Origin of the sequence: Rhizobium sp. TH135, from assembly GCF_002855515.1 — a bacterium.
Lineage (GTDB): Bacteria > Pseudomonadota > Alphaproteobacteria > Rhizobiales > Rhizobiaceae > Allorhizobium.
Genome location: NZ_PKRP01000006.1, coordinates 224,018 through 279,816, shown reverse-complemented (window position 1 = coordinate 279,816; position 55,799 = coordinate 224,018). Strand labels below are relative to the sequence as shown.

Genomic DNA, 55,799 nt, shown 5'->3' with positions numbered 1-55,799 from the left:
AACCTGACAGCTCCTATATCTCTCGTCATCCACCGCTTCCCATCGCCGGGTTGTCCGGCGGCTCCAGTCAGAAGAACAGATGAAGGTAGATCAAATGTCCGAGAACAAAGGTCGTTCGATGAAGTCGATCCTCAAGACCTCCACCACAGCCGGCCTCGCCGCCATGATGCTGGTGACCGCTGCTCCCTTCGCCGCAGTTCCGGCGTTTGCTGCCCCGGTTGAAGTGAACGCGCCGCAGGTTCCGAGCTTCGGCGATGTCGTGCAGGCCGTTCTGCCCGCCGTCGTTTCGGTCCGCGTCCAGTCGAATGTGCAGCCAGCTTCGAATGACGAAAGCGGCTACTCGTTCAACTTTGGCGGCCGCAGCTTTGAAGACCTGCCGGACGATCACCCGCTGAAGCGCTTCTTCCGCGAATTTGGCGGCCCCGGCATGGAAGGTGGTCCGCGTGAGCGTGGCCCGCGTGCCGAGCGTGGCGAAGGCCGTCTGCGCCCGACCTCGCAGGGCTCCGGCTTCTTCATCTCCGAGGACGGCTATATCGTCACCAACAACCACGTCATCGATGATGGTGCCGCCTTCACCATCGTGATGAACGACGGCAAGGAATATGATGCCAAGCTCGTCGGCAAGGATAGCCGCACCGATCTGGCCCTGCTGAAGGTCGATGCCAAGGATACCAAGTTCACCTATGTGAAGTTCGCAGACGACGAGAAGGTCCGCGTCGGTGACTGGGTTGTCGCCGTCGGTAACCCCTTCGGCCTCGGCGGTACCGTGACTGCCGGTATCATCTCGGCCCGCGGCCGTAACATCGGCTCCGGCCCGTATGACGATTATCTGCAGATCGACGCGGCCGTGAACCGTGGTAACTCGGGTGGTCCCGGCTTCAACCTGAACGGCGAAGTGGTCGGCATCAACACCGCGATCTTCTCGCCCTCGGGCGGCAATGTCGGCATCGCCTTTGCGATCCCGGCCTCGGTCGCGACCGACGTCATCGAGAAACTTAAGGAAACCGGTACCGTGTCTCGCGGCTGGCTCGGCGTGCAAATCCAGCCCGTCACCCAGGACATCGCCGACAGCCTCGGTCTCTCGGAAGACGCAGGCGCCCTCGTTGTCGCCCCGCAGGCCGGTTCGCCCGGTGAAGCGGCCGGCATCCGCCAGGGTGACGTCGTGACCGCCGTGAACGGCGATCCGGTCAAGGATCCCCGCGATCTCGCCCGCCGCATCGCAGCCTTCGCCCCTGACACCACGGTCGACGTGTCCGTCTGGCGCGATGGCAAGGCGACCGAACTCAAGGTCAAGCTCGGCGAACTGCCGGCAGATCAGGCAGCAAGCGCCGAGACCGAGAACAACGCGGCCCCGGCTCCGGAAGCCGAGCAGGAACTGTCTGGCCTCGGCCTCTCGGTTCGCCCTGCTGACGGCGGCAAGGGTCTGGCAATCGTCGATGTCGATCCGGATAGCGATGCCGCAGACAAGGGCTTGAAGGCCGGCGAGACGATCACATCGGTGAACAACCAGGAAGTCTCCTCGACCGCCGATGTCCAGAAGGTCCTCGACCAGGCCAAGAAGGACGGCCGCACCCGGGCGCTCTTCCAGGTCGAATCGGAGAGCGGCAGCCGCTTCGTGGCACTGCCGATTGCCCAGAGCTGATTGTGATCTGACGGAGGGCGCCGGCGGTCGAGGACCGGCGGCGCCCTTTGTCGTATCTGGCGGTTGTCGACCGCCACGTCTCAGGAAAGGACGAAGCATGGGGATCGCGGAACAAGGACAGCCGAAGTCCGGCGAAACCGGCTATACGGTGGCAGGCGCCGAGGCTAATGTCGCGCACATGAAGATACTGGTTATTGAAGACGACCTGGAAGCTGCAGCCTATATGACCAAGGCCTTTCGCGAGGCGGGCATCGTCGCCGATCATGCGAGCGACGGCGAAAGCGGGCTCTTCATGGGCACTGAGAATACCTATGACGTGATGGTCGTCGACCGCATGCTGCCGCGCCGGGATGGCCTCTCCGTCATCAGCGAGCTGCGCAAGCGCGGCATCGACACGCCGGTTCTCATCCTTTCCGCACTTGGCCAGGTCGATGACCGGGTGACGGGCCTACGCGCCGGCGGGGACGACTATCTGCCGAAGCCTTACGCCTTTTCCGAACTGCTGGCGCGTGTCGAGGTTCTCGGCCGCCGCAAGGGCAAGCCGGAGCAGGACATGGTCTACCGCGTCGGCGATCTCGAGCTCGACCGGCTTTCCCACGAGGTCAAGCGCGCGGGCAAGGAGATCCTTCTCCAACCGCGGGAATTCCGCCTGCTCGAATATTTGATGAAGAATGCCGGCCAGGTGGTGACCCGCACCATGCTGCTCGAAAACGTCTGGGATTATCACTTCGACCCGCAGACCAATGTCATCGACGTGCATGTCTCGCGGCTGCGCTCGAAGATCGAGAAGGATTTCGACCGGCCGCTTCTGAAGACCGTGCGTGGCGCAGGCTACATGATCAAGGACGAAGGCTGACATGCGGCTGAAGTCCCGCCTGGGCGTGCTGGCCAAGTCGACGGCTGTCCGGCTTTCGGCCCTCTACATCATTCTGTTCGCGCTCTGCGCCGCCTTCCTTGTCTTTTACGTCACGGGGCTCGCCGAGCGTATCCTGAACAACCAGACGCGCGAGGCCCTGCGCCAGGAAGTGACCGAAATCCAGGGCGCCTTCGAGCGCGGCGGCATCAACCAGCTTTTGCGGACCATGGAGCGGCGCGCCCGCCAGCCGGGAGCGAACCTCTATGTGATCGCAAGCCCCAATGGCGAGATCCTGGCCGGCAATGTCGCCTCCCTGCAGCCCGGCGTCTTCGACGAGGAGGGCTGGACCAATTTCCCCTTCCGCTACCAGCGATATACCGACAGTGGGGGCGTGAAGCGCCATCTCGCGACCGGTCATGTCTTCATGCTGGACAATGGCATTCGAGTGCTTGTCGGACGCGATCTCGGTGAGCCGGGCAAGCTGCGGCTTCTGGTGCGTCAGGCACTGATGGTGGCGCTGCTGATCATGGGGATCGGCGCGGTGGTCATCTGGTTTGCGATCGGCCGGAATGCCTTGAAGCGCATCGACAGGGTCTCGGCGGCAAGCGAGAAGATCATCTCCGGGGATCTCTCGCAGCGCCTGCCGGTATCAGGCTCCGGCGACGAGTTCGACCGGCTGTCGTCATCGCTCAATGGCATGCTGGGGCGCATCGAGCAATTGAACGAGGGCCTGAAGCAGGTTTCCGATAACATCGCCCATGACTTGAAGACGCCGCTGACGCGGCTGCGCAACAAGGCCGCAGATGCCCTGAACGAGGACGATGCGCAGGCCAAGAAGGCGGCGCTGGAGACGATCATCGCCGAATCCGACCAGTTGATCCGGACCTTCAACGCGCTCCTGATGATCTCTCGCGTCGAGGCAGGCTCGATAGCGGCCGAACTCACCGATATCGACATTTCCGCGATCGCGGCTGACAGCGCCGAACTCTACGAGCCGGTCGCGGAAGAGGCGGGGCAGACGATGGTCTGCGAGATCGCACCGGGACTTTCGGCGCGGGGCAATCGCGAACTCGTCGGCCAGGCGATCGCCAATCTGATCGACAATGCGATCAAATACGGCAGCCAAGGCGATGCGGGATCCGAAATCCGGGTGCGCGTGTCGCGCGGGAGCGATGGCCTTGAGATTGCGGTCTCCGACCAGGGACTTGGCATTGCCGAAGACAAGCGTGCCGAGGTCGTCAAACGCTTCGTGCGACTGGACAAGAGCCGCTCCAAGCCTGGCACCGGTCTCGGCCTGTCGCTCGTTGAGGCGATCATGGCCCTGCATGGCGGGCGGTTGGTTTTGTCCGATACCCGCAATCACCCCGATTACCCGGGCCTGACGGCCACCATGGTTTTTCCCGGGATGAAGCCGTAACCTGTTCCGGGTTGAGATTCGCAAGAAATCTCGGCCAGGAGAGGAGACGCTGATGGGGAACGGCAGGACGAGCAGATTGTCCGAGGTGGCCGATGGAGTGATCCGTCCGCTGAACCAGACGGAGCTAAAGGCGGCGGTAGCACTTCTCAAGGACCTGACCAAGCAGGAGCCGGCACTGGCCGAGCATCTGTCGACGGACGGTCCGCTCCGGAGCTTCGTGCTCTCGGCCTTCACGCTTTCGCCCTATCTGCGCGATGTCGCGAACCTCAAGCCATCATTGCTGCTTGAGGCTATCGCCTCTCCGTTGGAGCCGCAGATCCTCGACGCGATCGACGAGGCGCGTCATGCCTGGCGGCCTGACGTATCCGGTGCCGTCCCCGCCGAGGCTGAAGTCATGGCGCGGCTAAGGCGTGCCAAGCGCAAGGTGGCTTTCCTGACAGCACTTGCCGATCTCGCCCGTGTCTTCACCGCCCGCGACACGACCGCCTGGCTAAGCGCCGTCGCCGATGCGGCCGTCGCGGCAGCGATCGATCATCTGCTGCTTGCGGGGCATGACGGAGGCAAGCTGACGCTCAAGGATCGGGACAATCCGGCCGAAGGCAGTGGCTTGATCGTGCTCGGCATGGGCAAGCACGGCGCCCGTGAGCTCAACTACTCCTCCGACATCGACCTCGTGATCTTCTACGATCCGGAAGCCGGAATCCTGAAGGATCCTGACGACGCCATGGAGACCTATGGTCGGATGATACGCCGTCTCGTGCGCATACTGCAGGAACGCACCGCAGACGGCTATGTCTTCCGCACTGACTTGAGGCTGAGGCCCGATCCGGGCTCTACACCGCTTGCCGTACCGGTCGAAGCGGCGCTCATCTATTACGAGGGCAGGGGGCAGAACTGGGAGCGGGCCGCCTTCATCAAGGCGCGGCCGGTGGCCGGCGACCTGAAGGCAGGCGAGGGCTTCCTGCGCGAACTCGTGCCCTTCGTCTTCCGCAAATATCTCGATTATGCGGCGATTGCCGACATCCACTCGATCAAGCGTCAGATCCATGTGCACAAGGGCCATGGCGCAATCGCGGTGAAGGGCCATAACGTCAAGCTCGGACGCGGCGGCATTCGCGAGATCGAATTCTTCGCCCAGACCCAGCAGCTGATCGCCGGCGGCCGCATGCCTGACCTCCGCTGCCGCCCCACCGAGGAGGCGCTGAAGGCGCTCGCCTCCGCCCGCTGGATCGACGAGCAGACGGCGGACGAACTCACCGACTGCTACTGGTTCCTCCGCGATGTCGAGCACCGCATCCAGATGGTGCATGACGAGCAGACCCACGTGCTGCCCGAGACGGAGGCCGAGCTGAAGCGCATCGCCTTTATGCTGGGTTTCATCGACACGACGGCCTTTTCGCGCGCGCTGGAAACGGCGCTGAAGACGGTGGAAAAGCGCTACGCTCGTCTCTTCGAAAAGGAAGAGGGCCTATCGAGTGCGACCGGCAATCTCGTCTTCACCGGGCAGAAGGACGATCCGGATACGCTGAAGACCCTCAAAGGGCTCGGCTTCGAGCGACCGGAGGATATCTCGCGCGTCATCCGCACCTGGCATTATGGCCGCTACCGCGCAACGCAATCGGTGGAAGCACGCGAGCGGCTGACCGAGATGACGCCGGATCTGTTGAAGGCCTTCGGCGAGAGCCGACGGGCGGACGAGGCGCTGTTGCGCTTCGACAATTTCCTCTCAGGGCTCCCGGCCGGTATCCAGCTCTTCTCGCTGCTCGGCAACAATCCCGCCCTTCTCGACCTGATGGTCAACATCATGGCGGCTGCCCCGAGGCTCGCCGAGATCATTGCCGCGCGACCGCATGTCTTTGATGGCATGCTGGACCCGGGCCTCCTGGTCGAACTTCCCACCCGTGACTATCTCGGCAAGCGGCTGAAGAGTTTCCTTTCGAGTGCTAGGCATTACGAGGAAATCCTCGACCGGTTGCGCATCTTCGCCGCCGAGCAGCGCTTCCTCATCGGTATACGCTTGCTGACCGGCTCGATCGGCGGCGCCCAGGCCGGCCACGCCTTCACCGATCTTGCCGACCTTGTCATCGACGAAGCGCTGAAGGCCGTGGTGGCCGAGATGGAAGCTGCCCATGGCAAGATCCCCGGTGGGCGGGTGGCACTGGCCGGGATGGGCAAGCTCGGCTCCTACGAGCTGACGGCGGGATCCGATGTCGACCTGATCCTGCTCTACGAGCATGACGACGAGGCGGCAGAATCGGATGGTGCGAAGCCACTCGATCCGGTGCGCTATTTCACGAGACTGACCCAGCGCCTGATCGCCGCGCTTTCGGCGCCGACGGCGGAAGGTGTGCTCTACGAAGTCGACATGCGGCTTCGCCCCTCCGGCAACAAGGGGCCGGTCGCGACAAGGCTGAGGTCCTTTGCCCGCTATCAGCGCGAGGAGGCCTGGACCTGGGAGCACATGGCGCTTTCACGGGCACGCATGCTTTCCGGCGATCAGCGCCTGATCGGAGAGGCGGAGACGATCATCGAGGAGGTGCTGGCGGCGCCGAGCGACCAGGTGAAGACCGTCAAGGATGTTCTGGAAATGCGGGCGCTGATCGAGCAGGAGAAGCCGGCAAAGGATATCTGGGACCTGAAGCTCATTCCCGGCGGCCTTGTTGATATCGAGTTCATCGCCCAATATCTGGCGCTAGTGGCCCCGTCGAAGGGGCATCGCGTGCGGACCAACGAACTCTCGACCGCAGATGCGCTGAAGGCCCTAGGGGATCTCATCGACCCGAACGACCTCGACACCTGCCTGACAGCCTTGAAGCTCTACACCGATCTCTCGCAGGTCATTCGCCTCTGCATCGACGGCCCCTTCGATCCCTCGATCGTTCCGGCGGGCCTCACCGATCGCGTGGCACGAGCAGCCGACAGTCCTGACATGAAGACGGCCGAGGCCGAGATCAGACGGCTGTCCAAGGCTGTGCGCAAGGTGTTTTCGCGGGTGGTGGCCGCCTCGGCCTGAGAATTCCGGCTACTCCGCCGGCCGATTGCCGATCAGCCTGAGCGGCTTCAGCGCGAAGCCGACCAGCAAATTGAAGGTGGTGCGGTCGAGCAGGAAGACGAGCAGTGCTACAACGGGCCAGACGGCGCAGGCGAGGATGAAGGCGGTGAGCCAGTCGTCGATCTTCAGGTGCGCGAGCGTTGCGGCGGCGAGAAGCGCAAAGGGCAGGGCAAGCGGGAAGGCGACGCGGCGCAGGATGCCGCTCAATGTCAGGTGGCCGCCGAAGTCGAATAGCGAGCGCAGGGCGGCGGCTATTGCGGCACCGACGATGCCGAATTCCATGGTGAGCAGAACGAGCACACCGGCGAAGGGCAGGAGAAGGCCGAGATGCAGCTTGGCAATCAGATCCGGCCGGTGCTGGCTGTGGATCAGCCAGTAGGGCGCAAAGATCATCGAATTCAGCCAGATCGATGTCACGAGGACGGTCGCCGGCACGCCCGCACGATCGGCGAAGGCCTCGCCCAGCCAGAGGGTGAGCAGCGGATCCATCAAGAGGATCGTTGACGCGCAGATGCCGCCATAGAGGAGGGCGGTCACTACAAGGACGCGGGCGCTGAGAGCCTTCGCCTCTTCGGCCTCGGAGCTAGCAAGCCTTGGGAAGATCGCGCGCGAGATCGCTCCGGGGATGATCTGGCTGCGGGAGATCAGGTTGAGCGGCACGGCATAGTAGGTGACGGCGGCGACGCCGAAGAAACGGCCAACCATCAGCTGGTCGAGCGAACCGAGGATGGGGGTCAGCACCGAGGAGATCGTCACCCAGCCGCCATAGGAGAGGAGCTTGCGCGCCCGGTCCATGTCGAAATCGGTGATCCGGATCGGACCCTCGATCCGGTTGATGGCGACGAAGATGGCAAGCATCAAGAGCACGCGGGCGAGCACGGCACCTGGAATGACCGTGCCCAGATCCGGAGAGACGAAGACGGCGAAGGCGAGCGGCAGGATCTGCGCGAAGATTGCGCCCGAGACCTGCAGCGCATTGGCGAGCGCGAAATTCTCGCGCGCCTCGATCGCATCAATGCCGGCGCCGTTGAGGATGACGAGTGGCAGGAGAAGCGCGATCCAGGGCATGGCCGCCTTCACTTCATCCTCGATTTCGACCGGAACCTGCACCACGCCGCCGACGATATAAGAGCCAAGCAGATAGAGCAGGAAGGCGCCGAAGAAGGTCATCGACGCATTGATGGTGAAGGACGTGACGATGACGCGGGCGCGTTCGCGCTGGTCGGAATGGTCGAGGCGGGCCAGTGCATTGATGGTGGCGGGGGCAAGGCCAAGCTCAAGAAAGCCGAGATAGCCGATCATCACCCAGATCAGCGAAATGACGCCGTAGCGGGCATCGCCGACATAATCGATATAGACGGGGACCGTCAGGATCATCACCGGGATCGGCAACAGGGCGCCGATCAGGTTGATGATGAAATTGACATAGAGCCGATTGCGCGGCTTGCCTTCACTGGCCATTGCGGTCCCTGTTTGTCCCTCCGGTTTGTCACCGGACTGTCCCGAGCCTGTCATGGCCCGGCGACCCTTACGGATGGGTAAGCCCGGGCTTCTATTCGGCGGGAAGGGTTAAGGGCGGGTGAACGGGGCAGGCGGGCTTCACGCCCGCCGTTTGACGCTCTGGGCTGCCACGACGTCGGGGATGCGCAACGACACGACGGTGCCCTGACCCTCGCGGGAGCGGATCTTGAGCGAGCCGCCATGGAGAGCCACCAGCGAGCGGGAGATGGCAAGGCCGAGACCGGAGCCGCCCTTCGACTTGGCATACTGGCTCTGCACCTGTTCGAAGGGATTGCCAATCTTGCCAAGCGCGCTCTTCGGGATGCCGATGCCGGTATCGACGATGGAGACGATCACGGCGCCTTCCACCTGGCGGGCGCGGAGCGCAATCCGGCCGCCGTCATCGGTGAACTTCACGGCATTGGAGAGGATATTGAGCAGGATCTGCTTGATGGCGCGGCGGTCGGCGACAACGGAAAGACCGGGCTCGACGCGCTGTTCGACGGTGATGTTCTTCTCTTCTGCCGGGATCGCGGTGAGGCGCATGCTCTCTTCGATCAGCGGGCAGAGATCGATCGTCTCGCAGCGGATCTTCATCTGGCCTGCCTCGATCTTCGACATGTCGAGGATGTCGTTGATGACGTTGAGGAGGTGCTTACCGCTCTCGTGGATGTCTTTTGCGTATTCCTCGTATTTCGGCGAACCGACCGGGCCGAACATGCCGGCCAGCAGGATCTCGGAGAAGCCGAGGATGGCGTTGAGCGGCGTGCGCAGCTCGTGGCTCATATTGGCAAGGAATTCCGACTTCGCCTTGTTGGCGGCTTCGGCGCGCTGCTTTTCGGCGAGATACTTCTCGTTGGCGTCGGACAGCTCGGTCTTCTGGCGCTCAAGGATGCGCTGCGAGGCAGAGAGGTCACTGATCGTGTTCATCAGGCGACGCTCCTGGTCACGCAGGCGCTCCTGGTGGCGCTTCAGAAGCGTGATGTCGGTGCCGACGGAGACGAGGCCGCCGTCGCGGGTCCGGCGTTCATTGATCTGCAGCCAGTGCTCATCAGCGAGCTGCACTTCAGAGGTGCGCGAATTGGTGCCGTCGTCGGCATCTGCAATGCGGCGCTGGATGATCGGCTTGCGGGCGGAAGCCAGCACCAGGGAGCGCTCCTTGCCGGGCACGAGGACGTCGTCTGGCAGGCCGTAGACTTTCTGGAAATGGCCGTTCCAGGCCACCAGCTTGTCATTCTTGTCCCAGAGCACGAAGGCTTCCGACGTGCATTCGATGGCGTCAGCGAGACGCTGGTCGGCCTCGGCATAGCGCTGGGCAAGGCGGTGCTGCTCGGTCACGTCCATGGCAATGCCGATGACATGCAGGTCGCCGGTGCTGGACGAGATGATCTGGGCACGGGCGCGCATCCAGACGTAATGGCCCTGCGCATGGCGCATGCGGAAGATCTGGTCGATGTGGCGGGAGCTGCCGCGGCCGACGGAGCGGGCCAGCGCATAGAGGTTGCCGTCATCGGGATGCATCAGACGGGCAGCATCGGCAAAGGCGAGCGGCTGCGAGGAGGGAGCAAGGCCGAGCATCTCATACATAGAGCGCGACCACACGAGCTTGCGGCTTTCGAGATCGAAGTCCCAGAGGCCGCAGCGACCGCGGGCCAATGCCGTTTCGACGCGCAGGTTGGATTCAAGGAAGGTATCGTCCGCATCGCGCGCCCGCTTCACCTGGTAGAAGTAGGCGTAGAGGATGACGAAAAGGATCACCGAGATGCAGGTGAAGAGCGTGACGTTGAGCGAGAGTTCGCGGCGCCAGAAGTCTTCGACCGCCTGAAGCGAATGGGCGGTGACGATCATCGCACCATCGGTGCCAACAGGCGTGAAGATCGCGTGATGCAGGACGCCGTTAAGATCGGTCTCGATCGCGCCGGTGCGGCTGCCGGACTGGCGGATGGTCATGACCTCGGGCAGGAGGCTCGACAGCATCAGGCCGACCTGGGCTGCAGCCTCTGGCGAGGAGCCGAAGACCCGGCCTGCGGGATCGACGAGAAGGACAAAGGCGCCGTTCGAGAAATGCTCGCGATCTAGGAAGAGCGAGAGGCGCTTTTCGGCCTCGGTGCGGTCGCGCGTTTCAAACAGTTCCGGACGCTCTCCGAGGGCAGCATTCACGGTGGCTGCAATGAGCGCCGTCGACTGCCGGACGGCAGTCTCCATGCGCTGGTGCTCGTTGACGATACCGATCGTCCGGGCAAGCGCCACGACGGCAAGGAAGGCGAGGATCAGGACGGGAATGGCCCGGCGCAGGATCGTCTCGATGCGCCTCGACCGGACGGACGCCTGACCGGAAAGTGTCGGCGCGCCGCCGAAGAGCGTCTCGCCGAGATTTCGAAAAAATGTCCCCATGTCCGAAAATTTGATGCGCAGCCGCTCATCGGCTGCGGTGACCCGCCGCGCGTCCAACATCGTCCCTGCCTCTATCCCTCGTGTGATTCGAAGCGCCGCTCGCTCGAATCTGACGCCAAGGAATCATGGCCGATTCGCCTTGTCCAGAGCCGGTGGGTAAAGAAAATATTAACCCCTTGCTCCGACTCCGCTTTTTTATTGGCGCTGCGGCAAGAGACTGAATCTCATGGAAAAATGGGCAGCGATCCGGCTGCGGAAAAACCTCTGTGGACGAAAAAGGCGCCGGTTTTGCCGGCGCCTTTTGCATCGGGATAGAGGGGCGTCTCAGCCCTTCAGAATGCGGTCAACGATGTCGCGGACATCCGTCGAGAGCGAAGGCGAGGCTTCGATCGTCGCAAGCGCGGCCTGTGCCTTGTCGGCACGGCCGGGTTCCAGCAGGCGCCAGGAGCGCATGGCGGTCAAAAGGCGTGCGGCAAGCTGCGGATTGCGTGGGTCGATCGCGAGGATCTGCTCGGCGAAGAACGCGTAGGCAGCGCCGTCCGCGCGGTTGAAGCCGGTCGCATTGCCGAAGGCGAAGGTCCCGACCAGCGAGCGGACGCGGTTCGGGTTGGTCGGGGCGAAATGCGGGCTCTGCATCAGGGCCTTGACCCGGTCGAGGCCGGCAGAACCCGGGATGGTCGCCTGGATCGAGAACCACTTGTCCAGCACCAGAGCATTCGAGGCGAAGCGTGTCTCGAAGGCGGCGAGCGCCTCCTTCGTTTCGGTCGCATCGGGGAAGCGGTGGGCAAGGATGGTGAGCGCCTGAGACATGTCCGTCATGTTGTCGGACTTGGCAAAGGCATCAGCGGCCAGGGAAGGCGTGTTCTGCGCGAGCGTCAGGAAGGACAGGGCGATGTTTTTCAGCGACCGCTTGCCGGCACCGGCGGCATCGGGCGAGAAGGGGCCGCTTGCCGAATGGGTGGCGTGCAGCTTGGCAAACATGTCCGCGCCCGACGTCGCGATGGCGGTGAGCACAGCCTGGCGACCGGCATGGATGGCATCCGGATCGTTGTTGCCGCCGAGTTCGCGCGCGATATCAGCTTCGCTCGGTAGTGTGAGCGCCTGGGCGCGGAAGGCGGGCTCGAGCGCCTCGTCTGCGGCAACCGCGAGCAGCACGTCGACGAATGCGGCACTGGCTGTGACAGAGCCACCGTCGCGGGCGGTCTTGGCCGCATCGGTCAGCACAGGCAGTGCGAGGTCGGTGATCGCCTGCCAGCGGGCGAAAAGGTCGCTGTCATGGCGGGCGATATGGCCGAGGTCCTCAGTGCTCTGGGCGAAATGCAGCGTGACCGGGGCGGAGAAGCCGCGGTTGAGCGAGACGACCGGACGGCTGGTGATGCCGGAGAAGGTGAAGGTCTGGGCGCGCTGGGTCAGATGCAGAACGTCGCCGGAGACTTCGCCGCCGGAGATCGTCGACGCCGTGGCTTCCGCACCGGTTTCCGACAGCAGCGAGAAGCGCAGCGGGATGTGCATCGGCTCCTTGGCGCTCTGGCCGGGGGTCGCCGGGATCATCTGCTCGAGCGACAGCGTCAGCGTCTTGGCGCCCGCGTCATAAGACGAGGAGACGGTGATCTGCGGTGTGCCGGCCTGGTGATACCAGAGCGAGAACTGCGTCAGGTCGCGGCCGCTTGCATCCTCGAAGCACTTGACGAAATCCTCGACCGTTGCGGCATCGCCGTCATGACGTTCGAAGTAGAGGTCCATGCCCTTCTTGAAGCCGTCGCGGCCAAGAATGGTCGCGATCATCCGGGTGACCTCGGAACCCTTCTCATAGACGGTCGTCGTGTAGAAGTTGTTGATCTCGCGATACTTGGTCGGACGCACCGGATGGGCGAGCGGGCCTGCATCTTCCGGGAATTGTTCCGAGCGCAGATGGCGGACTTCGGCGATACGCTTGACCGAGCGCGAGCGCATGTCGGCCGAGAACTCGTGGTCGCGATAGACGGTGAGGCCTTCCTTCAGGCAGAGCTGGAACCAGTCGCGGCAGGTGATGCGGTTGCCGGTCCAGTTGTGGAAGTATTCATGCGCGATGATCGCCTCGATATTCGCGTAGTCCTGATCGGTCGCGGTCTCGGGGTCGGCCAGCACATATTTGTCGTTGAAGACGTTGAGCCCCTTGTTCTCCATGGCGCCCATGTTGAAGTCGGAGACGGCGACGATCATGAAGATGTCGAGGTCGTATTCGCGGCCGAAAACCTCCTCGTCCCACTTCATCGAACGCTTCAGCGCATCCATGGCGTAGGCCGCACGCGGCTCCTTGCCATGTTCGACATAGATCTTCAGCGCGACCTCGCGGCCCGACATGGTGGTGAAGGTGTCTTCGACGATGCCGAGATCGCCGGCGACCAGCGCGAAGAGATAGGACGGCTTTGGATGCGGATCGAACCAGGCGGCAAAATGCTTGTCCGGGCCGAAGCCGGCGCCGCCGAGGAAGTTGCCGTTGGAGAGCAGCAGCGGATTGGCGGCCTTGTCGGCGATGATGTTGATCGTATAGACGGCGAGCACGTCAGGCCGGTCGGGGAAATAGGTGATGCGGCGGAAGCCTTCGGCCTCGCACTGCGTCGCATAGATCCCGTTGGTGCGATAGAGACCCATCAGTTGCGTATTGGCTTCCGGATTGATCATCGTGACCACGGTGATCTCGAAGGGGGTGGATTCCGGCAGGTCGCGGATGACAAGGCTCTCGGGCGTCGCGGTGTAGCGCGCCGGATCCAGTTCGATCTGGTCGAAGAGCAGGCTCGTCATGGTGAGGTCGTCACCATCGAGCACCAGGGGCGCGTTCACATCGACGCCTTCGCGCCGGTGGAAGATCAGCCGGGCTTCCACCTTGGTTTCCGTCGGGTCCAGTTCGAATGTCAGATCAACCCGTTCCAGAACGAAGTCGGTGGGGCGGTAGTCTGCCAGATGAACGATCCGGCCCGTGTCTGTGCGCATTGTGTGTCCTGGTCGCTGCGGGGTTGGCCACCCCGGCACGAGCTGGAATGCTCGGAGCCGAATGGGGTCAAGTTGCCGGGGATGATTGCAGCAATTTCTGAACGATTGTTAAAACGCGAGCTAGTTTCGGCGATGCTCTTGGCAAGGCTTGCAATTTTCTTCGCCAAAACCACGCCAATGCCGGCCGAAATCCAAGAATAGTCAAAACTGATCTTGAGTTAGACAGAGGTCTCGGCTGTGCGTTTCGTCACTTCAGCCTGAGCTGCTGCCTCAGCTCTTCATCGCTATCCATGCTCTGAATGATCACGCCGGACCAACCGAGCCCGTCATAGTCCTCGTAGCCCAGCGTCTTGGCGAAGGCGACGATGGCGCCGCTCTGATCATAGTAGCTGCCCTTGGCGAGCTGCTGCGGATTGTTGAGCGCGAAATGGGTGTAGATCCGCTCGGGACGCGAGGAGGCAATCACCATATTGGCACCATCGAGCAACAGCACTTCGGTTTTGTCTACCACCTGCGGCGGAAGGTTCGCCTCTTTTTCGACGATCGCCTGGCCCTGGGCCTGCCAGTCAAAATAGACGCCGAGCGTGCCGACAAGCGCGCCATCCGTGCGTCCGCCTGCGCGGATGCCGGTGGCATAGACGAGGACATCGCGGTTGTCGTGGCAGCCGCTGCGCTTGACTGTGTCGACGATATAGTCGTCGCCGCTCCGGCAATCGCGCGCCGACCGGAACCAGGCTTCGGACGAGAGGTCCTTGTCCTTCAGGTTGCGCTGATAGCGCGGATTGGCGGATGCGATGACCATCCCCCGGGCGTCGGTCATGACGAGATCGAGATAGACGGTATAGAACCGGTTGATCACGCCGAGCCGGGCAGCCGCATGCTGGGCGCGTTCGGGCGAGGGCTGTTCGAGCGCTTGCCAAAGCGCGCTGTCGGTCGCCCACCAGCGCACATCGGCGGTGCGCTCGAAGAGGTTGCGGACGATGAACTGGACGAGCGTCTGGGCAAGGTCGATCAGTCTGACGCCTTCCATCTGCTCAACGAGATCGTCGGCCATGCTGCGGCTCTGGCGGATCCGGCCGAGCACGTTCTGCTGGAAGCGCTCGGCGGTTTCGCTGGCACCTTGCGCCAGGCGCTGAACTTCGTTGGCAACAACGGCAAAGCCCTTGCCGGTCTCGCCTGCACGGGCAGCCTCGATCAAGGCGTTGATCGCCAGCAAGCGGATCTGGCGCACGATGAGGGCGTTGTCGGTGCTGAAATGTTCGAGGTCTGAACCGATGCTTTCGGTGACCAGACGCATGGACCGGGGCGTGGCGCGTATCTCTGAAATCGGATTGGTCTGAGAAACGGCCTGCGGCATGGCGCCAAACCCCGGTTGAAAAGAGAACCTCGAAAAATTGCAGTCGATTGCCAATAAATATGACTTATTGGCAGGAAATATATTTTCCCTGTTAAACGGCTGGTTAACAAAAAATGGCGGAAAACTTGGGTTTTTACGGTCATTTCTGGGTGCAATGCCCGCAATTGCGGACTTGCGCCCTCCTGGTGGGCATGCAAGCTATTCCCAGATGATTCAAAGGCGATCGCCTTTGCCGCCCTCCCATTCACGGCGCGTCAGGCGCCCGCCGCATCCAAGACAGCAGTCACCATGGCCTTTGCCGACCCCAATCCCCTGCGCGGCATCGTGCTTAAAGTGTGCTCGGTTTCGGTCTTCGTCGCCATGCAGACCTGCATCAAGCTTGCCGGCAGCGGCATCCCGCCCGGCCAGATCAGCTTTCATCGCTCCGCCTTCGCGATCGTTCCGATCGTCGTGTATCTCGCGTGGCGCGGCGAGTTGCGGGTGGCCATGCAGACCGACAATCCGGTCGGACATGTGAAGCGCGGCCTGCTCGGCGTCTGCGCGATGGGGGCGGGCTTTTACGGGCTCGTGCACCTGCCGCTGCCGGACGCGATTGCCATCGGCTATGCCATGCCGCTAATCGCCGTTGTCTTTGCCGCGATCTTTCTGAAAGAGACGGTGCGCCTCTATCGCTGGACCGCAGTCTTCATCGGCCTTGTCGGCGTGCTGATCATCTCGCTGCCGAAGCTGACCCTGTTCGGCGACGAGGGCATGGGCTCGGAGGCCGCCGTCGGCGCGGTGGCTGTGTTGATCTCGGCAATGCTGGGAGCCGGCGCGATGCTGCAGGTCCGCCAGCTTGTGCGCGAGGAGAAGACCGCAACGATCGTGCTCTTCTTCTCCCTGACGGCAGCACTGCTTTCGGCGCTCACCTGGTTCTTCGGCTGGGCCGAACTGTCCTGGCGGGCGCTCGGGCTGCTCGCCATGGCCGGCTTCCTCGGCGGCCTTGGACAGATCCTGCTCACCGAAAGCTATCGCTTCGCAGACGTCTCGACGATCGCCCCGTTCGAATATATTTCGATCATCCTGGGTTCGATCGCGGCCTACATCCTGTTCTCCGAGGTGCCGACGGCCACCACATTGATCGGAGCGGCCATTGTCGTTGCCGCAGGCATCTTCATCATCTACCGCGAACACCAGCTCGGCCTCGAGCGCCGAGCCGCGCGCAAGGCATCGACACCCCAGGGCTGAGGTTCAGCGATCCGTATCGGCTATCGGCGAGGCATTGTCGGCACCCTGCATCGGCAGGATGGTCGCCTGGAAGTCTGACTTTTCGGCCGGCGTGACATTGTCCGGGCGTCGCGTGATGCGCCAGGCGGCGTAACCGGCATAAAGCGCAAAGGCCATGCCGAGGAACCCGATCAGCGCATTCGGCCCGAGCCACTGCATCAGTGTTCCGGCCATGATCGGCCCGGTGACTGTGCCCATGCCATAGAGGATCATGATGGCGCTGGAGAGGGTGACATATTCGTCCGGCTCGGCCAGGTCGTTCGCATGCGCCACGTTGAGTGAATAGACGGGATAAAGGACAGTGCCGACGAAGAAGCCGGCCACGTAGAGCGCGGCAGGATCCTCCGCGCCGAAACTGATCATCAGTCCGCAGGCGCCAACACCAAAGAGACCGGACGCGATCATCACCAGACGACGGTCCATGCGGTCCGAAATACGGCCGATCGGCACCTGGGAGAGCGCACCGCCGGCAAGGAAGGCGGCAAGCAGGGTGGCGCCTTGCGCCGTGCTCATGCCGATGGTTTGCGAATAGACGCCACCGAGGCTGCCCCAGGTGCCGGACAGGGCGCCTGACAGCAGCGACCCGAAGAAGGCGATCGGCGAGCGGCGATAGAGCCGCTTCAAGTCGAAGCGGGCTTCCGCAATCGGTGTCGGGGACTGGGCGGTGGAGAGCGCGACCGGGAAGAGCGCGAGCGAGAAGATCAGCGCGCAGATCATGAACAGGTCGGGCCCGTTCACGTCGCCGAGCGGCACGATATACTGGCCGCCGATCGAGCCGACGAGGCAGGTCACCATGTAGACGGAAAAGAGAGCGCCGCGATTGTCGTTCGTCACCCGCTCGTTGAGCCAGCTCTCGATCAGGAGATAAGCGCCGGCAATCGCAAAGCCCGACAGGCCGCGGAAGATCATCCAGGCCCACCATTCGACGACCAACGCGCAAAGCAGGATGGAGACTGTCAGCAGCGTGATCAGCGCGCCGAAGACGCGCACATGCCCGACACGCCGTACGAAGATCGGCGTGACGATGCAGGAGACTGTGAAACCAAAGGTATAGCCGGTGGCGATGACCGAGATGATGAAGGTCGACCAGCCCTCGTTCAGCGACCGGATCGGCAGCATGTAGCCCATCAATCCGAAGCCGGCCATCATCAATAGGGTCGACAGCATCAGGGTGGCGATCGATGCGAGACTGGACAGCATGGGGCCTCCCCGGGGCGCATTCTGGACCAGAATAGTGCCAGCATCGCCGGATGTGTGAAATGTTGAATACGACGCGACGCGGCGCATTGCGCGTGCAACACGCATCTTCCCGCGCCGATCGGTAATAAAGGATTGAAACGTCATAAGGAATTCGTTTACCTTGACAACAATCATGAAAAGAGAGGCACCGGACGTGGAGAAAGTGCCGGTCAAAGGGATCTGATGGCGCTGACAAGGGCGAAACGAGACATGACCGAACAGGGGCCAAGGCGCCCGCTTGTCGCGTCGCTCGTCGCCTTGGCTCAGCCGTCGATCGGATGCGGAGGCGTGTCATGACGCTTTCGTCCGCAGATATCGCCGGTCATCCGCAATTCATTCCGGCGCTGCGCGCCTATGCCGGTCAGCTGCGAAGTCAGTTCGACCAGAGCCCGCGCCTGTCGCGCATGCTTGCCTCGCATCAACGCTGGCTGCTCAGCCAGGCGGCCTTTGCCCTACAGCTTGAATATGATCCGTCGCAGCCGGGAAGCGGGCTGACCACCACCAATCTGCGGGAGATCATCACCTCCAACAATGCCGCGAGCCGCAACACGGTCCTGAACTTTCTCGATCAGTTGTTGAGCTATAAATTCGTGCGCATCGTCGGCGATCCCAACCGCCGGCCGAAGCGCTACGAGGCGACAGAAATTCCTACGCAGGCCATGTTTCAGTGGCTGGTGACCAATTTCGAACTGCTTGACCATCTCGATGGCGGCGACCGTGCCACAACGCTTCTCGCCCAGCCGGATCTCTTTCGCCTGATCCAGCCGCAGATCGCCCGACGGGCTTGTCTGAACCAGAGCTGGCTGGAGCCGCCGCCGCGGGTGGCGCTTTTCCTCTGGACCGAAGCCGGCGGCCTCGTGATGGACGAACTGGTGCGCCGCGCGATGGAGCTCGCTCCCGATGGTGAGGGCTACAATATCGGCCGGATCGATGCGCGCGTCATGGCCGAGCATTTCATGATCTCACGCACGCATTTGCAACGCCTCTTTCGCCGCGCGGTGGAGACCGGTTGTCTCCATTGGCCCGATGGCGACCGCAATCACTGCATCTTGCGTCGTGACTTTCTCGACGAGTATTGCGGCTGGCAGGCGATCAAGTTCTCGATCGTTGATTTCGCGCATGAAAAGATCTGCGGGCCCGTCCGCCTGGGAAAGCATGATCCGCGCCTCGGCGTGGCGCGCGAAGCTTGAGCCCTGAGGGCAGGGCCGGACGGGATCCTCTCGCCGCTACAACGACAAAAAGCCCGCACAGGTGCGGGCTTTGGCAGATCTTCCTGTTAATCGCTGTCTATCAGAAGCCGAGCGGCTGAAGCGCACGCTGTTCGCTGCGATCCTGCGCCTGCTGACGCTTGCGGGCGGCCTGAGACAGCTCAGCCGAGGCATTCACCGCATGGCCGATCTGGTGCATGGCCTGACGCAGGCTGCGGACGGGATGAAATGGAATGTTCATGGTCGTGTCCTCTGCTTTTGACGCATGGCAAATTTGATGCCCTTATTAGTTCAGTGATGAACCGTTATTGCAATGCACAATGCGGAAGGGCTGCTATGCGAAGGAAGCACGACGCGCGTTGAAGACGCGCGTGGTCATGCAAGAGGGAGCGCTTAGAAGCGGCTTTCGGCAAAGCTGTTGGCGGGGCGGGCGATGCGACCGGCATGGCCTGAGAAACGTGCGCTCAACTGCTCGACGGCAACGGAAGGGCTCGAGCGGTTATACGGGCTGCTGCTGCGGCCGTGTTCGCCGGCCAGGCGCAGGGTCTCGAACTTGCAGTGTATGGGGCGGGTCCGAAGGCTCACGGCGGTCTTCCTCGTAAAGTGTCCCTCCCACTTTGCATCCTCAATATCGCAGTGCAGCATAGATTCTGCAACCGGCGTGTTAGCGTGCCTGCCATGCATTTTGTGCATGGCAGATTTCATAATTTGTTTACATTGCCCGAAATTTAGTCGTTTGGCGGGGTCTGCAGCCGCTCAGAGAAGGCAAGCAGGTCCATCCAGGCGAGCGCCTTGCTGGCGGGAGCAGCCAGCAGCTCCTGTGGATGCAGCGTCGCCATGGCCTGAACCGCGTGGCCGCCGGCGCCAAGTTCACGCCATTTGCCGCGCAGCGCATGGATCGTGCCGGTTTCGCCGAAGAAGAAGCGGGCAGCAAAATTGCCCAGCACGAGAACCAGGCGCGGTTCAACGAGCGCGATCTGCCGCTCGATGAACGGCCGGCAGATGGCGGTCTCCGGGGTCGACGGCATGCGGTCGCCTGGCGGACGCCAGGGGATGACGGTCGAGATGACGACATTTTCGCGCGTCTGGCCGATGGCCGAAAGCATCCGGTCGAGCAGCAGGCCTGCGCGACCGGAAAATGCCAGTCCTTCGCGGTCATCATCGGCATTCGGCATCGGGCCGATCACCATGATGCCGGAAGAACCGTCGCCCTGTGCCGTGATCGTCGAACGTGCCGACGTCTTGAGATTGCAGCTGGTAAAGCCTTCGATGGCTGTTTGCAGCTCGGCCAGCGATCTGGCGCTTTCGGCCGCAAAGCGGGCTTCGGCAACGGCATTCTCGTCGGGGATCGCCGGCAGGGCCGAACCCTGGGACGGCTGCGCCCGCGCCGGCTGACGTTCAGACGAGGCGGCACTCCGCGAAGGCGCGACGCGAGCCGGCACCTGCGCCGACGATGTCTCGGCTGCAGGGCGCGCCACCTGACGCGCCGCCTTCTCTGCCGCAAAGGCTGCAATTCGGTCGACGGGATCGTCTTCCATGAGCCATTCGACGCCCGCTTCCGAATGGAATGCGAGAAGCGCTGCAAGCTCTGCGGGCGTCATGTCGTGGGCTTGGATCATGGCCCCGTTCTAGTGCCTTCGGCAGGCGGAAGGCAAATGGAAAGCGCGGAGGTGCGCCAGCGATTAGCCGTCATCTTGACGGTGGAGCGGTATGCCCCTCATCCGCCCTTCGGGCACCTTCTCCCCGCAGGCGGGGAGAAGGCCGATACGGCCGCCGCGGCGCTCCTCCCTCTCCCCGCTTGCGGGGAGAGGGTAGGGTGAGGGGCAGTGGAATGCGATGACGGCGCTCGTCTTCGGCGCCCTCATGAAGCGGACCTCACGCCACCCACTGCTCGATGTCGTCGCGTTCGCCGATCAGCGAAAGCCCGTGGGCGATCGAGACGAGTTCGCCGCCGGTCTCGATGCGGGATGCGTCGAAGCGGCGGTGGAAGAGGTCGCGCACGGCGGGCACAAAGGATGTGCCGCCGGTGAGGAAGATCTTGTCGATGCTGCCGGCCTCGGTGTTGGTTCTGGTCAGCACATCGTCGAGCGCCTCTTCCATGCGGGCGAGATCGTCGGCAATCCAGCTTTCGAAATCGCGTCGCGTTACGCGCTTTTCGCCGGCCTTGCCGAGCGGCGCGAAGCGGAAATCGGCCTCTTCGGCGGATGAGAGCGCCATCTTGGTGGCCGAGACCGCCTGGTAGAGCGGATAGCCTTCGTCATGGTCGATGAGGTCGATGAAGAGCTCCAGCTTCTCCGGCTCCTCGGCCTGACGCACCAGCGATTTCAGATCCGCGAACTCCTTCAGCGTCTTGAAGACGGAGAGCTGGTTCCAGCGCGAGAAGGCGAGATAGTAGTTGCTGGGCACATCCAGCAACTTGCCGAAGCTCTTGAACTGGCTGCCCTTGCCGATTTCAGGGGCAACCAGCTGATCGATGATGCGGGCATCGAACTGGTCGCCGGCGATGCCGACGCCGGACTGGCCGATCGGGGTTGCCTTCAGCTTGCCGGCTTCCGTCGAGAAGCGGATCAGCGAAAAGTCGGTCGTACCGCCGCCGAAGTCGGCGACCAGGACGGTGGCATCGCGCTTGAGTGTGCGGGCAAAGTAGAAGGCGGCCGCCACCGGCTCGTAGACATAGTGGATCTCTGGGAAGCCGAGCCGGGTCAGCGCCTCGTTGTAGCGGGTGACGGCAAGGGCCGGATCGGGGCTGGCGCCAGCGAAATGCACGGGACGGCCGGCGACGAGGCGCTTCGCACCTTCTGGCCAGCCCTCGCCACCATAGGCCTGCAGGCGCTTCAGGAAGACCTCCATCAGGTCTTCGAACTGGAAGCGGCGGGCATGCACAAGCGTGCCCTGGAAGAGAGCGGAAGCCGCGAAAGTCTTGATCGACTGCAGAAAGCGACAGTCGCCCGGATTGTCGATGAAGGTGCGGATGGCCGCCTGGCCCGCTTCCACCTTCAGGGCGCCTGCGCCGAGCTGCGGATCCTTGAGGAAGGAGAGCGCGGTGCGCATGCTGTCGGTGGTGCCGGCCGCAGAGGTGAAGGAAACCGAACGCGTGTCGTCTCCGTTTTCCGCGACGGCGATCACGGTATTGGTCGTGCCGAAATCGAGCCCAAGCGCTTCAGCCATGGCCATCGCTCCTTTTGTCTATGCCTGATTGTCTGTGAGAACCGGCGAGCCGGTCGTGCTCGGCGATGCCGAGACATGAAAGAGGGCGCCTGATGCCACAGGGGGGCGGCAAGGGCAAGCGACCTTTTTGTGACGTCTGTGTCGGAGCGCAGGCGAGGGCGCAGACACGATCTATCGCATCGCCGGCCCCCGCGAAGCGGCCGCTCTGGCTGTTGTTGGCGACAGGGTCTATGGTCGGCTTCACCCTGGAGATCGACAGATGTCACCCATGCGCATCGCCCTGCATTGCCTCGCCGCTCTCGCCATCCTGTTGGGCTTCGTATGGATCGGGCAGGGCTCCGGTCATTTTCCCTATCCGGCGTCGAGCTTCATGATCGATCAGAGCCCGTGGATCATGTACGGGGCGATCCTCGCTGTTGCGGGTGTCGCCGGTCTGGTGATGTTGCGTCGACGCTGAGGCTGGCAGAAATGCGAAGGGCCCACCGGTGGGTGAGCCCCTTCAATCTTGCGGTGGTCGAAGTCAGGCCTGGCGATAGGCCCGGATGGCTTCGGCGACGTCGACGGGCTGGCGCTCGGCATCTGCGGTGAGGGCCGAGGTCGCGGACGGCTCCGGGGTCTCTGCGCCTGAAAGCAGTCCGGCGATGATCCGTGCCTGCGAGACTTCCAGTGCCCGCTCACGCGCCCTTGTCAGGCTCTGCTCGATCAGCGTGGTCAACTGCTGTGCGAAGTTGCTAACTTCGATTTCAGCGGCCACCTGCGGACCACGATACTCGGCCAGTGCTGCAGCCTCGATCGCGTCCTCTTCGGAGATGCGCTCGCTCGCCGGTGCCGTCGTGACCGGGCGGTCGTTCGCAACGGGTGAAGGCGTGGTCGCTGGCGTGCTTGCCTCGGCTGCGGGATCTTCCTCAGGCGCGGCGTCTGCCTCGGGCGCTGCATCGGCATCATCAGCCGGCGCTTCCGCGTCGACAGCGTCGGCGGCAGGGTCTTCGGAAGCGGCGGCTGCGTCTTCAGCGACAGCTGCCTCAGCAGGAGCCGCGTCGTCGGAAACGGGAGCGTCCTCAGGAGCTGCCGGCGCTTCGGTCTGGGCAGGGGCCGGCTCTTCCGCAACCGGTGTCGGTTCCGCGTCGGTTTCCGTCTGAGCGGGTGGCGCCTCGGCAGTTACCTCTTCAGGCGTGCCGGTGTCTTCCTCAGGCGCCGGTTGATAGGTGCCGTCGTCGATATCGTCGGACGCTGCCGCTTCCGGCTCCTGGTAGGACGGCTGGGTGGTTTCAGACGGTGCTGGCTGCGACGTCGAGCCCGACGTGCTGCTGCCGGATCCCGAGGTCGTGCCGGACGACGGACGGGTTGTGGTTCCGGACGAACCTGAACCGAGAAGTAAGGGGGCGAGCATGATTGACCATAGGGTTGGAGTTCATTGTCGCCAGCCCTAATACAAGCAATCTCTTGAACGATCGTCGCTTTCGTTCATGCAGTTTATGTCAAATACCCTCGATATTGAGGGGCGTGTCAGACGTCCTGATAGAGGCGCGCGGCCATCGGCGCGGTCTCCAAGCCGTCGAGTTCATCGTCGAAGGTTTCTAGCTTAGCGAGGAAGTGGTCGATGATCCGGCCATAGCTGGCATTTCGAGAGCGCGGGACGCGCGCGCGCTCTTCGACGACTGGCTCGAGATCGGCTACGAAAGCGGCAGGCTCGAGCGCCAGCAGCATCCGGTCTTCATGTCCGGCGTTTGTCATCACGGGAACTCTCATCTCCCAGGTTTCTCGCTTTGGAGTAAACGCAAGAGATTTCCAACCCGTTCAGTCGATTATTCGAATTTTAGGCAATGCGAATTTGGCCGCCTGAAGAGTAAGCCCCGATCGTCAGATCGAATGGGCCGCACCGCCGTCGACGCGCAGCATGGTGCCGGTGATATAGCTCGCCGGGACCGAGCAGAGGAAGGCGCCGGCGGCGGCGAACTCTTCGACGCGACCGAGCCGCTGAGCGGGGATCGACTTCACCGAAGCGGAGCGGACCTCGTCCAGGCTGCGACCGGTGCGCTTGGCATTGGCCCCGTCGAGTTCATCGATCCGGTCGGTATGGATGCGGCCCGGCAGGAGCATGTTGGCCGTCACGCCATAGGAGGCGAGCTCCGAGGACAGCGTCTTGTTCCAGCCGACCAGCGCACCGCGCAGCGTGTTGGACAGCGCAAGATTGGGGATCGGCTCGAAGACGCCGGAGGAGGCGACGGTGAGGATGCGGCCAAAGCCTTGCGTCTTCATCAAGGGCACCAAGGCATTGGTGAGCGTGATGACCCGCACCACCATCGACTGGAAGAAATTATAGAGCTTTTCTGCATCCATATCCTCGACGGTGCCGGGCGTCGGTCCACCGGTATTGTTGACGAGGATGTCGATGCCGCCGAGCGTATGATGAACCGCATGCAGCATCTGATCGACGAAATGGGCATCGGCAATGTCGGCCACGACATAATCTGCCTTGCCGCCGGCAGCCCTGATCGCCTCGACATTCGCCTTCAACTTGTCTTCCGTGCGCCCGCAGATCAGCACATGGCAGCCTTCGGCCGCGAGCGCCTTGGCGATGCCGAGGCCGAGGCCGCGCGAGGCGGCGAGCACGAGGGCGCGTTTGCCGGAAATGCCGAGATCCATGGGAGTATCCTTCCTTGATGTCATGTCTTTGCGAGCAGTCTATCGGGCGGGCGACTGGATCGGAAGCCCGACCATCTGTGGATGAACGGTGATCAGAACGGGACCTTGCCCGGGTTGAAGAGCATGTCCGGATCGAGCATCGCCTTGAACTGCAGGGAAAGCGCCTGTTTGACCGGATCGACATGGGTGAGATAAGCGGCGCGTTTGTCCAGGCCAACACCGTGTTCGGCGGAGAAGCTGCCGCCGGAGGCGTGAATGCCGGTATAGACGGCGTCTTCCGCAAGCGCCTTCATGTCTGGGGGCAGGGGACCCGGGGCTGCGATGGCGATATGCAGATTGCCATCGGCGATATGGCCGTAGACATAGGCGTCGAGGCCGTTGCCGATGGCGGCGAGGCCCTCGGTGAGGTCAGCCACATAGGCATCGAGCGCCGACGGCGGCATCGAGACGTCGAAGGACGGCGCATTGGGGAATTCCGCGAAATAGAAGCCCGAATCCTCGCGCAGGTCCCAGAAGCGGCGGGCCTGGTCGGAGGACTGGGCAACGATCCCGCCCTTGAGATCTGCTTCTTCCCAGAGGGAGGCAAGCTCGTCTTCCAGCAATGTCGTGGCCGCTTCCATCGTCTCACCGGAGACTTCGACCAGAAGCACGGCGGCATCGTCTTCAAGCCAGGAGAGGTCGAAGCTCTTCAGGGCCGCATGATCGCGCACGTAGCGCGGCCACATCATCTCGGCGGCTTCGAGCAGAAGTGCCGGATGCCGGCGCAGCCTTGCGGCGACCTGCAGCGCACGAGAAGCATCCGCGACGCCGAGCAGGGCAACCGCGCGATGCGGTCGGATCGGCTCGACCTTCATGACGACCCGGGTGACGAAGCCGAAAGCGCCTTCTCCGCCGATGAAAAGCTGCTTCATATCAGGGCCGGCGGAGACCTTCACCACCCGGGTCATGTCCGAAAATACCTCGCCTGAAGGCAGCACGGCTTCCAGCCCGAGGATCTGGTGGCGCATCACTCCATTGCGGAAGGCGAGAATGCCGCCGGCATTGGTCGACACCATGCCGCCGATGGTCGCCGACCCGCGCGAACCGAGATCGATGCCGGTGGTGAGGTCATGGGGTGCGAGCGATGCCTGCAGGGCCTCCAGTGAAACGCCGGCTTCTACCTCGACGGTCTCTTCGTCGGCATGGATGGTAAGGATCCGATTGAGCCGGGCAGTGGACAGGAGAACCTCTCCGGCCCGACTTGCGCCACCGCCGACGAGACCGCTCAAGCCTCCCTGCGGGACGATGGGGACACGGTTCGCCCGGCACCAGGAAATCAACGCCGCAGCCGCTTCCGTTGAGCCAGGCTGCGCCATCACGCCGGCATTCAGGTTCGCCGGGTCTTCACCGGGATGCCGGCCGGCGAGGGCGTCGGGGCCGAGAATCCGGAGGTCCGGATGCAGGCCGTCAAGCGCGTGGGCAAGGTCATGGGGCGAGAAGGTCGTATGCGAAGACATGGGCAAGCCTGATCTGTTTGCGCCTTCTTCGCCGTAAAGCTTTGTCGCCGCAAGTCACCCCACGGCCTTTCCCGACCTGTCGGTCCCTCTCAGAGCTCCGCCGGAAAGCCGGGTGCACGCAGGTCCGTGCCGGTGGCGTCCTCCAGAAGTTTCACCACCTGCGACGACCAAGCGTCGCCGCCATAGGCTACGCGGGCGCGGATGAAGGTCTGCAGGGCATGGCCTGCGAGGTCGAGCGGCACGCCAAACTCGCGACCGAAGCCGAGTGCGAAGCCGAGGTCCTTCACGGCGAGATCCATGGTGAAATTGATGTTGTAGCTGCCGTTCAGGATCACCTGGCCTTCGGTCTCGTGCACGAAGCTGTTGCCCGAGGAGGCCTTGATGATGTTGAAGGCGTCGGTGAGGTCGATGCCGCCCTTCTTTGCCAGCATCAGCGCTTCGCCGGTGGCGATCAGGTGAATAAAGGCGAGCATGTTGGTGATGACCTTTATCACCGCTGCCTTGCCGAGCGGCCCGGCGCGGAAGATCTGCTTGCCCATGGCCTGGAAGGCCGGGAGATGCAGATCGTAGAGGTCGCTGTCCCCGCCGATGATCACGGTGATCTCGCCGGAGGCGGCCAGATGCACGCCGCCGGTGACGGGCGATTCCAGCGTGCGCACGCCGGCATCGGCGGCGACCTTGCCGAGGCGCAGGACTTCCTGCTCGTCGAGCGTGCTCATCTCGATCCAGGTGGCGCCGGGTTTGAGGCCTTTCAGAATGCCGCGCTCGCCGGTCAGCACCCGTTCGCTGACTTTCGGAGAGGGCAGACAGGTGATGACGGCATCGACGGCTTCGGCCACCGCTTGAGGATCTGCCGCAAACCGCGCCCCGGCGGCGACAAGCTCCTTGGCATTGTCGGGATCGAGATCATTGACAACTACGGTGAAGCCCGCCCTGACCAGACTGCCGGCGAGGTGGCGGCCGAGATGGCCGAGCCCGATGAAACCATAAGTGAATGCCATGTCGTGTTCCCCTGCTGGCGTTTTGGCAGAGACTGCGACAAAGCGGGGAAGGGTTCAAAGGCAGATTTTGGCGAGCGACAGGATTTGACGCAGGCGGAACAGGTCACCGCACTTTTCGTTGGAAGGGCGGGGGCCGAGTGTCAGCGAAGGGCTTCACCCAACGCTGCGAAATCGTCGCATTGACCCTTACGTGCACGTAAGATATTCTGCGACTTCACACCGCCCTGCCGGAATTTGCGCCTTGGCGCGTCGCGCTTCGGCTCGACAATCCGGCTGGGTTTTGTCAAGGAGGAAGGCGGAAAGCACCGCCTGGCGAGGAATGACGAATGAGCACCGAGATGGAACTGCCTGAACGCGAAAGCATGGAATTCGACGTCGTGATCGTGGGCGCAGGCCCGGCCGGTCTGTCGGCTGCGATCCGGCTGAAGCAGGTCAATCCGGACCTGACCGTCGTCGTGCTCGAAAAGGGCGCCGAAGTCGGTGCGCATATCCTGTCCGGTGCCGTGGTTGATCCCATCGGCGTCGACAAGCTGATCCCCGGCTGGCGCGAAGAGGCCGATCACCCGTTCAAGACCGCAGTCACCGACGACCAGTTCCTCTTCCTTGGACCCGCCGGCTCCATCCGCCTGCCCAACATGCTGATGCCGCCGCTGATGAACAATCACGGCAACTACATCGTCTCGCTCGGCAATGTCTGTCGTTGGCTGGGCGCCCATGCAGAAGCGCTCGGCGTCGAAATCTATCCGGGCTTTGCAGCAGCGGAAGTGCTCTACAACGATGAGGGCGCGGTGATCGGCGTCGCGACCGGCGACATGGGCATCGAGAAGAACGGCGAGCCGGGCCCGGCCTATACCCGCGGCATGGAACTGCTCGGCAAATATGTGCTGATCTCTGAAGGCGTGCGTGGCTCGCTCGCCAAGCAGCTGATCGCCAAGTTCGACCTCTCGCGCGAAAGCGATGTGCAGAAGTACGGCATCGGCCTTAAGGAGCTCTGGCAGGTCAAGCCCGAGCACCACAAGCCGGGCCTCGTGCAGCACTCCTTCGGCTGGCCGCTCGGCATGAAGACCGGTGGCGGCTCCTTCCTCTACCACCTCGAAGACAACATGGTCGCCGTCGGCTTCGTCGTGCACCTGAACTACAAAAACCCCTATCTCTACCCCTTCGAAGAATTCCAGCGCTTCAAGACGCATCCGGCGATCGCCAAGACCTTCGAAGGCGGCAAGCGTCTCTCTTACGGCGCCCGCGCCATCACCGAAGGCGGCTACCAGTCGGTGCCGAAGCTGTCGTTCCCGGGCGGCGCGCTGATCGGCTGTTCCGCCGGTCTCGTCAACGTGCCCCGCATCAAGGGCTCTCACAACGCTGTGCTCTCCGGCATGCTGGCGGCTGAGAAGATCGCTGAGGCGATTGCAGCCGGCCGCGCCAATGACGAGCCGATCGAGATCGAGAACGAATGGCGCTCGACCGATATCGGCAAAGACCTGAAGCGGGTCCGCAACGTCAAGCCGCTCTGGTCCAAGCTCGGCACGGCGCTTGGCGTTGGCCTCGGCGGCATCGACATGTGGATGAATCAGCTCCTCGGCTTCTCCTTCTTCGGCACGCTGAAGCACGGCAAGACCGATGCGGCATCGCTCGAGCCGGCAGCGCAGCACAAGCCGATCGCCTATCCGAAGCCGGATGGTGTGCTGACCTTCGACCGCCTCTCCTCGGTCTTCCTGTCCAACACTAACCACGAAGAGGATCAGCCGGTCCATCTGAAGGTCAAGGACATGGACCTGCAGAAGCGTTCCGAGCTGGGCATCTATGCAGGCCCTTCGACGCGCTACTGTCCGGCGGGCGTCTATGAGTGGGTAGAGAAGGATGGCGAGGAAACCTTCGTCATCAACGCCCAGAACTGCGTCCACTGCAAGACCTGCGATATCAAGGACCCGAACCAGAACATCACCTGGGTACCGCCCCAAGGCGGCGAAGGGCCGGTCTATCCGAACATGTAAATGTTCGGGAGGCAGGCCCGCACGGACCGCCGCCGGGAACTTGGCGGTGAAGGGCCGGTCTATCCGAACATGTGATTTTCTTGAAGGGCGGCCGAAAGGCCGCCCTTTTTGCATCTGATGGCTGGGGCGAGCATGGCTGCCGGCTGCCCCATCTTCGCCATCTCTCTTAACGGCGACCCTCAGATTTAACCCGCCATTAACCATAAATTTCTAGGCTCCTGGACAACGAATCGTATCCCGAGGACGCCTGAATCATGACCATTTCCCGCCGCGGTCTCCTGTTCGGCCTGCCGCTTTTCCTGGCCGGCTGCCAGTCCGTTCCCAACCAGCAGGCCATGTATGGCGATATCCCGGATGAACCTTTTCCGCTGAAGAAGGTACCGCTCGAAAAGATCAAGCCTGAGCTGCGCCGCCAGGAAGTGGCCTATGAGACATCGCATCCGGCAGGCACGATCGTGGTCAATACGCCCGAGCGCCGGCTCTACTACGTGCTGGGCGGTGGCCGCGCCATGCGCTACGGCATCGGTGTTGGCCGCGCGGGTCTGGCGCTTGCCGGCAACGCCTATGTCGGTCGCAAGGCCGAATGGCCGACCTGGACACCGACGCCGAACATGATCCGCCGCGATCCGGAAAAGAACCTGAAATATGCAGGCGGTCTGCCCGGCGGCCCGAACAACCCGCTCGGCGCCCGCGCCATGTATCTCTACCGCGGCGGCAACGACACCATGTTCCGCATCCACGGCACCAACCAGCCCTGGTCGATCGGCCAGGCCATGTCGTCCGGCTGCGTGCGCATGATGAACCACGATGTGATCGATCTCTACGCCCGCGTCGACGTCGGCTCCAAGGTCGTGGTCATGCAGGCCTGATCGCCGCATAAACCCCTAGGATTTTGAATGGCGCTGGTCTCGCGACCAGCGCCACGCGTTTTTGATCGGTCCGTGACACTCTCCTGTCACGCAAACTCACGAGTGCGAAATCGGTCTTTCCGCCTCGCGACTTCGCCCCAATCTCCCCGCAGTGAAACTTTTCGGTGCCGTCGCGCGTCGAAGCAGGTGTTGACGCTGTGTCGACCAAATCCGACCGGTTTGAGGCTTTCCGCTTTCGCCGGTCAGGACTAAGTGGGAACAGACGCGTCTCGGTCGACGTGTCGAGATTTGAGAAGGAAATTTGAATGGCTCGCGAGACAAAATCCGGCTTATCCGACCTTGGTGGATGCCAGATCGAGGCGACCCTCCAGCTCCTCGACGGAAAATGGAAGGGTGTCATCCTCCATCATCTTCTGCGTGACGAGGTCCTTCGCTTCAACGAACTGGTCAAGCTCCTGTCCACGATCACCCACCGCACGCTGTCCAAGCAGCTGCGCGAAATGGAAGTCGCGGGCCTCGTCGCCCGGACCGTCTATCCGGTCGTACCGCCCCGCGTCGACTACTCGCTGACCCCGCTCGGCCGCAGCCTCGAGCCGGTCATCCAGGCCCTCGGCCGCTGGGGCCAGGAAAATCTCGTTGCCGTGGAAGACGCCGCACTGAAGCCTTGCCAGATGCCTGTTGGCAGTGAAGCCATCATGCGCTCGGCGGCCTGACGCCGGCAACGATGGCCGCCCGAAAAGGGCGGCCCCGCAACGCGCCGAGGCTCAGGCCGGAAAGCCTTCTAACACGATCTTGCCGCGCGCCCGGTTGCTTTCGATGATGGCATGCGCCTTGCGCAAGTTCTCCGCCGTGATCGGCCCCAGCACCGTGTCGAGCGTCGTGCGGATCTTGCCGCTGTTGATCAGCTCAGCGACATGCGTCAGCAGCTTGTGCTGCTCGATCATGTCAGGCGTCTGGAACATCGGACGCGAGAACATGAACTCCCAATGCAGCGACACGACCTTCATCTTGAAGGCGAGAATGTCGAACCCTTCCGGAAAGTCGTCGATCAGGCAGATGCGGCCCATCGGCGCGATGATTTCGGCCATCGCCAGCCGATGCTGGCTCGAATGCGTGACCGAGAAGATGAACGCGGGTGCGCCGATGCCGAGCTTTGCATATTCCTCAGCGAGCGGCTTGCTGTGGTCAATCACGTGATCGGCACCGAGTGACTTTGCCCAGTCGGCCGTCTCGGGCCGGGAGGCGGTCGCGATGACCTTGAGATCCGTCAGCGTCTTGGCGAGCTGGATGGCAATCGAGCCCACACCGCCCGCACCGCCAGTGATCAGGATTGCCCGTTCGGCACCCAGCACGGGATCGGCGACCTTGAGCCGGTCGAACAATGCCTCATAGGCGGTGATGGCGGTGAGCGGCAGGGCGGCAGCCTCGGCAAAGGACAGCGACTTCGGCTTGATGCCGACGATACGTTCGTCGACGAGATGGTATTCCGCATTGGTGCCAGGGCGCCCGATCGCGCCGGCATAGTAGACCTCATCACCGGGCTTGAAGAGCGTCACGTCAGAGCCGACGGCCTTGACCACGCCGGCCGCGTCATAGCCGAGAATGCGCGCCTCGCCGGCTGCCGGCGTGTGGTTGCGGCGAACCTTGGTGTCGACGGGATTGACCGAGACGGCCTTGATTTCGACCAGCAGGTCATGGCCGGAAGCCTCAGGGATAGGCAGGTCGAGATCGACCAGGGCCTCGTTCGAGGTGATGGGCTGGGGCGTGTGGAAACCGATGGCTCGCATGGGGCAACTCCTGTCTTGCATTTGCACGCTGCCCATTAAGGACATAGATGGGAGCTGCGCAAGAATGCACATTTTGTGTTCGTAGGCACAGAAATGAACCTCGGCATCAGAAAGGATACTGCCCATGTCGCGACCACGCGCCAAGATGACCAACGCGTTTCCAGGCTGCCCGGTCGAGACGACGCTCAGCTTTCTCGACGGCAAATGGAAGGGCGTTATCCTCTATCACCTGCTGGTCGACGGCACGCTGCGCTTCAGCGAGCTGCGCCGCAGGCTGCAGGCGGTGACCCAGCGCATGCTGACCAAGCAGTTGCGTGAGCTGGAGGAGCAGGGGCTTGTGACGCGCACCGTCCATCCGGTGGTGCCGCCACGCGTTGACTACGCGCTGACGCCGCTCGGACAGAGCCTGCGTCCTGTTATCATGGTGCTCGAACAGTGGGGCACGCGCCATGTCGAATGCCGGGATGGCGAGCGCCACATGATCGAGCCCGATGTAATCGTGGAGACGGCCTCAGCCGCGTGACGGGTTCTTTTCGAGCGCCACGGAAATGAGGAAGATCATCAGGCCGAAGGCTGAGAGCACCGCGCCGACGTAACCGGTGGCGCCGTAGCCATAGCCGGCCGCGATGACCAGGCCACCAAGCCAGGCGCCGAGCGCGTTCGCAATGTTGAAGGCGGAGTGGTTGGTGGCGGCGGCCAGCGTCTGGGCGTCGGCTGCGACATCCATCAGGCGGGTCTGGACAGCCGGGCAGGCGGCAAAGCCGCAGCCGGTGAGAAACACGCAGATGCAGAGCATGACGGGATTGTGGGCTGTCAGCGAGAAGACGGCCATCAGCACGATGTTGAAGGCGAGCATGCCGCCGATCGTGCCTTTCAGCGAATAGTCCGCCATGCGGCTGCCGACGATGTTGCCGACATTCATGCCGATGCCGAAAAGGGCAAGCACCACGGCGATCATGCTGGCCGGAAGGCCGGCAGTATCGGTCACGGTCTTGGCGATATAGCTGAAGATCGCAAACATCCCACCGAAGCCGACGGCCGCGACACCGAAGGACAGCCAGACCTGCAGGCGACCGAAGGCGGAAAGCTCGCGGCGGATGCTGGCGCCCTCAGCCACTTCATCCTTCGGCAGATAGAGCGCGATCAGCGCCACGGTGATCGCGCCGATTGCCGCGACCAGGAAGAAGGCGGCGCGCCAGCTCATCAGCTGGCCGAGAAAGGTCGCGATCGGTGTGCCGATCAGGGTGGCGATGGTAAGACCCAGCATGACGCGGCCTACGGCGCGCACGCGACGGTTCGGCGGCGCCATGGAGGCGGCCACCAGCGCCGCCACTCCGAAATAGGCACCATGCGGCAGGCCGGTGATGAATCGCAGTAGTGTGAAGGTCGAGAATTCGGTGGCGAGTGCGCTCGCAAAGTTGCCGACAGCGAAGACGCCCATCAGCATCAAGAGCAGCGTCTTGCGCGGGAGTTTTGCAGCGAGTGCAGCGATGATCGGTGCGCCGATGACGACGCCGAGCGCATAGGCGCTGATCACATGGCCGGCCTGGGGAACCGTCACGCCATAGGTGTGTGCGACCTCCGGCAGCAGGCCCATGATGACGAATTCGCCGGTGCCAATCCCGAAGCCGCCGGCGGCAAGCGCCAGTTCGATCAGGAGAATGGTGGTTGCGGTCAGCGTTTGTGCTTCGCTCCCTCGTGAATCGAGGGGCTGGGCCAGGGTCGAACAATCGGTCATGCAAACACCTTGCGCGCCGGCGCGGGACACGTGGCGCAAAAAGCTTCTTCAGGAAGCGGCGATGGAAGAAAGGCCCGGAAGCCAATTGAAATGAGAATTGTTATTTATCATATCGGTGTGCACTGCGGCAAAGGCTTTTGCTCCTGGCCTTGAAAATTGCTCAAATGCTATCGATCTCTGCCACAAGGAAACTTTTCACAGGCCGAGGCGTTCTGAGCTTCGGCCCTTTCTGGGCCGCGAAAGGGCGAGATGAAGATCAAGGCAGTACTCAATCGTGACGGTGGTACGTTTAAGACCACCGACATGCAGACCTATTGCGAGAACGCAAACCGCGCCTTTGCCGCAAGAGGCCATGAGCTCGATTGTACGGTGGTCGGTGGGGACGAGATCGTCGAGGCGCTGGAGAAGGCTGCCGCAACGCCTGGGGTCGAGGCTCTGCTCGCAGGTGGCGGTGATGGAACCATCTCGACGGCCGCCGCGGTCGCCTGGAAGGCAAAGCTGCCGCTCGGTGTGATCCCGGCCGGTACGATGAACCTTTTCGCGCGCTCGCTGAAACTGCCGCTCGACATCTGGAAGGTCTTGGACGTGCTCGCGAACGGCGAAATTGCCGATGTCGACATCGCAACCGCCAATGGCCGCCCCTTCGTCCACCAGTTTTCCGCAGGCCTCCACGCCCGCATGGTGCGCATGCGCAATCAGATGAACTTCGCCTCACGCCTCGGCAAGATGCGGGCAAGCACCAGTGCGGCCTTTGGCGTCATGCTCGACCCGCCGCGTTTCGATGTCGTCTTCGACATGAACGGTGACGGCAATAGCGACGAGCGCCCGGTATCGGCGATCTCGGTCTCCAACAATCCGCTCGGCAACAATTCGCTGTTCTTTGCCGATCGTGTCGATACCGGCAAGCTGGGTGTCTATCTCGCAGCACCGCTCGAGCCGACCGGCGTCGGGCTTCTCGCTTTCGACATCATCAGGGGCAAGTTCAAGGACAACGAAGCGGTGACCGCGTCGACCGCCGATATGGTGCGGCTGCATTTCCCGAGGCATCGCAAGGGCGCGGCCTGTGTACTGGACGGCGAACTGTTGCGCATGCCGGCAGACGTCGAAATCAAGATCCATGCCGGCGAACTCAAGGTTCTCGTCCCCCAACCGCAGCCGGTAGTGTGAGGGAAGGGCGCCCGGACCAGCCGGGCGCCGTCGTCTCAATGGCTGAAGGCCGCCGCGATCAGGTCGCGTGTGTAGTCTTCTGCCGGCCGCTCGAAGATCTCTTCGGTCGCGCCCTGTTCGACGATCTTGCCGTTCTTCATGACGATCACATGGTCCGACATCGCCTTGATGACCGAGAGGTCGTGGCTGATGAAGACGTAAGACAGGCCGTGTTTGTCCTGCAGGTCGCGCAGGAGTTCGATCACCTGTCGCTGGACAGACCGGTCGAGCGCCGAGGTCGGTTCGTCGAGGATGACAACCTTCGGCTTCAGGATCATCGAGCGTGCAATCGCGATACGCTGACGCTGGCCGCCGGAGAACTCATGCGGATAGCGATTGCGCGCTCCCGGATCGAGCCCGACCTCCTTGAGAGCAGCAATGGCGCGCGCGTCACGCTCGGCGCGGCTGAGCTGCGGCTCGTGGACGTAAAGACCCTCGGTGATGATCTCGCCGACCGTCTGGCGCGGTGAGAGTGAGCCATACGGATCCTGGAACACCAGCTGCAGCTGCTTGCGGAAGGGGCGCATGCCGGCCCGGTCGAGCTTGGTGATATCAGCCGTCTCGAAGCGGAAGGCGCCATCGGCTGCGAGCAGCTTCAGCAGAGCGCGTCCGAGCGTCGACTTCCCCGAACCGGACTCACCGACGATACCGATCGTCTGGCCCTGGCGGAGCCGGACGCTCACCTGATCGACCGCCCTAAACGTGCGGTTCGGGCGCAGGAAACCGCCGCTGCCGATGTCGAAATCGACGGTGACATTTCGGCCTTCCAGAACCACCGGGGCATCGTCTGCCGGCGGTGGCTTGGTGCCCGTCGGTTCGGCGGCGAGCAGCATCTTGGTGTAGTCGTGCTGGGCATTGCCGAAGATCGCGTCGCGGCTGCCCGTCTCAACAATCTCGCCCTTGCGCATGACAGCGACACGGTCGGCCACGTGCTTGACCACGCCGAGGTCGTGGGTGATCAGCACGATCGCCATGCCGAAGCGCTTCTGCAGGTCAGCCAGCAGATCGAGGATCTGCGCCTGGATGGTAACGTCGAGCGCGGTCGTCGGTTCATCCGCGATCAGCACGTCGGGCTCGTTGGCCAAGGCCATCGCGATCATCACGCGCTGGCGCTGGCCGCCCGACATTTCGTGCGGATAGCTGTCGATGCGCCGCTCAGGGTCGGGAATGCCGACGAGCTTCAACAGTTCCAGCACACGGGCGCGCGCTTCCGTCTTGCTCATGCCGCGGTGATGGATCAGCGGTTCGGCGATCTGCTTGCCGATCCGGTAGAGCGGATCGAGCGAAGTCATCGGCTCCTGGAAGATCATGGTGATCTTGGCGCCGCGTACCTTGTTGAGCTCGCCGACCGGAAGGCCGACGATGTTCCGGCCGCCATAGACGGCCGTGCCTGTGACGTCGCCGTTCTTGGCGAGCAGGCCCATGATGCCCATCATCGTCTGGCTCTTGCCTGAGCCGCTCTCGCCGACGATGGCGAGCGTTTCGCCCTTCTTCACCGAAAAGCTGATGCCCTTGACCGCCTCGACCGTGCCGTCCGGTGTCGCGAAAGTCACCTTGAGGTCGGAAACGTCGAGCACGGTTTCGTTGTTTGTCTTGTCGTCCATGCTCATCGGTCCTTCGGATCCAGTGCATCCCGCAGGCCGTCGCCCACGAAATTCAGCGAAAACAGTGTCGTCACGAAGAAGATCGCCGGGAAGATCAGCAGCCAGGGTGCGTTCTGCATGCTGGCCGCCCCTTCCGAGATCAGCGTGCCCCAGCTGGCGAGTGGCGCCTGAACACCGAGGCCGAGGAAGGACAGGAAGCTCTCGAGCAGGATGACCTTCGGCACAATGACGGTGACGAAGACGATGACCGGGCCGATCGTGTTCGGGATGATGTGGCGGCGGATGATCTGCCAGTCGGTCAGGCCCAGCGCTTCGGCCGCACCGACGAATTCGCGGCGCTTGAGCGACAGCGTCTGGCCGCGCACGATGCGGGCCATTTCAAGCCATTCCACCGCCCCGATCACCAGGAAGATCAGGATCACCGATCGCCCGAAGAAGACCACGAGCACCACGACGAGGAAGACGAAAGGCAGCGAATAGAGGATCTCGACGATACGCATCATGACATTGTCGACGCGGCCACCGAGATAGCCCGAGGTCGCACCATAGACGACACCGATGCCGAGCGAGACCAAACTGGCGGCGAGACCGACGGCAAGCGAGATCTGCCCGCCGAGCATGACGCGGACGAGCAGGTCGCGACCGTTCGAATCCGTGCCGAAGGGGAAGGTGACCTGATCCACGGTTCCGGACACGGTAAGGCTTCGACCGTCCGCCGCCGTTTCCACGACTTCCGAATTCTTGAACTCGTTGTTGCGGTCGAAATAGCGGATCGTGCGCGGATCGATTTCTTCATCCGAGCTCACCACGGCCGTGAAGCGGCCGCTCTCAACAGTGAAGCTGTCGAGCGTCACTCTTGCCCGCTGGGCGACACTTTCGGCGACTTCCTGGAGTGTCTCAGGGTCGGGCCGCGGCGAGAGGCTTGGCGGCACGCTGACATAAGACGAGAAGACCTGGTCGTAGCTGTGGGCCACGAAGAAGGGGCCGGCGAAGGAAAAAAGCGTGATGAAGACCAGGAGCACGCAGCCGGTAATCGCGGCCTTGTTGCGCCGGAAGCGCATCATGGCGAGCTGTGCCAGGCTGCGTCCGGCGATCTCGGGCTGAGGGGAAAGGGTGGTATCAGTCATTGCGAACCCTCGGATCGAGCAGGCCATAGGCGATGTCAACCAACAGGTTGAAGACGATCACGAACACGGCGACGAGGATGACGGTGCCCATGACGAGGGGATAGTCGCGGTTGAGCGCGCCGAGCACGAAGTATCGACCGACACCGGGGATGGTGAAGATCGTCTCGACCACGGCGGAGCCGGTCAGAAGTGCGGCGGCACAAGGTGCGAGATAGGAGACGATCGGCAGCATCGCGCCGCGCATGGCATGCGTGACGACGACCACGCGCGATGGCAGGCCGTAGGCGCGTGCCGTGCGAATATGGTCGGTATGCAGGGCTTCGATCATCGCGCCGCGGGTAAGGCGGGCAAAGACCGCGAGCTGCGGCAGCGCCAGCGCCGTAACCGGCAGGATGAGATAGCGCAGCGATCCATCACCCCAGCTGCCGGCGGGCAGCCAATTGAGGATTACGGCGAACAGGAGCGTCAGCACCGGACCCACGACGAAATTGGGGATCGTCACGCCAACAGTCGCGAAGGACATGACGGCGAAATCGATCGTGCTGTTTTGCCTGAGTGCAGCGACCGTGCCGAGCAGGACGCCGCCGATAAGCGCGACCAGGATCGCAATCCCGCCAAGCTGGATCGAATACGGCAGGGCCTTGCCGATCAGTTCGGAAACGGTGTTGTCCTTGTAGATGAAGCTCGGACCGAGATCGCCGGTGACGGCATTGCCGATATAGCTCAGATACTGGCTGATCAGCGGCTGGTCGAGTTTGTAGGTGGCCATGATGTTGGCCATCGTCTGGGGCGGTAGCGGGCGCTCGAGATTGAAGGGGCCGCCGGGCGCAAACCGCATCAGAAAGAATGAAATGGTGACGACGATGAAGATCGTCGGAACGGCGCTCATGAGCCGCCGGAGTACAAAGGATGTCATGTCCTGCTCCTGAGAGGACGACGCGCGGTTTGCCCGTGCGTCGTCCGGTCACGTGACGAGATTATTCAGCGACGCGAAGGAAGCGGCTGAGATGCTCGTTGGCGGCGTTGTCCTGCCAGCCGCTGACGCGGTCGGAAACCAGCCACAGATTGGCCGTGCTCATCAGCGGAGCGATCGGCTGATCACGCATCAGGATGACTTCGGCGTCATGCATGATCTTCTTGCGGGCTTCGGCATCGGCCTCGGTGTAGGACTTGGCCATCAGCGCGTCGAATTCCGGGTTGTTGTACTTCCCGTAGTTGAACGAGGTGTTGGTCGAGACGTTGAGGGCGAGGAAGTTTTCCGCATCCGCATAGTCCGAAACCCAGCCTGCGCGGGCAACGTTGAAGGCGCCGCCTTCCTGCAGGTAGGCGTAGTGCGAGGCGACGTCGAGGTTCGTCATGGTGACGCTGGCGCCGAACGTGTTCTTCCACATGTCGGCGATCGCGGTTGCGACGCGCTCGTGGTTCGGGTTGGTGTTGTAGCGGATCTCGATGTTGAGCGGCTTGCCGCCTTCACCGTAACCGGCTTCCTTCATCAGTTCGATTGCCTTGTCTTCGCGGTCGAGCTGCGACATCTCGGCGAAGTCGGCCTTGGCTGCAGCATAGCCACCGAGACCATCCGGAACGAGGGAGTAGGTCGGCAGCTGTGCACCGGAGTAGATCTCCTCGGCCAGGAAGTCGCGATCAACGGCCATCGACAGGGCCTGGCGGACGCGCACGTCGCTATAGGGCTCCTGACGGGTGTCGAACACGTAGTAATAGGTCGAAGCCGACGGAGAAACGCGGACCTGCTCGCCATAGCTTTCCTTCAAGCGGTCGATCTGGTCGGCCGAGAAGTTGTAGACGAGGTCCATTTCCTTCGCTTCGAAACGACGGACCGAAGCGGCCTGATCGTCGATCGGGTAGAAGACAACCTTGTCGATCTGGGTGTTGGCGGCATCCCAGTGATGTTCGTTCTTCACCACGACGAGGTTGTCGTTCGGTACATGGCTTTCGAGCTTGTAGGCGCCGTTCGATACCATCACGCCCGGCTTGACGAAGTCCTTGCCGTTCTTTTCGAGGCTGGCCTTGGAAACGGGAAGGGCGGTCTGGTGGGCAAGCAGTTCGAGGAAGAACGGCGTTGCGCGCTCCAGCGTGATTTCCAGCGTCTTTGCGTCGACGGCTTTCGCGCCGATGTCTTCCAGCTTCGCTTCACCCTTGTTGGCCTTTTCGGCATTCTTGATCGGGTAAAGGATGTTGGCGTATTTGGCAGCGGTTTCCGGGTTCTGGACGCGCTGGATCGAGTAGACGAAGTCTTCAGCCGTTACCGGCGAGCCGTCCGACCACTTGGCGTTTTCGCGGATCTTGAAGGTGTAGACCGTGCCGTCGTCGGAAATTGTCCAGCTTTCGGCAGCGCCCGGGACGATCTCGCCCTTGGCGTCATAGATGGTCAGACCCTCATAGAGATCCTTCAGAATGAAGGCCTCGATGTCGATCGAGGTATTGGCCTGATCGAGCGTCTGCGGCTCGCCGGAATTGCCGCGATGAAGCACGACTTCGGCCAGCGCCTGGCTCGCGCCAAACATCAAGGAGGTGAGGAGAAGAGAGGTGCCGAGCAGCCGGCGCGTCTGGATAGACATCGTTTGGAACTCCCAGTTCACGTTAACGGAAAGGGAGAGAAGATTATTCAGGAAGCCGACACAACCCGCATTTTCTGCGGCTACCCCAATTTTGGGGAGGAGATTTGATCGTTTGCCTGTGACTTGGACCGAAGATTTCGCGTGACCGTTTTATGACGAAATAAAATTATCGCGTCATTTGCTGTCAAAAATGCGACAGGGGCGGCTTGAGGCCACCCCTGTCGGATGATCGATCGCTTGCAGAGGTCTGATCGAGGATCAGATCCGCGGCAGATAGGTTTGGTAGTCGAAGCTCGACACGGTGCGCAGATAGGCCATGGCCTCCTTGCGCTTGGTGTCGCCATAGATGCGCTGGTATTCGGCGCCGAAGATGTCCCTGATGAAGGCCGAGGCACGGAAGCGCTCGACGGCGGTCAGGAAATCATAGGTCAGCATATCAGGGTTTTCAGGCGCGCTATCCGGCGTCGTGACCTGGCCAGGATCGAGATCCTCGTCGAGGCCAAGCAGGATGCCGCCGAGGATGGCCGCGAGCAGCAGATGTGGATTGGCGTCCGCACCGGCGACACGGTGCTCGATGCGGGCGGCCGGGCCGTCCTTGTCCGGAATGCGGATCGCCGTGCCACGATTGCCGAAACCCCAGTCGATCTTGTCGGGCGCAAACGAGCCCGGCTGGAAACGGCGATAGGAATTGGCAAAGGGCGCGAAGATCAGCTGCGCATCCTGCATGCTTTTCAGCATGCCGGCGGTGATCGACTTCAGCTTCACCGGATCGCCGCCCTTGGCATCGAGGATGTTCTTGCCGTCCTTGTCGATGATCGAGGCATGCACATGCAGGCCGGAGCCCGCATGGTCGCCATAGGGCTTGGCCATGCAGGTAGCCTTGAAGCCGTGGCGGCGGGCGGCGAAATCAACAACGCGCTTCAGATAGATGCAGTCGTCGGCAGCCGCCATCGCATCCGGCTTGTGCAAGAGGTTGACCTCGAACTGGCCGGGGCCGAATTCGGCGGTCGTCGCATCGGCCGGTAGGCCCATGTGGTCGCAATATTCGCGCACCGTATCCAGGAAGTCTTCCATCGCAGCGGTCGCGCGCATGTCATAGAGCTGGTAGCCCTCGACCTCGCCGTTCATGACCAGCGCCTTCGGCGGCATCGGCACGCCGGTGTCGCGGAAGTCAGGCTCCATTACGTAGAATTCGAGTTCGGTGGCAACAACAGGCGTCAGGCCCTTTTCCTCGAAGCGCTTCATCACATTGGCGAGGATGGCGCGCGGGCAGACATAATGCGGCTCGCCCGAGAGCGTATGCATGGTGGCGAGCACCTGCTTGGAGCCGGCAGGCCCCCAGGGCAGGGTGGTGAGCGAGTTCCGATCCGGCGTGCAGATGCCATCGGGATCGCCCAGCGTCAGCGAGATCTTGGTGATGTCGTCATTGTCGTCGCCCCAGATGTCGAGCGACTGGGTGGAGGCCGGCAGGCGCACGGTGTTCTTCCAGACCTTGTCCTCGGCTTTCAGCGGGATCATCTTGCCGCGCAGGTCGCCATTCATGCCGACAAGCAGCACCTCGATGCGCGCGGAAGGGTCGGCTGCGGTAAGATCGGCGGCCTCGGTCGGTGCTGTCATGGGAAAACTCTCGTTGGCTTTCGGGGCGGATTTGGCCGGAGGAACGCGGCAATCGGTGCCTTGCCAAACGCGTTTTGGACGGTCATGTTCGTAGCCGATAATGTTCCGCCTTTCAATGCGGGGCAAGGCAGGCACGCGGACCAAGTTTGGCCGTGAAAGCAAGAGCTTCCGCCCCGGTCAAGGACCAGACCCATGAACAAGCCAGTGACCGCCCTCTCCAATCTCGCTGCCATCGATGCCGCCCATCATCTTCATCCCTTCTCGGACATGAAGAAGCTGAATGCGGCCGGCACCAAGATCATTACCCGGGCGGAAGGCGTGCATATCTGGGACGCGACGGGCAAGCAGTATCTCGACGCCTTTGCAGGCCTCTGGTGCGTCAATGTCGGCTATGGCCGCAAGTCGATCGCCGATGTGGTCCATGCCCAGATGCTGGAACTGCCCTATTACAACACCTTCTTCGGCACCACGACGCCGCCGACCACGCTGCTCGCCCAGAAGATCGCCGAAAAGACCGGCCCGAAGATCAACCGCGTCTTCTTCTCCAATTCCGGCTCGGAAGCGTCGGATACCTGGTTCCGCATGGCGCGCGTCTACTGGAAGGCGCTCGGCCACGAGACGAAGACGCAGGTGATCGCCCGCAAGAACGCCTATCACGGCTCCACCGTCGCCGGCGCCTCGCTCGGCGGCATGAAGTGGATGCATGAGCAGGGCAACCTGCCGATCGAGGGTATCCACCACATCAACCAGCCCTACTGGTATGCCGAAGGTGGCGAGCTGACGCCCGAGGATTTCGGCCTGAAGGTCGCCCGCGAGCTGGAAGAAAAGATCATCGAGCTCGGCGAGGAAAATGTCGCCGCCTTCGTGGCCGAGCCGATCCAGGGAGCCGGCGGCGTCATCGTGCCGCCCTCGACCTACTGGCCGGAGATCAAGCGCATCTGCGCTAAATATCAGATCCTGCTCGTCGCTGATGAAGTCATCTCTGGCTTTGGTCGCCTGGGTTCCTGGTTCGGCCACCAGCATTACGATTTCGAGCCGGACCTCGCGCCGATCGCCAAGGGCCTATCCTCTGGCTACCTCCCGATCGGTGGCGTTCTCGTCTCCGACCGCGTGGCGGAAGTCATGGTCAACGAACTCGGCGATTTCTACCACGGTTACACCTATTCCGGTCACCCGGTGGCGGCAGCTGCAGCGCTGGAAAACATCCGCATCATCGAGGAAGAAGGTCTGGTCGATCGCGTCCGCGACGATACCGGCCCCTATCTCGCACAGGCGCTCGCCTCGCTCACCGACCACGAACTGGTCGGCGAGGCCGTCAGTGTCGGCCTGATGGGCGCTGTCCAGATCGCCGCCGACAAGGCCACCCGCCGCCGCTTCAAGAAGCCTGATGATACCGGCACAGCTGTCCGCAACCAGTGCGTCAACGCCGGCGTGGTGCTGCGCGCCACCGGCGACCGCATGCTCTTCTCCCCGCCGCTGATCATCTCGCGCTCCGAGATCGACCAGGCGGTCGACACGCTGCGCAATGGTTTGGACTGGCTGAAGGACAATCGCGGCGAGGGGTGAGGGGCCTGTCGCCAAGTCAATCTGAGCGAGGAACTGCCCAATGGCGGAAGATGCAACGAGCAAAAGAGCTGCAGCTTCTAAGCCAAAGCAGGAGGATGGCGGATCGACAAGTCTCCCGTCATCTAAGGTTGCCCCCGGCACGGTGTTGCTTTCCGGCGGAAATCCACAGATCGCCAAAGGCTACGGAGACGCGCCCGTTCAGGCCTACATAGCCGCCATGCCGGGATGGAAAAGTGATCTGGGTCGCCGACTTGACGCCCTCGTTGAGGAGGCTGTGCCAGGTGTCAGCAAGGCGGTGAAGTGGAACACGCCATTTTATGGCGTCGAAAGTGGACGCTGGTTTCTCGCTTTTCATTGCTTTACGAAATACGTGAAGCTCACCTTCTTTGATGGCGCATCTTTGGATCCTGTCCCGCAGGGAAAGTCCAAGCAGGAGAGAGTGCGCTATCTCGATGTCCGCGAGGGTGACGTGCTCGACGAGCGGCAATTTCTCGATTGGGTGCAACAGGCCAGCCGCTTGCCGGGCGAACGCCTGTAGTGCTGGCACTCGCCGCTGTTGAGCTCACCATCCCTCACGGCATGAACTGCCCACCATTCACATCGATTGTCTGCCCCGTGATGTAGCCGGACAGCATCTCTGACGCCAGAAACAGATAGGCGCCGACGCAATCGGCTGGCGTGCCGGTGCGCTTTAGCGGCACGCTTCCGGCCACCTGATCGAGCTGGCCTGGCAGAGCATATTTGTCCTGGAACGGCGTGGTGATCACGCCGGGCGCCACCGCGTTGACGCGGATGTTGTATTTCCCGAATTCCAGCGCCATGCCCTTGGTTACCGCAGCAACAAACGCCTTGGACGAGCCATAGACGCCCGAGCCCGCCGTCCCACCCGTGCGGGCGGCGACTGAGGTCGTGCTGATGATGAAGCCCCCTTCGCGCTTGAGATGGCTGACGGCCGCTTGCGTGGTGGACAGCACAGAGCGAGCATTCACATCCATCACCTTGTCATATTGCGCGTCCGTCATATCCTCATAGAGCACACGGGCGATCATGCTGCCGGCATTGTTGATCACACCGTCGAGCCGACCGAAGGTCTTCGCCACAAGGGCCACAGCCTCGGCCATGGCTTCAGAGGACGCTGCGTCGGCCTTGACGAGCACAACGCTGCCGCCAGCCGCCTCGATATCGCCAGCGATCGCATGGGCTGCTTCAGCGTTGGAATTGTAGTGCAATCCGACCAGCGCGCCCTGAGCGGCGAAGCCGCGGGCAAGCGCTTCGCCGATCCCGCTCGAAGCGCCGGTGATGAGCACGGCCTTGCCGGCAAGATCGGGAATGGTGAGTGCGGTCATGGCGATGTCCTCCTGTTGTCGGACAAGCTTAGAGCGACCCTGCCGGTGTTTGGCAAGGCCGCTCTTGTTCAAGTCTTGCTTCTTTGATGCGGAAGTGCCCAAGGTTCGTTACAGAGCCCCGAGCCGGCAATTCATGCCACAGGCTCGGACGTCTGTTTGCGGACATACCTGGAATAGGCCCAGATAATCGCGACCACGCCCACGATCAGCCCGATCGATAGCAGCGGCCTGACAGCGAACCAGCCGATCGCAATGACACTTGCGCCGACCGCGATCGCCAGGACGAACGAGATCAGACCCGTCCCGAAGCCGATCAGGGTGCCGACGAACGGAATGACGTCACCGAACACGCTGAAGATCCGCAGGATGAGTGCAAAGCCGACGAACAAACCCAGGATCCCCGCTGCGCGAATGACCCAAGTCAGAACAACATTGCCGGTCTGGCTGTCGGCGAACATCTTGTCCGAGGTTTCGCGGCCAGCGGCGAGCAGGAAGAGCGTGTAGCCATTTTCCGTGGTGTATTCGGCCAGGCGATCACCACGCTGCATGGCCACAACGCTGACTTCGGGCAGCACGATCTTCTCGAAGCGGATACGGGTGTCCCCGACCTGTGGCGCCTTTTCATCGGCGCCGAAGTAAAGCGCCTGCGTGACGGCACGGCCCTCGCCGGGATAGCCGATCGCTTCGGAAGCCTCGGCTGCTTTTTCAGCGGTGATCGGCAAGGCTTGCCGCGTACCAGCCGAGGCGATCTGCGAGCCCTCCACGCTGAAGGCTCCCAATTGCGCCGTTTCCACAAGGGTTTCCGAGGACGGCAGCCAGAATTCCGGGTTCTCGTGTCCTGTCGTTTCCTGGAACTCCGAGGAATCCTGGGCTTTTTCGCTCCATTCCTTGGAATAGCTGTAGGTGGTCACGGTTTCTTCGCCGCCGCCCAGCTTCTTCTCGGTCGTGCTGCTCTTTTCCTCGACCCACTGATACATTTCGACTTTGCGCGCCAGACCAATCACGCCGCTTGCGCTGATCCCCGTATCCGCATCGACGACGTCAGCCTGCGGAACCACGGCGCTTTCGATATGCACCAGCTTGCCATCGAGCGCAGGGTCGATCCGCGCTGCATCGGTGCTGACGACGATCGACTGGCCTTCCACCAGAGATTCATAAGTCGCGACCGATCGTCCTTCGTTCCAGAATAGCGCGACGATTGCCACGATGAGTAGAACAAAGCCGAACACAGCACCCGTCAGCGCCCCGCCCAGACGCGAAAACCAAGATGTCGATGTTCTTGTTACCACAGTCATAGCAATCCCCCATTCGTCCAGCGACCTTGTCCGCCCATTCGGCTTTCTAGCAACTTTCGCCGGTGGTGAAAGTTCTTATCTTGGGGGAATTCGACTGTTAGAAGGGTAACTCGCACTTGTCTCTGTCAAGGTGATCAGCCTCCGGTTGGAGGCTGATCAATCGGTTGAGGTTCCCACTGTAGCCAAGAGCCCGCAAAGTTCAGGCGGCCTTCCAGTCGAAAGGCAGGGGCGCCTCGCGGAAGGCGAACCGGTCGAGATGGCTCGCCACGACGCCCTGATAGGTCTCGAGCTTTGCGGCATCGTCCGTCTCGATCGAGACCGTTAGCGTCGCTGCATCGCATTGCATGGACGCCACGGCCTCGTCGAATTTGACGGTGGCCTTGTGGTTCTGCTCGTCCAGCGCGACGTCGAGCTTGTGCGCCCAGTGTTTGCAGAGCTGTTGCAGATACTTCCAGCCGTTTTCGGTCGGAACGGTGGTGGTGGATGTTGCCATTCTCAGAGCCTTTCGATCTTGCCGACCGCCTCGTCGAGGATGCGGGCGACCTCCAATTGCGTCTCGCGGGTGGAGCCCTCGCGTGACAGACAGTCGTGCAGGGCCTGCTTGAGGTTGTGCATGGCGCGCCGAACAGGCGCTGCATCCGTTCTTTCGCTCACCTTTGCAAGGGCTGTCAGGCGGCCGATCGCGGTTGCGACCTCGTCAGCCCGCTCGGCAAGATGCTGGCGACCGGTATCCGTGATCGTCATCAGCTTGCGCGGGCCGTCGCTTTCGACTTCCTCGGCAAGACCCATGTCGAGCAGCAGCGTCATGGTCGGATAGACGACACCGGGCGAGGGCGCATAAGCACCGCCGGACAGGCTCTCGATTTCGCGGATCAGGTCGTAGCCGTGCCGCGGCTGGTCTTCGATCAGCTTAAGGAACACAAGTCTCAGCTCGCCGCCTTCGAACATGCGCCGACGCTCGCCGCCCCGGCCGCGCGGGCCGCCGCCCATGGGGCCGCCAAATGGGCCGCCGTGGCGCATGGCATGCATGGCTTCTCGGAAAGCGAAAAAGGGATTGCCGCGTTCGCCGCGGCTGGAATTGCACTGTCTCATGATGGGTTCTTTCTCAATTGGAATTGCATCTAAGATATATCTTAGTTTGATCTGTGCAAGAGGGCGTCCTGAAAATTCTGCGATCGCCCACGCTTGGCGCTTGCCGATGTCGGAGCCTATGATGGCAATGGAATCGCAAAAGGGAGGAAGCTCGATGGGTGAAAAGCGGCACGAATACCGGGTCACCGTCACGTGGCAGGGCAATGCCGGAACGGGTACCTCCGCCTATCGTGACTACGGTCGCGACCACCTGATTTCAGCGGAAGGCAAGCCCGACATCCTCGCCTCTGCCGATCCAGCGTTTCGTGGCGATCCTGCGCGTTGGAACCCCGAAGACCTGTTCCTGGCTTCCCTGTCTGCCTGTCACAAGCTCTGGTACCTGCATTTCTGCGCGGTCTCAGGCGTCATCGTCACGGCCTATGAGGATCACGCCGAAGGGGTGATGGAGATGGACGCGGACGGCACAGGCCGCTTCGTCGATGTCGTGCTCAAGCCCCAGGTGACCATCAAGCGCGGCACCTTCCCCGAACTCGCGCTGGAGCTCCATGGCGACGCCCATGAAAAATGCTTCATCGCCAATTCGGTGAACTTTCCGGTGCGGTGTGAGGCAGAGATCGTGGAGGTTTGAGGTCTTCGGCCGTATCAGCGCCGGATCAGGATATAGCTGAAGGGCGGAGCCAGCTTATCCGGATGGCCGGTGAAGGGCAGGGTGATGGTCTGCGACGGCAGCGATGATACATCCGTACCGAAGTTGGTGCTCGCCCAGTCTGCCAAGGCCTCAGGTGCCATCGGACCCTCGCCACGCCACACCAGCGCAATCGCGCCTGCTTTCGACACGTCGTCGCGGCTTTGCAGATTGAGGAACTGGGTGGAAATCACCGAAGAGTCGGGCCAGTGCATTTTCAGGTTGCCGGCCGTCGTCCAGTCAGAGGTTGCGATGATCGCCGGCGCCACTTGCTCGCGCTCCATGAAGGTGTCTCGAAAGGCGCTGAATGGCTGCTGGTAGTGCGATGTGGAACGCGACCCGGCAATGAAGGTAGCCAAGGGCAGCAGGGCGATGATGCCGACAGCAACCGGCGTAAGTCGCCGCAGGGCGGCCTGCGGGTCGAGGCCCTGTGCTTCGAGCTTCAACGCGATATAGAGCGGCAGCATCTGCAGAAGCGGCAGCATCCAGCGATCTCGCATCGTCGTGAAGGTGACCGCGAGGATCATTACGACGAGGAGGGCCAGAATGGTGGCGAGAAAGCTTCCAATGAACCGGCTTTCCACCGTACCGGTCGTCCACGCCTTCGGGGCAGTCTTGCCGAAGGCAAGCCCGAACGCCGCGAGCGCCGGTGCGGCGATGACGAACGCGATTGCCGCGAGATTGGCGAGGCCGATCGCGATCTGGCCGAGCCTGCCGGTGCCATCTGCTTCCTCGCCCATACGAGCGACCGTCACCGATGACGCCAGCTTCAGATTCTCGATGAACCAGAGGGCGTGCGGCAGGATGATGAGCGTGGCGATGGCTGCCGCTGCAAGAATGCGCCAGTTGAAAATCCGCGCCCGACCTTCCGGATGGAGCAGAACGGCCACGCCGAGTGCCGGCAGGAACAGCGCAAAATTGTACTTGGTAAGCATGCCGAAGCCGATTGCAGCGCCGAGCAGCAGGTAGTTCTGCAAGTTAGGTGATCGCAGGACCATCACGGACGAGATCATCAGCAGGTTCAGCAACAGCATCGTGGCTGTCGTATGCGTCAGATCACGCTGGGCCTGCCAGAACATTTGCGGGATGAGAAAGAGGCCGAGCGTCGCCATAACCGCGAAGGACGCGTTCTTCACCAGCATGCGTGAGAGCAGGTAATAGCTCGCAATGATCGCAAACAATGTGATCGATTTCAGCAGCGCGAGCCCGAACAGATAGTCGCCGACGATCGCGAAAATCAGCTGCTGGACCCAGTTGTATAGTGGTGGCTGCGCGTCATAGCCCGCGGCGAACCACTGCGAGAGGAAAACCTGTTGCGCTTCGTCAATCCGCAGTCCGTCCGGCAGCAAGAGCCGGACGACAATCTGGCTGATGTAATAGAGCGCGAATATCCAGAGGATCGAAGGCGCCAGGCGCGAAATCCGCTCGCTCCATCCCGACAAGGTCAGTCGCCCTTCTGAAACACCGTTCGCACGATGTAGTTCGGCTGGGCGTCGTCGCGATAATAGGTCCTGGCGATCATTTCGGCGAGAATGCCGGTGGTGATCAACTGGACGGAGGACAGGAAGAGCATGAAACCGAGGATGAGTAGCGGCCGGCCGCCGATATCCTCGCCGAAGAAGACTTTTTCGATGAACAGCCAGGCAAGGATCAGGGCGCTCAAAAAGCCGGTGCCGAGGCCAAGAGACCCGAAGAAGTGGCCTGGCCGCGCTTTGTAGCGCATGAAGAACATCACCGAGAGCAGATCGAGTATCACCCGGAACGTGCGGGAAATGCCGTATTTCGAGGTGCCATGCTGGCGGGCGTGATGGGTCACTTCCATTTCGCCGATGCGCGAGCTGGGAACCACGCTCGCGACCCAAGCCGGGATGAAGCGATGCATCTCGCCCATTAGCTTGACCTGCTTGATGACAGAGGCGCGGTAGATCTTCAGGCTGCAGCCATAATCGTGCAGCTTCACGCCGGTGATGCGGCCGATCAGGTAGTTCGCACACCAGGACGGTATCTTGCGCAGGACGAGACCATCCTTGCGGTTCTTGCGCCAGCCGACGAGAAGGTCGAGCTCGCGTTCTTCGAGCGCCCTGACCATCGAGGGGATGTCCTTCGGATCGTTCTGAAGGTCGCCGTCGAGCGTGGCGATCAGACGGCCACGAGCCGTGTCGATGCCGGCCTGCATGGCGGCCGTTTGGCCGAAATTGCGCTGCAGTTCAACGATTTTGAGGTCGAGACCGGGGCGAGCAAGATACCCGCGTGCTGTGAGAAGCGTGCGGTCTGCGCTGCCATCATCGACAAGCACGAGTTCCCACGTGCCGGGAAAAGCCGCCATGGCCTCTTCGATCCGCTCGATCAGGGGCCCGACGCTCTCTTCTTCGTTGAAAATCGGCACCACCAGGGAGAGTTCCGGAGCATCGGTCACTACGGTGCTCTCCAGGCTCGTTTCGATCATCGCACTCACGCATAAACTCCATGTCGCGCCGGTGGTCCGGACCCGCCCTTTCGTGCTAAGGCCGACCGGAACCATCTGTGGGTGCACGACTATATGAAATCAAATCAGGATGCCAGTCAGGAGCGGTGGTTCCGGCGCAATCGCATGTGGCTCGTGACCGGCGGGACGCTGCTTGGCTACGCAGTCTTCCTCCATGTCGCGTTCGGCATACCCACACTCGTGCGGCAGCTGGCAGCGATCGGCATCTTGCCCCTGGTCGTTGCCCTGGCGCTGTTGATCATGACCTATGCCGTGCGCTGCTGGCGCGTCGCGGACTATTTTCCGAAAGAGACCCAAGGCCAGTTCCGCCGATTGCTCAAGCTGACCCTGGTCCATAATCTCCTCAACATCATGCTGCCGCTGCGCTCCGGTGAGGCGAGCTTTCCGCTTCTGATGCGCTCGGAATTCGGTATGCCACTGGCACGTGCGACGGCTGCCTTGCTCGTCATGCGTCTCCTCGACCTCCATGCACTCCTTGCGGCTGCCGGTGTTGGTCTCGTGCTCGGGCAGGGAAGTGCATCCTGGGCCGTTGCGCTCTGGTTGGCATTCCTCCTTGCCCCACTGCCGCTTTTTGGTTTGAAGGGCCCGATCCTGCGATTGGCGAGACGGTTGCCCGAACGGCTCCGGCTCTTGGTAGACGAGATCGAGCGAGGCTTGCCGGCCGGTCCTTCTGCCTTTCTGCGTGCCTGGGGAGCGACCTTGGTAAACTGGGGCGTCAAGGTCTTCGTGCTGGCCTGGGTGCTACGTCTCATGGACGTCACCCCGCTGGCAGCGAGCTTCGGCGGTGCGCTGGGTGGCGAACTGTCCTCCGTTTTGCCGGTCCATGCACCAGGTGGCGTCGGAACCTACCCCGCCGGCATCGTCGCCGGCGCCCTGTCCTTCGGGGCAGCGTCATCGACCTCCTCTTTGGCGATCATCGGCAAGGCAGCCGTCAATGCGCACCTTCTCATCCTGATCTCGGCTTTCGTCGGCACCGGGATCGCGGTTCTGCTGGCGCCGTCTAAGCGATCCTAGTCCGGAGACTGGCTTCGTTGCTGCCAAATATGCAACAAGGCAGTAGGACTTGGAAGAAGGTGCGGTCCTAGTCGCTCACTCCCGAAGCGCCGCAATCAGCGCTCTTAGAGCAGGGGGCGATTGACGGCGGCTGGGGTGGTAGAGGTGCAAGCCCGGAAAGGGCACGCACCACGCGTCCAGCACCTTTATCAGCCGACCGTCCGCGATCTCCTCTGCCACTTCCTCTTCCATCATGTAGCCGAGCGCTGCGCCTGCCCGAACGGCTGCGGCCATCAGGGCGCCATCGTTGGCGATGAATTGCCCGGTCGGACGGAAACGGAATTCACGGCCGTCCTCCTCCAGATCCCAGGCCATCACCGCGCCGGATTTCAGCCGAAAGCCGACGCAGACATGGTCCTGCAGGTCGGCTGGGACCCGCGGTGGCGGATGTCGCTCGAAATAGGCTGGCGTGCCGACGATGACGGTTCGGAGCGTCGGTCCGACCGGGATGGCGATCATGTCCTTGTCGACCGACATGTGAAAGCGGATGCCGGCATCGAAGCCTTCCGAGACGATATCGCTCAGGCGATCCTCGACATTGATCTCGACCTTGACCTCCGGATGGGCGAGCAGGAAGGCGGGAAGCTTCTGGAGCAGCACGGTTTGCGCGGCATAGGTCGAGGCGGTGAGCCGCACGGTTCCGGACACGCTGTGCCGCCAATGTGCCAGCGACGCCAGACCCTCCTCGATGCTGGCAAGGGCAGGCGAGACGGTATCGAGCAGACGCTCGCCGGCTTCGGTCGGGGCGACGCTGCGGGTGGTCCGTGCAAGGAGCCGGACATCGAGCCGTGCTTCCAGATTGCGCATGGCGTGACTGAGGGCCGAGGCCGATATGCCAAGCTTGGCAGCAGCCCGCGTAAAGCTGCGCTCGCGGGCGACTGTCGCGAAGGCGAGAAGATCATTGAGTTCATTGCGCTCCATTCATGAATGCTGCTCACAAAGGCATGCGGGACGCAAGCGCTAATCCTCGAGGCTCGGACGGCCTATCTCCTTCCAGACGCCAACCAAGGAGCTTCCCCATGAACCTGACAGATTATCGCACGCTGGGCCGCTCGGGCCTGATCGTCAGTCCTCTGGCGCTGGGCACCATGACCTTCGGCGCCGAGCGCTGGGGTGCAGGGGAAAAGGTCTCGCGAGACCTGTTCGACACCTATGTTGCAGCAGGCGGCAATTTTCTTGATACCGCCGACATCTATTCCGGAGGGCAGAGCGAGGACATGCTGGGGCGGTTCGTTGCCGACAGCGGTCTGCGGGACCGTCTGGTGATTGCAACAAAGTCCGGCTTTGCCCGTGGCCAGGGCACGCCGCTCTGGGCCGGCAACGGTGCCAAGAATATCCGCCTCGGCATTGAGGGCTCGTTGACGCGGCTGAAGACCGATTACATCGACATGTATTGGATGCATGTCTGGGATCAGGTGACGCCGGCTGAAGAAGTGTTGGAGACGCTGACCCGGGCTGTGCGCGCCGGAAAGATCCTGCATTACGGCTTCTCCAACACGCCCGCCTGGTATGTCGCCAAGGTGGCGACACTTGCGGCCGCCCATGGCCTGCCAACCCCGCTCGGTCTGCAATACGGCCATTCGCTGATCGAGCGTGGCGTCGAGCTGGAAGTCTTACCCGCCGCGGCGGAGTTCGGCATGGGCCTCGTGCCCTGGAGCCCGCTGGCCTTCGGTCTGCTCACCGGCAAATATGATCGTGGCATGCTGGAGCATGCCGGCCGGCCCACGGAGCTGCCCGACAGCGGTGCGAAGAGCACCGAGGGTGAAAGCGACGGCCGCCTGAATGGCGACAATCCCTATGGCGGCATGCTGTTTACCGAGCGCAACTTCGCTATCGTCGATGTCGTGAAAGAGGTCGCCGCTGAACTCGGCCGGTCTCCGGCGGAAGTGGCGCTCGCCTGGGTCACCGGACGCAAGGGGGTCTCCTCCGTGCTCGTTGGCGCCAGCCGCGTGGAGCAGTTGACCCAGAACATCGCCTCGCTCGACATCACCCTCGACGCGGATCAACTGCGGCGGCTCGACGAGATCAGCGCGCTGCCGCTGCTCAATCCCTATTTCATCTTTAAAATGCCCTCCGAAGCTCTCTTCGGGGGTTCCAAAGTGTCGGCCTGGCAAAGGGCCTGAACGAAATCGGGCGGCCTGTGAGCCGCCCGCTTGATCTTGTCATTGGAATGCCGTCTCGAAGAAGCTTCGGAGCTTGCGCGAATGCAGCGCCTCGGTCGGCATGGCGCCGAGCTTTTCCAGCGCCCGGATGCCGATCTGCAGATGCTGACTGACCTGCGTCTTGTAGAAGGCCGTCGCCATGCCCGGAAGCTTCAGCTCGCCATGCAGCGGCTTGTCGGAGACGCAGAGCAGGGTGCCGTAAGGCACGCGGAAACGGAAGCCGTTGGCGGCGATCGTCGCCGATTCCATGTCGAGCGCAATGGCACGTGCCTGCGAGAGGCGCTTGACCGGACCGCGCTGGTCGCGCAGTTCCCAGTTTCGGTTGTCGATGGTCGCGACCGTGCCGGTGCGCATGATGCGCTTCAGCTCGAAGCCCTCGTAGCCAGTGATCTCCTCGACCGCGTCTTCGAGTGCAAGCTGCACTTCCGACAGCGCCGGGATCGGCACCCAGACCGGTAGATCGTCATCGAGAACATGATCCTCGCGCATGTAGGCATGCGCCAGCACGTAATCGCCCAAACGCTGGCTGTTGCGAAGCCCGGCGCAGTGGCCGAGCATCAGCCAGGCATGCGGGCGAAGCACCGCGATATGGTCGGTAATCGTCTTGGCGTTGGACGGGCCGACGCCGATATTGACGACGGTGATGCCGCCATGGCCCTTCTTTTTCAGGTGATAGGCCGGCATTTGCGGCAGGCGCCCCAGTGCCACGCCTTCCGTCGGTTCCGTATGGCCGGCCGGCGTCAGGATATTGCCGGGCTCGACGAAGGCGGTGTACTCGCCACCGCCATCGGCCATCAGCTTGCGCGCATAGGCGCAGAATTCATCGACATAGAACTGGTAGTTCGTGAACAGCACGAAGTTCTGGAAGTGGTTGGCGCTCGTCGCCGTGTAATGCGACAGCCGTGCCAGCGAATAGTCGATGCGTTGCGCGGTGAACGGCGCCAGCGGATGCGGCTCGCCGGGCAGCGGCTCGTATTCGCCGTTGGCGATCTCGTCATCGGTGACTGTGAGATCAGGCGTATCGAAGATGTCGCGCAGCTGCATGTCGACGAGGCCGCCGGCAGACGCCTCGACATGCGCGCCTTCTGCGAAGGCGAAATGCAGCGGGATCGGTGTTGTCGATTCCGACACCGTGATCGGCACCTGATGATTGCGCATCAGAAGCGCCAGCTGTTCCTTGAGATAGTGGCGGAAGAGCTGCGGCCGGGTGATCGTCGTGGTGTAGATGCCGGGCGAGGTCACGTGGCCATAGGAGAGACGGCTGTCGACATGGCCGAAGCTCGTCGTCTCGATGCTGACCTGCGGATAGAAGGCCCGGTAGCGGCCCTCGATCGGGCCGCCCTTGGCCAGCGCCGAAAAGGCCTCGATCAGGAAGGTCGTGTTGCGCTCATAGAGCGCGGTCAGCGCATCGACCGCCGCAGTGGCATCTGTGAAGACCTGAGGCTGATAAGGCTCGGGGCTGATGGAGTTCTGGGGTGCTGGGGACAAGATTCGTGTGTTCATGGCGCATTATAGGAAACGAAACTTGACAAGCAAACGACGTCGTCGACGCATCATCAAGATTCTTCGAAGGCGGTGTCCGTTGCCGCCTGCGCCAGAGTTCGGGTCAGAAGGTCGGGCGGCAGCTGTTGAGGCCTGTCGGTGCGCAGCTTGCGACCAGTCCCGATGACGGGATGTGGCGAACGCCCGGCTGATTGTGGACGACGAGCTGGCCGAACATGAAGGCGAAAAGCGCCATGGTCAGCGAGATGATGGTGAAACGCCGTGTCAGCTTGGCCATGTCCTTGCTCCCTTCCGATCTGATGAGAGTGTTTTAGCAAGGCCTGCCTGAATGAGGTCTGAGATGAGGGTTCATCTGGCATTCAGAAGGGTTAATCGGCGTTTCCCTTTGTCGAAGTTGCGGTGATAATGGACCTCAGCGGGCACCGCCCCGCCATCTTTCCTTCCGGAAATGCCGTGCGATTGGTGCACCGCCGCCGTCCGACTTGGCCTTCCGGCAACCGTGGTGACAGCCATGAATGACACTGCCCAGCAATCCATCCGCTTCGGCCGGATCGCAGCCATGCTGCCCGTCGCCGACATGAAACGCGCGACCGACTTCTATATCGGTGTGCTCGGCTTCGAGAACGTCTTTGAAAACGGCAATCCGGTCGGCTTCATCATTCTTGAGAAGGACGGGGCCGAACTGCATCTGACCTTGCAGCCGGACCACAAGGCGCCTGCATTCAACGTCGCGCATATGATGGTCGAGAACGTCGATGCGCTACATGAACTGATCCAGAGGCAGGGCCTGCGGATCATCAAACGGCTCCAGGACAAGGACTATGGCCTGCGGGCCTTCGTCTTCGCGGATCCCGACGGCAATCGCATCGATGTCGGCCAGCC

The 55,799-nt window shown here is 62.4% G+C and carries 48 protein-coding genes (1 of these 48 cut by a window edge); 18 read left to right on the top strand and 30 right to left on the bottom strand.

All coding sequences use genetic code 11. The features are described 5' to 3' along the window. Nucleotides 1–94 precede the first annotated feature (94 nt). The 4 genes from C0V73_RS18795 to C0V73_RS18780 all read left to right on the top strand — a co-directional run bounded on the left by C0V73_RS18795 (nucleotide 95) and on the right by C0V73_RS18780 (nucleotide 6,928). The gene (locus C0V73_RS18795; RefSeq protein WP_245408025.1) at nucleotides 95–1,642 is read left to right on the top strand and encodes a Do family serine endopeptidase; all 1,548 of its coding nucleotides are present in this window, start codon (nucleotides 95–97) and stop codon (nucleotides 1,640–1,642) included. A gap of 97 nt (nucleotides 1,643–1,739) precedes the next feature. Beyond that, entirely contained in the window at nucleotides 1,740–2,498 is a 759-nt protein-coding gene (locus C0V73_RS18790) for a response regulator transcription factor (RefSeq protein ID WP_102021530.1), read from the top strand. Between the two features lies 1 nt (nucleotide 2,499). Beyond that, a complete protein-coding gene (locus C0V73_RS18785; RefSeq protein WP_102021529.1) occupies nucleotides 2,500–3,915 on the top strand; it encodes an ATP-binding protein in 1,416 nt (471 codons plus the stop codon). A 52-nt stretch (nucleotides 3,916–3,967) separates the two neighbouring features. Continuing rightward, the gene (locus C0V73_RS18780; protein ID WP_102021528.1) at nucleotides 3,968–6,928 is read left to right on the top strand and encodes a bifunctional [glutamine synthetase] adenylyltransferase/[glutamine synthetase]-adenylyl-L-tyrosine phosphorylase; all 2,961 of its coding nucleotides are present in this window, start codon (nucleotides 3,968–3,970) and stop codon (nucleotides 6,926–6,928) included. A 9-nt stretch (nucleotides 6,929–6,937) separates the two neighbouring features. Here C0V73_RS18780 and C0V73_RS18775 read toward each other — a convergent pair whose 3' ends face one another. The 4 genes from C0V73_RS18775 to C0V73_RS18760 form a co-directional block, all read right to left on the bottom strand. Then, the gene (locus C0V73_RS18775; protein ID WP_172450228.1) at nucleotides 6,938–8,428 is read right to left on the bottom strand and encodes an oligosaccharide flippase family protein; all 1,491 of its coding nucleotides are present in this window, start codon (nucleotides 8,426–8,428) and stop codon (nucleotides 6,938–6,940) included. 138 nt (nucleotides 8,429–8,566) lie between these two features. Further along, nucleotides 8,567–10,921, bottom strand: a complete 2,355-nt coding sequence (locus C0V73_RS18770) for a PAS domain-containing sensor histidine kinase (RefSeq protein ID WP_102021526.1) — start codon at nucleotides 10,919–10,921, stop codon at nucleotides 8,567–8,569. 264 nt (nucleotides 10,922–11,185) lie between these two features. Beyond that, on the bottom strand, nucleotides 11,186–13,834 hold the full coding sequence (pepN, locus tag C0V73_RS18765; RefSeq protein ID WP_102021525.1) for an aminopeptidase N: 2,649 nt from the start codon (nucleotides 13,832–13,834) through the stop codon (nucleotides 11,186–11,188). 247 nt (nucleotides 13,835–14,081) lie between these two features. After that, entirely contained in the window at nucleotides 14,082–15,191 is a 1,110-nt protein-coding gene (locus C0V73_RS18760; protein WP_102021524.1) for a methyl-accepting chemotaxis protein, read from the bottom strand. Nucleotides 15,192–15,479: 288 nt separating this feature from the next. Between C0V73_RS18760 and C0V73_RS18755 the strand changes: the two genes are divergently transcribed. After that, nucleotides 15,480–16,418, top strand: a complete 939-nt coding sequence (locus C0V73_RS18755) for a DMT family transporter (protein WP_102021523.1) — start codon at nucleotides 15,480–15,482, stop codon at nucleotides 16,416–16,418. Between the two features lie 3 nt (nucleotides 16,419–16,421). Here the strand turns inward: C0V73_RS18755 and C0V73_RS18750 are convergent, their stop codons facing one another. Continuing rightward, nucleotides 16,422–17,657 carry an MFS transporter gene (locus tag C0V73_RS18750; protein ID WP_102021522.1) on the bottom strand — a complete coding sequence of 412 codons (1,236 nt, stop codon included), beginning with the start codon at nucleotides 17,655–17,657 and terminating at the stop codon, nucleotides 16,422–16,424. Nucleotides 17,658–17,989: 332 nt separating this feature from the next. Here C0V73_RS18750 and C0V73_RS18745 point away from each other — a divergent pair, with 332 nt between their 5' ends. After that, entirely contained in the window at nucleotides 17,990–18,886 is an 897-nt protein-coding gene (locus C0V73_RS18745; RefSeq protein WP_102021521.1) for a hypothetical protein, read from the top strand. Nucleotides 18,887–18,986: 100 nt separating this feature from the next. On the opposite strand, the gene C0V73_RS23140 is transcribed toward C0V73_RS18745, so the two are convergent. The 4 genes from C0V73_RS23140 to C0V73_RS18730 all read right to left on the bottom strand — a co-directional run bounded on the left by C0V73_RS23140 (nucleotide 18,987) and on the right by C0V73_RS18730 (nucleotide 22,072). Then, complete coding sequence (locus C0V73_RS23140) at nucleotides 18,987–19,145, bottom strand: hypothetical protein (protein WP_172450227.1); 159 nt, start codon at nucleotides 19,143–19,145, stop codon at nucleotides 18,987–18,989. 152 nt (nucleotides 19,146–19,297) lie between these two features. Then, the gene (locus C0V73_RS18740; protein ID WP_102021720.1) at nucleotides 19,298–19,489 is read right to left on the bottom strand and encodes a hypothetical protein; all 192 of its coding nucleotides are present in this window, start codon (nucleotides 19,487–19,489) and stop codon (nucleotides 19,298–19,300) included. A 143-nt stretch (nucleotides 19,490–19,632) separates the two neighbouring features. Continuing rightward, on the bottom strand, nucleotides 19,633–20,523 hold the full coding sequence (locus C0V73_RS18735; RefSeq protein WP_102021520.1) for a uracil-DNA glycosylase: 891 nt from the start codon (nucleotides 20,521–20,523) through the stop codon (nucleotides 19,633–19,635). Nucleotides 20,524–20,779: 256 nt separating this feature from the next. Then, nucleotides 20,780–22,072 carry an Hsp70 family protein gene (locus C0V73_RS18730; protein WP_102021519.1) on the bottom strand — a complete coding sequence of 431 codons (1,293 nt, stop codon included), beginning with the start codon at nucleotides 22,070–22,072 and terminating at the stop codon, nucleotides 20,780–20,782. Nucleotides 22,073–22,340: 268 nt separating this feature from the next. Between C0V73_RS18730 and C0V73_RS18725 the strand changes: the two genes are divergently transcribed. Next, on the top strand, nucleotides 22,341–22,529 hold the full coding sequence (locus tag C0V73_RS18725) for a hypothetical protein (protein WP_102021518.1): 189 nt from the start codon (nucleotides 22,341–22,343) through the stop codon (nucleotides 22,527–22,529). A 63-nt stretch (nucleotides 22,530–22,592) separates the two neighbouring features. On the opposite strand, the gene C0V73_RS18720 is transcribed toward C0V73_RS18725, so the two are convergent. From C0V73_RS18720 to C0V73_RS18700, 5 genes are all read right to left on the bottom strand, one after another. After that, nucleotides 22,593–23,462 carry a hypothetical protein gene (locus C0V73_RS18720; RefSeq protein ID WP_102021517.1) on the bottom strand — a complete coding sequence of 290 codons (870 nt, stop codon included), beginning with the start codon at nucleotides 23,460–23,462 and terminating at the stop codon, nucleotides 22,593–22,595. A gap of 116 nt (nucleotides 23,463–23,578) precedes the next feature. Continuing rightward, complete coding sequence (locus C0V73_RS18715) at nucleotides 23,579–23,806, bottom strand: hypothetical protein (RefSeq protein WP_102021516.1); 228 nt, start codon at nucleotides 23,804–23,806, stop codon at nucleotides 23,579–23,581. A 126-nt stretch (nucleotides 23,807–23,932) separates the two neighbouring features. Further along, complete coding sequence (locus C0V73_RS18710) at nucleotides 23,933–24,718, bottom strand: SDR family oxidoreductase (RefSeq protein WP_102021515.1); 786 nt, start codon at nucleotides 24,716–24,718, stop codon at nucleotides 23,933–23,935. A 92-nt stretch (nucleotides 24,719–24,810) separates the two neighbouring features. Continuing rightward, the gene (locus C0V73_RS18705) at nucleotides 24,811–26,214 is read right to left on the bottom strand and encodes an FAD-binding oxidoreductase (RefSeq protein WP_102021514.1); all 1,404 of its coding nucleotides are present in this window, start codon (nucleotides 26,212–26,214) and stop codon (nucleotides 24,811–24,813) included. Nucleotides 26,215–26,303: 89 nt separating this feature from the next. Then, nucleotides 26,304–27,215 (bottom strand): NAD(P)-dependent oxidoreductase, encoded by a 912-nt coding sequence (locus C0V73_RS18700; RefSeq protein WP_102021513.1) that lies wholly within the window; start codon nucleotides 27,213–27,215, stop codon nucleotides 26,304–26,306. Between the two features lie 326 nt (nucleotides 27,216–27,541). Here C0V73_RS18700 and C0V73_RS18695 point away from each other — a divergent pair, with 326 nt between their 5' ends. From C0V73_RS18695 to C0V73_RS18685, 3 genes are all read left to right on the top strand, one after another. Continuing rightward, nucleotides 27,542–29,206 carry an electron transfer flavoprotein-ubiquinone oxidoreductase gene (locus tag C0V73_RS18695; protein ID WP_102021512.1) on the top strand — a complete coding sequence of 555 codons (1,665 nt, stop codon included), beginning with the start codon at nucleotides 27,542–27,544 and terminating at the stop codon, nucleotides 29,204–29,206. A 254-nt stretch (nucleotides 29,207–29,460) separates the two neighbouring features. Further along, nucleotides 29,461–30,075 carry a L,D-transpeptidase gene (locus C0V73_RS18690; protein WP_102021511.1) on the top strand — a complete coding sequence of 205 codons (615 nt, stop codon included), beginning with the start codon at nucleotides 29,461–29,463 and terminating at the stop codon, nucleotides 30,073–30,075. Between the two features lie 305 nt (nucleotides 30,076–30,380). After that, nucleotides 30,381–30,788: a helix-turn-helix domain-containing protein gene (locus C0V73_RS18685; protein WP_102021510.1), complete on the top strand. Its 408-nt coding sequence runs from the start codon at nucleotides 30,381–30,383 to the stop codon at nucleotides 30,786–30,788. Nucleotides 30,789–30,839: 51 nt separating this feature from the next. Here C0V73_RS18685 and C0V73_RS18680 read toward each other — a convergent pair whose 3' ends face one another. Next, entirely contained in the window at nucleotides 30,840–31,862 is a 1,023-nt protein-coding gene (locus C0V73_RS18680; protein ID WP_102021509.1) for a zinc-binding alcohol dehydrogenase family protein, read from the bottom strand. Nucleotides 31,863–31,986: 124 nt separating this feature from the next. Here C0V73_RS18680 and C0V73_RS18675 point away from each other — a divergent pair, with 124 nt between their 5' ends. Further along, nucleotides 31,987–32,385: a helix-turn-helix domain-containing protein gene (locus tag C0V73_RS18675; protein WP_102021508.1), complete on the top strand. Its 399-nt coding sequence runs from the start codon at nucleotides 31,987–31,989 to the stop codon at nucleotides 32,383–32,385. Here C0V73_RS18675 and C0V73_RS18670 read toward each other — a convergent pair. Next, on the bottom strand, nucleotides 32,374–33,600 hold the full coding sequence (locus C0V73_RS18670) for an MFS transporter (RefSeq protein WP_102021507.1): 1,227 nt from the start codon (nucleotides 33,598–33,600) through the stop codon (nucleotides 32,374–32,376). The two genes, C0V73_RS18675 and C0V73_RS18670, sit on opposite strands and share 12 nt — an antisense overlap. A 249-nt stretch (nucleotides 33,601–33,849) precedes the next feature. On the opposite strand from C0V73_RS18670, the gene C0V73_RS18665 reads away from it, so the two are divergent. After that, nucleotides 33,850–34,767 carry a diacylglycerol kinase family protein gene (locus C0V73_RS18665; protein ID WP_102021506.1) on the top strand — a complete coding sequence of 306 codons (918 nt, stop codon included), beginning with the start codon at nucleotides 33,850–33,852 and terminating at the stop codon, nucleotides 34,765–34,767. Between the two features lie 35 nt (nucleotides 34,768–34,802). Here the strand turns inward: C0V73_RS18665 and C0V73_RS18660 are convergent, their stop codons facing one another. From C0V73_RS18660 to C0V73_RS18640, 5 genes are all read right to left on the bottom strand, one after another. Continuing rightward, complete coding sequence (locus C0V73_RS18660; RefSeq protein WP_102021719.1) at nucleotides 34,803–36,410, bottom strand: ABC transporter ATP-binding protein; 1,608 nt, start codon at nucleotides 36,408–36,410, stop codon at nucleotides 34,803–34,805. 2 nt (nucleotides 36,411–36,412) lie between these two features. Continuing rightward, nucleotides 36,413–37,537 (bottom strand): ABC transporter permease subunit, encoded by a 1,125-nt coding sequence (locus C0V73_RS18655; protein ID WP_102021505.1) that lies wholly within the window; start codon nucleotides 37,535–37,537, stop codon nucleotides 36,413–36,415. Then, the gene (gene oppB, locus C0V73_RS18650) at nucleotides 37,530–38,453 is read right to left on the bottom strand and encodes an oligopeptide ABC transporter permease OppB (RefSeq protein WP_102021504.1); all 924 of its coding nucleotides are present in this window, start codon (nucleotides 38,451–38,453) and stop codon (nucleotides 37,530–37,532) included. Before oppB ends, C0V73_RS18655 begins: the two co-directional genes overlap by 8 nt. A gap of 61 nt (nucleotides 38,454–38,514) precedes the next feature. Beyond that, nucleotides 38,515–40,113 carry a peptide ABC transporter substrate-binding protein gene (locus tag C0V73_RS18645; protein WP_102021503.1) on the bottom strand — a complete coding sequence of 533 codons (1,599 nt, stop codon included), beginning with the start codon at nucleotides 40,111–40,113 and terminating at the stop codon, nucleotides 38,515–38,517. A gap of 258 nt (nucleotides 40,114–40,371) precedes the next feature. Then, a complete protein-coding gene (locus C0V73_RS18640; protein WP_102021502.1) occupies nucleotides 40,372–41,730 on the bottom strand; it encodes a glutamine synthetase family protein in 1,359 nt (452 codons plus the stop codon). A gap of 192 nt (nucleotides 41,731–41,922) precedes the next feature. On the opposite strand from C0V73_RS18640, the gene C0V73_RS18635 reads away from it, so the two are divergent. Next, the gene (locus C0V73_RS18635; protein WP_102021501.1) at nucleotides 41,923–43,296 is read left to right on the top strand and encodes an aspartate aminotransferase family protein; all 1,374 of its coding nucleotides are present in this window, start codon (nucleotides 41,923–41,925) and stop codon (nucleotides 43,294–43,296) included. Nucleotides 43,297–43,336: 40 nt separating this feature from the next. Next, nucleotides 43,337–43,834 carry a DUF1801 domain-containing protein gene (locus C0V73_RS18630; RefSeq protein WP_102021500.1) on the top strand — a complete coding sequence of 166 codons (498 nt, stop codon included), beginning with the start codon at nucleotides 43,337–43,339 and terminating at the stop codon, nucleotides 43,832–43,834. A gap of 34 nt (nucleotides 43,835–43,868) precedes the next feature. Here the strand turns inward: C0V73_RS18630 and C0V73_RS18625 are convergent, their stop codons facing one another. From C0V73_RS18625 to C0V73_RS18610, 4 genes are all read right to left on the bottom strand, one after another. Beyond that, entirely contained in the window at nucleotides 43,869–44,642 is a 774-nt protein-coding gene (locus C0V73_RS18625) for an SDR family NAD(P)-dependent oxidoreductase (RefSeq protein ID WP_102021499.1), read from the bottom strand. A gap of 131 nt (nucleotides 44,643–44,773) precedes the next feature. Beyond that, the gene (locus tag C0V73_RS18620) at nucleotides 44,774–45,937 is read right to left on the bottom strand and encodes a TMEM43 family protein (RefSeq protein ID WP_102021498.1); all 1,164 of its coding nucleotides are present in this window, start codon (nucleotides 45,935–45,937) and stop codon (nucleotides 44,774–44,776) included. A gap of 199 nt (nucleotides 45,938–46,136) precedes the next feature. Next, a complete protein-coding gene (locus C0V73_RS18615; protein ID WP_102021497.1) occupies nucleotides 46,137–46,430 on the bottom strand; it encodes a DUF2218 domain-containing protein in 294 nt (97 codons plus the stop codon). Between the two features lie 2 nt (nucleotides 46,431–46,432). Beyond that, nucleotides 46,433–47,029: a PadR family transcriptional regulator gene (locus tag C0V73_RS18610; RefSeq protein WP_102021496.1), complete on the bottom strand. Its 597-nt coding sequence runs from the start codon at nucleotides 47,027–47,029 to the stop codon at nucleotides 46,433–46,435. Between the two features lie 154 nt (nucleotides 47,030–47,183). On the opposite strand from C0V73_RS18610, the gene C0V73_RS18605 reads away from it, so the two are divergent. Beyond that, nucleotides 47,184–47,657: an OsmC family protein gene (locus C0V73_RS18605; protein ID WP_102021495.1), complete on the top strand. Its 474-nt coding sequence runs from the start codon at nucleotides 47,184–47,186 to the stop codon at nucleotides 47,655–47,657. Nucleotides 47,658–47,671: 14 nt separating this feature from the next. Here the strand turns inward: C0V73_RS18605 and C0V73_RS18600 are convergent, their stop codons facing one another. Then, the gene (locus C0V73_RS18600) at nucleotides 47,672–49,156 is read right to left on the bottom strand and encodes a glycosyltransferase family 39 protein (protein ID WP_172450226.1); all 1,485 of its coding nucleotides are present in this window, start codon (nucleotides 49,154–49,156) and stop codon (nucleotides 47,672–47,674) included. Between the two features lie 2 nt (nucleotides 49,157–49,158). Beyond that, on the bottom strand, nucleotides 49,159–50,157 hold the full coding sequence (locus tag C0V73_RS18595) for a glycosyltransferase family 2 protein (RefSeq protein WP_172450239.1): 999 nt from the start codon (nucleotides 50,155–50,157) through the stop codon (nucleotides 49,159–49,161). A 96-nt stretch (nucleotides 50,158–50,253) separates the two neighbouring features. Between C0V73_RS18595 and C0V73_RS18590 the strand changes: the two genes are divergently transcribed. Further along, nucleotides 50,254–51,213: a lysylphosphatidylglycerol synthase domain-containing protein gene (locus tag C0V73_RS18590; protein WP_102021492.1), complete on the top strand. Its 960-nt coding sequence runs from the start codon at nucleotides 50,254–50,256 to the stop codon at nucleotides 51,211–51,213. A 75-nt stretch (nucleotides 51,214–51,288) separates the two neighbouring features. On the opposite strand, the gene C0V73_RS18585 is transcribed toward C0V73_RS18590, so the two are convergent. Further along, nucleotides 51,289–52,173: a LysR family transcriptional regulator gene (locus C0V73_RS18585; RefSeq protein WP_102021491.1), complete on the bottom strand. Its 885-nt coding sequence runs from the start codon at nucleotides 52,171–52,173 to the stop codon at nucleotides 51,289–51,291. A gap of 98 nt (nucleotides 52,174–52,271) precedes the next feature. Between C0V73_RS18585 and C0V73_RS18580 the strand changes: the two genes are divergently transcribed. Continuing rightward, nucleotides 52,272–53,375, top strand: coding sequence for an aldo/keto reductase (locus C0V73_RS18580; RefSeq protein WP_102021490.1), 1,104 nt, complete (start codon nucleotides 52,272–52,274; stop codon nucleotides 53,373–53,375). Nucleotides 53,376–53,414: 39 nt separating this feature from the next. On the opposite strand, the gene C0V73_RS18575 is transcribed toward C0V73_RS18580, so the two are convergent. Together C0V73_RS18575 and C0V73_RS23135 are read right to left on the bottom strand one after the other, a co-directional pair. Beyond that, the gene (locus C0V73_RS18575) at nucleotides 53,415–54,917 is read right to left on the bottom strand and encodes an AMP nucleosidase (protein ID WP_102021489.1); all 1,503 of its coding nucleotides are present in this window, start codon (nucleotides 54,915–54,917) and stop codon (nucleotides 53,415–53,417) included. 103 nt (nucleotides 54,918–55,020) lie between these two features. Then, nucleotides 55,021–55,194: a hypothetical protein gene (locus C0V73_RS23135; RefSeq protein ID WP_172450225.1), complete on the bottom strand. Its 174-nt coding sequence runs from the start codon at nucleotides 55,192–55,194 to the stop codon at nucleotides 55,021–55,023. Nucleotides 55,195–55,428: 234 nt separating this feature from the next. Between C0V73_RS23135 and C0V73_RS18570 the strand changes: the two genes are divergently transcribed. Further along, nucleotides 55,429–55,799: the 5' portion of a glyoxalase superfamily protein gene (locus tag C0V73_RS18570; protein WP_102021488.1), read on the top strand. 7 nt of this gene lie beyond the right edge of the window; 371 of the gene's 378 nt are visible here — the first part of the coding sequence; its start codon is at nucleotides 55,429–55,431; its stop codon lies beyond the right edge, outside the window.

What these genes read in the sequence shown, in the direction of transcription:
- C0V73_RS18580 (WP_102021490.1), top strand. Translation starts at nt 52,272, where the DNA reads ATGAACCTGACAGATTATCGCACGCTGGGCCGCTCGGGCCTGATCGTC.
- C0V73_RS18690 (WP_102021511.1), top strand. Translation starts at nt 29,461, where the DNA reads ATGACCATTTCCCGCCGCGGTCTCCTGTTCGGCCTGCCGCTTTTCCTG.
- C0V73_RS18755 (WP_102021523.1), top strand. Translation starts at nt 15,480, where the DNA reads ATGGCCTTTGCCGACCCCAATCCCCTGCGCGGCATCGTGCTTAAAGTG.
- C0V73_RS18790 (WP_102021530.1), top strand. Translation starts at nt 1,740, where the DNA reads ATGGGGATCGCGGAACAAGGACAGCCGAAGTCCGGCGAAACCGGCTAT.
- C0V73_RS18695 (WP_102021512.1), top strand. Translation starts at nt 27,542, where the DNA reads ATGAGCACCGAGATGGAACTGCCTGAACGCGAAAGCATGGAATTCGAC.
- C0V73_RS18725 (WP_102021518.1), top strand. Translation starts at nt 22,341, where the DNA reads ATGCGCATCGCCCTGCATTGCCTCGCCGCTCTCGCCATCCTGTTGGGC.
- C0V73_RS18775 (WP_172450228.1), bottom strand. Translation starts at nt 8,428, where the DNA reads ATGGCCAGTGAAGGCAAGCCGCGCAATCGGCTCTATGTCAATTTCATC.
- C0V73_RS18720 (WP_102021517.1), bottom strand. Translation starts at nt 23,462, where the DNA reads ATGCTCGCCCCCTTACTTCTCGGTTCAGGTTCGTCCGGAACCACAACC.
- C0V73_RS18645 (WP_102021503.1), bottom strand. Translation starts at nt 40,113, where the DNA reads ATGTCTATCCAGACGCGCCGGCTGCTCGGCACCTCTCTTCTCCTCACC.
- C0V73_RS18630 (WP_102021500.1), top strand. Translation starts at nt 43,337, where the DNA reads ATGGCGGAAGATGCAACGAGCAAAAGAGCTGCAGCTTCTAAGCCAAAG.
- C0V73_RS18710 (WP_102021515.1), bottom strand. Translation starts at nt 24,718, where the DNA reads ATGGATCTCGGCATTTCCGGCAAACGCGCCCTCGTGCTCGCCGCCTCG.
- C0V73_RS18700 (WP_102021513.1), bottom strand. Translation starts at nt 27,215, where the DNA reads ATGGCATTCACTTATGGTTTCATCGGGCTCGGCCATCTCGGCCGCCAC.
- C0V73_RS18730 (WP_102021519.1), bottom strand. Translation starts at nt 22,072, where the DNA reads ATGGCTGAAGCGCTTGGGCTCGATTTCGGCACGACCAATACCGTGATC.
- C0V73_RS18795 (WP_245408025.1), top strand. Translation starts at nt 95, where the DNA reads ATGTCCGAGAACAAAGGTCGTTCGATGAAGTCGATCCTCAAGACCTCC.
- C0V73_RS18640 (WP_102021502.1), bottom strand. Translation starts at nt 41,730, where the DNA reads ATGACAGCACCGACCGAGGCCGCCGATCTTACCGCAGCCGACCCTTCC.
- C0V73_RS18590 (WP_102021492.1), top strand. Translation starts at nt 50,254, where the DNA reads ATGAAATCAAATCAGGATGCCAGTCAGGAGCGGTGGTTCCGGCGCAAT.
- C0V73_RS18715 (WP_102021516.1), bottom strand. Translation starts at nt 23,806, where the DNA reads ATGACAAACGCCGGACATGAAGACCGGATGCTGCTGGCGCTCGAGCCT.
- C0V73_RS23135 (WP_172450225.1), bottom strand. Translation starts at nt 55,194, where the DNA reads ATGGCCAAGCTGACACGGCGTTTCACCATCATCTCGCTGACCATGGCG.
- C0V73_RS18655 (WP_102021505.1), bottom strand. Translation starts at nt 37,537, where the DNA reads ATGACTGATACCACCCTTTCCCCTCAGCCCGAGATCGCCGGACGCAGC.
- C0V73_RS18680 (WP_102021509.1), bottom strand. Translation starts at nt 31,862, where the DNA reads ATGCGAGCCATCGGTTTCCACACGCCCCAGCCCATCACCTCGAACGAG.
- C0V73_RS18610 (WP_102021496.1), bottom strand. Translation starts at nt 47,029, where the DNA reads ATGAGACAGTGCAATTCCAGCCGCGGCGAACGCGGCAATCCCTTTTTC.
- C0V73_RS18625 (WP_102021499.1), bottom strand. Translation starts at nt 44,642, where the DNA reads ATGACCGCACTCACCATTCCCGATCTTGCCGGCAAGGCCGTGCTCATC.
- pepN (WP_102021525.1), bottom strand. Translation starts at nt 13,834, where the DNA reads ATGCGCACAGACACGGGCCGGATCGTTCATCTGGCAGACTACCGCCCC.
- C0V73_RS18750 (WP_102021522.1), bottom strand. Translation starts at nt 17,657, where the DNA reads ATGCTGTCCAGTCTCGCATCGATCGCCACCCTGATGCTGTCGACCCTA.
- C0V73_RS18585 (WP_102021491.1), bottom strand. Translation starts at nt 52,173, where the DNA reads ATGGAGCGCAATGAACTCAATGATCTTCTCGCCTTCGCGACAGTCGCC.
- C0V73_RS18660 (WP_102021719.1), bottom strand. Translation starts at nt 36,410, where the DNA reads ATGGACGACAAGACAAACAACGAAACCGTGCTCGACGTTTCCGACCTC.
- C0V73_RS18685 (WP_102021510.1), top strand. Translation starts at nt 30,381, where the DNA reads ATGGCTCGCGAGACAAAATCCGGCTTATCCGACCTTGGTGGATGCCAG.
- C0V73_RS18735 (WP_102021520.1), bottom strand. Translation starts at nt 20,523, where the DNA reads ATGATCCAAGCCCACGACATGACGCCCGCAGAGCTTGCAGCGCTTCTC.
- C0V73_RS18760 (WP_102021524.1), bottom strand. Translation starts at nt 15,191, where the DNA reads ATGCCGCAGGCCGTTTCTCAGACCAATCCGATTTCAGAGATACGCGCC.
- C0V73_RS18785 (WP_102021529.1), top strand. Translation starts at nt 2,500, where the DNA reads ATGCGGCTGAAGTCCCGCCTGGGCGTGCTGGCCAAGTCGACGGCTGTC.
- C0V73_RS18635 (WP_102021501.1), top strand. Translation starts at nt 41,923, where the DNA reads ATGAACAAGCCAGTGACCGCCCTCTCCAATCTCGCTGCCATCGATGCC.
- C0V73_RS18670 (WP_102021507.1), bottom strand. Translation starts at nt 33,600, where the DNA reads ATGACCGATTGTTCGACCCTGGCCCAGCCCCTCGATTCACGAGGGAGC.
- C0V73_RS18675 (WP_102021508.1), top strand. Translation starts at nt 31,987, where the DNA reads ATGTCGCGACCACGCGCCAAGATGACCAACGCGTTTCCAGGCTGCCCG.
- C0V73_RS18615 (WP_102021497.1), bottom strand. Translation starts at nt 46,430, where the DNA reads ATGGCAACATCCACCACCACCGTTCCGACCGAAAACGGCTGGAAGTAT.
- C0V73_RS18575 (WP_102021489.1), bottom strand. Translation starts at nt 54,917, where the DNA reads ATGAACACACGAATCTTGTCCCCAGCACCCCAGAACTCCATCAGCCCC.
- C0V73_RS18770 (WP_102021526.1), bottom strand. Translation starts at nt 10,921, where the DNA reads ATGTTGGACGCGCGGCGGGTCACCGCAGCCGATGAGCGGCTGCGCATC.
- oppB (WP_102021504.1), bottom strand. Translation starts at nt 38,453, where the DNA reads ATGACATCCTTTGTACTCCGGCGGCTCATGAGCGCCGTTCCGACGATC.
- C0V73_RS18620 (WP_102021498.1), bottom strand. Translation starts at nt 45,937, where the DNA reads ATGACTGTGGTAACAAGAACATCGACATCTTGGTTTTCGCGTCTGGGC.
- C0V73_RS18605 (WP_102021495.1), top strand. Translation starts at nt 47,184, where the DNA reads ATGGGTGAAAAGCGGCACGAATACCGGGTCACCGTCACGTGGCAGGGC.
- C0V73_RS18780 (WP_102021528.1), top strand. Translation starts at nt 3,968, where the DNA reads ATGGGGAACGGCAGGACGAGCAGATTGTCCGAGGTGGCCGATGGAGTG.
- C0V73_RS18665 (WP_102021506.1), top strand. Translation starts at nt 33,850, where the DNA reads ATGAAGATCAAGGCAGTACTCAATCGTGACGGTGGTACGTTTAAGACC.
- C0V73_RS23140 (WP_172450227.1), bottom strand. Translation starts at nt 19,145, where the DNA reads ATGAACATTCCATTTCATCCCGTCCGCAGCCTGCGTCAGGCCATGCAC.
- C0V73_RS18745 (WP_102021521.1), top strand. Translation starts at nt 17,990, where the DNA reads ATGACGCTTTCGTCCGCAGATATCGCCGGTCATCCGCAATTCATTCCG.
- C0V73_RS18705 (WP_102021514.1), bottom strand. Translation starts at nt 26,214, where the DNA reads ATGTCTTCGCATACGACCTTCTCGCCCCATGACCTTGCCCACGCGCTT.